This window comes from Pseudomonas sp. NBRC 111140 (assembly GCF_001320885.1).
Lineage (GTDB): Bacteria > Pseudomonadota > Gammaproteobacteria > Pseudomonadales > Pseudomonadaceae > Aquipseudomonas > Aquipseudomonas putida_P.
Genome location: NZ_BCBQ01000014.1, coordinates 1 through 56,901, shown reverse-complemented (window position 1 = coordinate 56,901; position 56,901 = coordinate 1). Strand labels below are relative to the sequence as shown.

53 protein-coding genes (1 of these 53 only partly in view) are annotated in these 56,901 nt (G+C 62.7%); 25 read left to right on the top strand and 28 right to left on the bottom strand.

Translation table 11 applies throughout. The features are described from left to right. The 4 genes from APH42_RS06940 to trxC form a co-directional block, all read left to right on the top strand. On the top strand, positions 1–53 hold the final stretch of the coding sequence (locus APH42_RS06940) for a potassium/proton antiporter (RefSeq protein ID WP_012274619.1). 1,690 nt of this gene lie to the left of the window's left edge; the window shows 53 of its 1,743 coding nt (coding positions 1,691–1,743); its start codon lies off the left edge, out of view; the stop codon is at positions 51–53. A gap of 35 nt (positions 54–88) precedes the next feature. Then, positions 89–3,397, top strand: coding sequence for a mechanosensitive channel MscK (mscK, locus tag APH42_RS06935; RefSeq protein WP_012274620.1), 3,309 nt, complete (start codon positions 89–91; stop codon positions 3,395–3,397). A 45-nt stretch (positions 3,398–3,442) separates the two neighbouring features. Continuing rightward, on the top strand, positions 3,443–4,903 hold the full coding sequence (selO, locus tag APH42_RS06930; protein ID WP_060493008.1) for a protein adenylyltransferase SelO: 1,461 nt from the start codon (positions 3,443–3,445) through the stop codon (positions 4,901–4,903). Between the two features lie 77 nt (positions 4,904–4,980). Beyond that, positions 4,981–5,415, top strand: a complete 435-nt coding sequence (gene trxC, locus APH42_RS06925) for a thioredoxin TrxC (protein WP_060493007.1) — start codon at positions 4,981–4,983, stop codon at positions 5,413–5,415. On the opposite strand, the gene APH42_RS06920 is transcribed toward trxC, so the two are convergent. Beyond that, a complete protein-coding gene (locus tag APH42_RS06920) occupies positions 5,412–6,185 on the bottom strand; it encodes a ParA family protein (RefSeq protein WP_012274623.1) in 774 nt (257 codons plus the stop codon). The genes trxC and APH42_RS06920 overlap by 4 nt on opposite strands. A gap of 76 nt (positions 6,186–6,261) precedes the next feature. Next, positions 6,262–7,161, bottom strand: coding sequence for a LysR family transcriptional regulator (locus APH42_RS06915; protein WP_060493006.1), 900 nt, complete (start codon positions 7,159–7,161; stop codon positions 6,262–6,264). A gap of 165 nt (positions 7,162–7,326) precedes the next feature. Here APH42_RS06915 and APH42_RS06910 point away from each other — a divergent pair, with 165 nt between their 5' ends. Further along, the gene (locus tag APH42_RS06910) at positions 7,327–8,514 is read left to right on the top strand and encodes an MFS transporter (RefSeq protein WP_223296423.1); all 1,188 of its coding nucleotides are present in this window, start codon (positions 7,327–7,329) and stop codon (positions 8,512–8,514) included. 35 nt (positions 8,515–8,549) lie between these two features. On the opposite strand, the gene APH42_RS06905 is transcribed toward APH42_RS06910, so the two are convergent. From APH42_RS06905 to pilM, 12 genes are all read right to left on the bottom strand, one after another. Further along, a complete protein-coding gene (locus APH42_RS06905) occupies positions 8,550–8,897 on the bottom strand; it encodes a YgiW/YdeI family stress tolerance OB fold protein (protein WP_012274626.1) in 348 nt (115 codons plus the stop codon). A gap of 116 nt (positions 8,898–9,013) precedes the next feature. After that, positions 9,014–10,078, bottom strand: a complete 1,065-nt coding sequence (gene hemE, locus APH42_RS06900) for a uroporphyrinogen decarboxylase (RefSeq protein ID WP_060493005.1) — start codon at positions 10,076–10,078, stop codon at positions 9,014–9,016. A gap of 128 nt (positions 10,079–10,206) precedes the next feature. Further along, positions 10,207–11,625 carry an FAD-dependent oxidoreductase gene (locus APH42_RS06895; RefSeq protein WP_003249156.1) on the bottom strand — a complete coding sequence of 473 codons (1,419 nt, stop codon included), beginning with the start codon at positions 11,623–11,625 and terminating at the stop codon, positions 10,207–10,209. Between the two features lie 106 nt (positions 11,626–11,731). Further along, entirely contained in the window at positions 11,732–16,177 is a 4,446-nt protein-coding gene (gltB, locus tag APH42_RS06890; RefSeq protein WP_012274628.1) for a glutamate synthase large subunit, read from the bottom strand. A gap of 19 nt (positions 16,178–16,196) precedes the next feature. After that, on the bottom strand, positions 16,197–16,421 hold the full coding sequence (locus APH42_RS29835; protein ID WP_141729057.1) for a hypothetical protein: 225 nt from the start codon (positions 16,419–16,421) through the stop codon (positions 16,197–16,199). Between the two features lie 129 nt (positions 16,422–16,550). Further along, entirely contained in the window at positions 16,551–18,155 is a 1,605-nt protein-coding gene (locus tag APH42_RS06885) for an AAA family ATPase (RefSeq protein WP_012274629.1), read from the bottom strand. Between the two features lie 15 nt (positions 18,156–18,170). Then, positions 18,171–19,268: a 3-dehydroquinate synthase gene (gene aroB / locus APH42_RS06880; RefSeq protein ID WP_041166613.1), complete on the bottom strand. Its 1,098-nt coding sequence runs from the start codon at positions 19,266–19,268 to the stop codon at positions 18,171–18,173. A 95-nt stretch (positions 19,269–19,363) separates the two neighbouring features. Next, positions 19,364–19,882 (bottom strand): shikimate kinase AroK, encoded by a 519-nt coding sequence (gene aroK / locus APH42_RS06875; protein WP_041166614.1) that lies wholly within the window; start codon positions 19,880–19,882, stop codon positions 19,364–19,366. Positions 19,883–19,886: 4 nt separating this feature from the next. Then, a complete protein-coding gene (locus tag APH42_RS06870; RefSeq protein WP_012274632.1) occupies positions 19,887–21,149 on the bottom strand; it encodes a type IV pilus secretin PilQ in 1,263 nt (420 codons plus the stop codon). Beyond that, on the bottom strand, positions 21,079–22,089 hold the full coding sequence (locus tag APH42_RS06865; protein WP_012274633.1) for a pilus assembly protein PilP: 1,011 nt from the start codon (positions 22,087–22,089) through the stop codon (positions 21,079–21,081). Before APH42_RS06865 ends, APH42_RS06870 begins: the two co-directional genes overlap by 71 nt. Next, the gene (locus tag APH42_RS06860) at positions 22,086–22,622 is read right to left on the bottom strand and encodes a PilN domain-containing protein (RefSeq protein WP_060493004.1); all 537 of its coding nucleotides are present in this window, start codon (positions 22,620–22,622) and stop codon (positions 22,086–22,088) included. Before APH42_RS06860 ends, APH42_RS06865 begins: the two co-directional genes overlap by 4 nt. Continuing rightward, positions 22,619–23,500 (bottom strand): type IV pilus biogenesis protein PilM, encoded by an 882-nt coding sequence (gene pilM, locus APH42_RS06855; RefSeq protein ID WP_060493003.1) that lies wholly within the window; start codon positions 23,498–23,500, stop codon positions 22,619–22,621. The genes APH42_RS06860 and pilM overlap by 4 nt, the downstream gene beginning before the upstream one ends. Positions 23,501–23,681: 181 nt before the next feature. Between pilM and APH42_RS06850 the strand changes: the two genes are divergently transcribed. Then, a complete protein-coding gene (locus tag APH42_RS06850; protein ID WP_374701044.1) occupies positions 23,682–26,132 on the top strand; it encodes a penicillin-binding protein 1A in 2,451 nt (816 codons plus the stop codon). A 183-nt stretch (positions 26,133–26,315) separates the two neighbouring features. On the opposite strand, the gene APH42_RS06845 is transcribed toward APH42_RS06850, so the two are convergent. The 3 genes from APH42_RS06845 to rpmE all read right to left on the bottom strand — a co-directional run bounded on the left by APH42_RS06845 (position 26,316) and on the right by rpmE (position 28,801). After that, a complete protein-coding gene (locus APH42_RS06845) occupies positions 26,316–27,584 on the bottom strand; it encodes a malic enzyme-like NAD(P)-binding protein (protein WP_041166616.1) in 1,269 nt (422 codons plus the stop codon). Between the two features lie 177 nt (positions 27,585–27,761). Next, on the bottom strand, positions 27,762–28,583 hold the full coding sequence (locus APH42_RS06840; protein WP_012274638.1) for a thermonuclease family protein: 822 nt from the start codon (positions 28,581–28,583) through the stop codon (positions 27,762–27,764). Between the two features lie 2 nt (positions 28,584–28,585). Next, positions 28,586–28,801, bottom strand: a complete 216-nt coding sequence (rpmE, locus tag APH42_RS06835) for a 50S ribosomal protein L31 (RefSeq protein ID WP_012274639.1) — start codon at positions 28,799–28,801, stop codon at positions 28,586–28,588. Between the two features lie 167 nt (positions 28,802–28,968). Between rpmE and APH42_RS06830 the strand changes: the two genes are divergently transcribed. From APH42_RS06830 to APH42_RS06820, 3 genes are all read left to right on the top strand, one after another. Then, positions 28,969–31,188 (top strand): primosomal protein N', encoded by a 2,220-nt coding sequence (locus APH42_RS06830; protein WP_060493001.1) that lies wholly within the window; start codon positions 28,969–28,971, stop codon positions 31,186–31,188. A 120-nt stretch (positions 31,189–31,308) separates the two neighbouring features. Then, positions 31,309–33,045, top strand: coding sequence for an arginine--tRNA ligase (gene argS / locus APH42_RS06825; RefSeq protein WP_012274641.1), 1,737 nt, complete (start codon positions 31,309–31,311; stop codon positions 33,043–33,045). Position 33,046: 1 nt separating this feature from the next. Next, the gene (locus APH42_RS06820) at positions 33,047–33,745 is read left to right on the top strand and encodes an SPOR domain-containing protein (RefSeq protein WP_012274642.1); all 699 of its coding nucleotides are present in this window, start codon (positions 33,047–33,049) and stop codon (positions 33,743–33,745) included. Between the two features lie 37 nt (positions 33,746–33,782). Here the strand turns inward: APH42_RS06820 and APH42_RS06815 are convergent, their stop codons facing one another. Continuing rightward, on the bottom strand, positions 33,783–34,202 hold the full coding sequence (locus tag APH42_RS06815) for a TM2 domain-containing protein (protein ID WP_012274643.1): 420 nt from the start codon (positions 34,200–34,202) through the stop codon (positions 33,783–33,785). Between the two features lie 166 nt (positions 34,203–34,368). Between APH42_RS06815 and APH42_RS06810 the strand changes: the two genes are divergently transcribed. Then, positions 34,369–34,995, top strand: coding sequence for a C40 family peptidase (locus APH42_RS06810; RefSeq protein ID WP_012274644.1), 627 nt, complete (start codon positions 34,369–34,371; stop codon positions 34,993–34,995). 111 nt (positions 34,996–35,106) lie between these two features. On the opposite strand, the gene APH42_RS06805 is transcribed toward APH42_RS06810, so the two are convergent. Beyond that, positions 35,107–36,105 carry a type IV pilus twitching motility protein PilT gene (locus APH42_RS06805; protein ID WP_060493000.1) on the bottom strand — a complete coding sequence of 333 codons (999 nt, stop codon included), beginning with the start codon at positions 36,103–36,105 and terminating at the stop codon, positions 35,107–35,109. 65 nt (positions 36,106–36,170) lie between these two features. Between APH42_RS06805 and APH42_RS06800 the strand changes: the two genes are divergently transcribed. The 9 genes from APH42_RS06800 (at position 36,171) to APH42_RS06760 (ending at position 42,729) form a co-directional block, all read left to right on the top strand. Beyond that, positions 36,171–36,857, top strand: a complete 687-nt coding sequence (locus APH42_RS06800) for a YggS family pyridoxal phosphate-dependent enzyme (protein ID WP_012274646.1) — start codon at positions 36,171–36,173, stop codon at positions 36,855–36,857. Positions 36,858–36,895: 38 nt separating this feature from the next. After that, a complete protein-coding gene (gene proC / locus APH42_RS06795) occupies positions 36,896–37,714 on the top strand; it encodes a pyrroline-5-carboxylate reductase (protein WP_060492999.1) in 819 nt (272 codons plus the stop codon). Positions 37,715–37,724: 10 nt separating this feature from the next. Then, the gene (locus APH42_RS06790) at positions 37,725–38,315 is read left to right on the top strand and encodes a YggT family protein (protein WP_012274648.1); all 591 of its coding nucleotides are present in this window, start codon (positions 37,725–37,727) and stop codon (positions 38,313–38,315) included. Between the two features lie 88 nt (positions 38,316–38,403). Beyond that, positions 38,404–39,543, top strand: a complete 1,140-nt coding sequence (locus tag APH42_RS06785; protein ID WP_012274649.1) for a homoserine O-acetyltransferase — start codon at positions 38,404–38,406, stop codon at positions 39,541–39,543. 7 nt (positions 39,544–39,550) lie between these two features. After that, positions 39,551–40,171: a methionine biosynthesis protein MetW gene (gene metW / locus APH42_RS06780; RefSeq protein ID WP_012274650.1), complete on the top strand. Its 621-nt coding sequence runs from the start codon at positions 39,551–39,553 to the stop codon at positions 40,169–40,171. A gap of 22 nt (positions 40,172–40,193) precedes the next feature. Then, a complete protein-coding gene (locus tag APH42_RS06775; protein ID WP_012274651.1) occupies positions 40,194–40,628 on the top strand; it encodes a DUF4426 domain-containing protein in 435 nt (144 codons plus the stop codon). Further along, positions 40,625–41,221 carry an RdgB/HAM1 family non-canonical purine NTP pyrophosphatase gene (rdgB, locus tag APH42_RS06770; protein ID WP_012274652.1) on the top strand — a complete coding sequence of 199 codons (597 nt, stop codon included), beginning with the start codon at positions 40,625–40,627 and terminating at the stop codon, positions 41,219–41,221. The genes APH42_RS06775 and rdgB overlap by 4 nt, the downstream gene beginning before the upstream one ends. Then, positions 41,218–42,393 (top strand): radical SAM family heme chaperone HemW, encoded by a 1,176-nt coding sequence (gene hemW, locus APH42_RS06765; protein WP_012274653.1) that lies wholly within the window; start codon positions 41,218–41,220, stop codon positions 42,391–42,393. The genes rdgB and hemW overlap by 4 nt, the downstream gene beginning before the upstream one ends. 9 nt (positions 42,394–42,402) lie before the next feature. After that, the gene (locus APH42_RS06760; protein WP_003249095.1) at positions 42,403–42,729 is read left to right on the top strand and encodes a DUF3392 domain-containing protein; all 327 of its coding nucleotides are present in this window, start codon (positions 42,403–42,405) and stop codon (positions 42,727–42,729) included. A 39-nt stretch (positions 42,730–42,768) separates the two neighbouring features. On the opposite strand, the gene APH42_RS30115 is transcribed toward APH42_RS06760, so the two are convergent. From APH42_RS30115 to APH42_RS06740, 5 genes are all read right to left on the bottom strand, one after another. Next, entirely contained in the window at positions 42,769–42,921 is a 153-nt protein-coding gene (locus tag APH42_RS30115; protein ID WP_171577240.1) for a hypothetical protein, read from the bottom strand. Between the two features lie 459 nt (positions 42,922–43,380). After that, positions 43,381–44,103 (bottom strand): tRNA (guanosine(46)-N7)-methyltransferase TrmB, encoded by a 723-nt coding sequence (trmB, locus tag APH42_RS06755; protein WP_004575478.1) that lies wholly within the window; start codon positions 44,101–44,103, stop codon positions 43,381–43,383. 9 nt (positions 44,104–44,112) lie between these two features. Next, a complete protein-coding gene (locus APH42_RS06750) occupies positions 44,113–44,925 on the bottom strand; it encodes a thiazole synthase (RefSeq protein WP_003249091.1) in 813 nt (270 codons plus the stop codon). Positions 44,926–44,979: 54 nt separating this feature from the next. Continuing rightward, on the bottom strand, positions 44,980–45,180 hold the full coding sequence (gene thiS / locus APH42_RS06745) for a sulfur carrier protein ThiS (protein ID WP_012274654.1): 201 nt from the start codon (positions 45,178–45,180) through the stop codon (positions 44,980–44,982). A gap of 102 nt (positions 45,181–45,282) precedes the next feature. Further along, positions 45,283–45,654, bottom strand: coding sequence for a DUF423 domain-containing protein (locus APH42_RS06740; protein ID WP_012274655.1), 372 nt, complete (start codon positions 45,652–45,654; stop codon positions 45,283–45,285). A 64-nt stretch (positions 45,655–45,718) separates the two neighbouring features. On the opposite strand from APH42_RS06740, the gene mtgA reads away from it, so the two are divergent. Continuing rightward, on the top strand, positions 45,719–46,429 hold the full coding sequence (gene mtgA / locus APH42_RS06735) for a monofunctional biosynthetic peptidoglycan transglycosylase (protein ID WP_060493015.1): 711 nt from the start codon (positions 45,719–45,721) through the stop codon (positions 46,427–46,429). Between the two features lie 178 nt (positions 46,430–46,607). Here the strand turns inward: mtgA and rpoH are convergent, their stop codons facing one another. From rpoH to ftsY, 4 genes are all read right to left on the bottom strand, one after another. After that, on the bottom strand, positions 46,608–47,462 hold the full coding sequence (rpoH, locus tag APH42_RS06730) for an RNA polymerase sigma factor RpoH (RefSeq protein ID WP_015272155.1): 855 nt from the start codon (positions 47,460–47,462) through the stop codon (positions 46,608–46,610). A 111-nt stretch (positions 47,463–47,573) separates the two neighbouring features. Further along, complete coding sequence (gene ftsX / locus APH42_RS06725) at positions 47,574–48,599, bottom strand: permease-like cell division protein FtsX (protein WP_012274658.1); 1,026 nt, start codon at positions 48,597–48,599, stop codon at positions 47,574–47,576. Beyond that, complete coding sequence (gene ftsE, locus APH42_RS06720; RefSeq protein WP_012274659.1) at positions 48,596–49,267, bottom strand: cell division ATP-binding protein FtsE; 672 nt, start codon at positions 49,265–49,267, stop codon at positions 48,596–48,598. Before ftsE ends, ftsX begins: the two co-directional genes overlap by 4 nt. A gap of 2 nt (positions 49,268–49,269) precedes the next feature. Next, positions 49,270–50,799, bottom strand: coding sequence for a signal recognition particle-docking protein FtsY (ftsY, locus tag APH42_RS06715; protein ID WP_060492998.1), 1,530 nt, complete (start codon positions 50,797–50,799; stop codon positions 49,270–49,272). A 231-nt stretch (positions 50,800–51,030) separates the two neighbouring features. Between ftsY and APH42_RS06705 the strand changes: the two genes are divergently transcribed. The 5 genes from APH42_RS06705 to APH42_RS06685 form a co-directional block, all read left to right on the top strand. Then, positions 51,031–52,386, top strand: a complete 1,356-nt coding sequence (locus tag APH42_RS06705) for a pitrilysin family protein (protein ID WP_012274661.1) — start codon at positions 51,031–51,033, stop codon at positions 52,384–52,386. Then, positions 52,379–53,869, top strand: a complete 1,491-nt coding sequence (locus tag APH42_RS06700; protein WP_012274662.1) for a pitrilysin family protein — start codon at positions 52,379–52,381, stop codon at positions 53,867–53,869. Before APH42_RS06705 ends, APH42_RS06700 begins: the two co-directional genes overlap by 8 nt. Then, positions 53,869–54,471 carry a 16S rRNA (guanine(966)-N(2))-methyltransferase RsmD gene (gene rsmD / locus APH42_RS06695; RefSeq protein ID WP_012274663.1) on the top strand — a complete coding sequence of 201 codons (603 nt, stop codon included), beginning with the start codon at positions 53,869–53,871 and terminating at the stop codon, positions 54,469–54,471. Before APH42_RS06700 ends, rsmD begins: the two co-directional genes overlap by 1 nt. A gap of 92 nt (positions 54,472–54,563) precedes the next feature. Continuing rightward, positions 54,564–55,865: a pitrilysin family protein gene (locus tag APH42_RS06690; protein WP_060492996.1), complete on the top strand. Its 1,302-nt coding sequence runs from the start codon at positions 54,564–54,566 to the stop codon at positions 55,863–55,865. After that, positions 55,858–56,901, top strand: a 1,044-nt coding sequence (locus tag APH42_RS06685) for a pitrilysin family protein (RefSeq protein WP_060492995.1), incomplete at its 3' end; no start/stop codon positions are given. The genes APH42_RS06690 and APH42_RS06685, both read left to right, overlap by 8 nt.

Sequence of the window (56,901 nt, the reverse complement as noted above, 5' to 3'; positions counted from 1 at the left end):
TAGGCGTCAGATTCCCCGAAGGAACGCGACCCGGACCAGGATTGTTCCTCTAAACTTCGTTTCTGCCGGATCCACAAGTAGTCTGCCTATGTCCCTGCGCGCGTACCTTCGCACAGCCCTGCTCGGGCTGTGCCTGTCTCTCCCTTTTGCGGCCTACGCGGCAGAAGCCCCGACCACCGCCAGCATTCAGAACAGCCTCGACAAGATCGCCGAGCGCAAGCTGCCCGAGGCCGACCAGAAAGCCCTGCAGCAGGTGCTCGAACAAACGTTGAGCCTGCTCGCCAGCAAGGAAGACAACGAAAAGAAGCTTGCCGCGCTCAAGCAGCAACTGACCAGTGCGCCGAAAGAAACCAGCGACAACCAGAAAGAACTGGCCAGGCTCAAGGAAAGCAAAGCCCTGCCTGTCGCGCAGCGTTACGCAACGCTGACCGTGCCGCAGCTCGAACAGATGCTCAGCGAGCGCAACACCCAGCAGGGCGAGCTGCAAAAGGCGCTGTCCGAAGCCAACAGCCTGATCATCAACTCGCAAACCCGCCCCGAGCGCGCCCAGGCCGAAATCAGCAGCAGCCAGACCCGCACTCAGCAAATCAACAATATCCTCAAAACCGGCAAGGACGGAGGCAAGTCCATCAATGCCGACCAGCGCAACCAACTCAATGCCGAGCTGGCCTCGCTCAACGCACTGACGCTGCTGCGCCGCCAGGAACTGGCTGGCAACAGCCTGCTGCAAGACCTCGGCAATGCGCGTCACGACCTGCTGATCGAGCGCGCCGCGCGCCTGGAGCAGGAGATCCAGGACTTGCAGACGCTGATCAACGACAAGCGCCTGGCTCAGTCCCAGGAGGCGGTCACCCAGCAGTCGATCGAGGCGCAGAAGGCCGGCGGCAGCAGTCTGTTGGCCACCGAAAGCGCGGTCAACCTCAAGCTCTCCGACTACCTGCTCAAGAGCACCGACCGCCTCAACGAGTTGACCCAGCAGAACCTGCGCACCAAGCAGCAGCTCGACAGCCTGACCCAGGCCGACCAGGCGCTGGACGAGCAGATCAACGTGCTCAAGGGCAGCCTTTTGCTGTCGAAGATCCTCTACAAACAGAAGCAGACCCTGCCGCACCTGAAGGTAGACCGCGACCTGGCCGACCAGATCGCCGACACCCGCTTGTACCAGTTCGAGGTCAACCAGCAACGCGAGCAGATGAGCAGCCCGGTCACCTACGTCGACAAGCTGCTGGCCGCACAACCGCAGGAAGATGTGACTCCGCAGCTGCGCAAGGCCCTGCTGGAAGTGGCCATCACCCGCAGCGACCTGCTGGAGCGGCTGAACCGCGAGCTGTCGGCGTTGCTCAATGAATCGATCACCCTGCAGCTCAACCAGAAGCAGCTGCTGGGCACCGCGCAGAGCCTGCGCACCACCCTCGACGAACAGATGTTCTGGATCCCCAGCAACAAGCCGCTGGACTGGGACTGGCTGCGTTATGTGCCAGAGCGCCTGGCCGACCAAGTTGCCAACCTGCCGTGGGGCTCGGGCCTGAAGGAGCTGGCCGACGGCCTTAGCCAGCGCCCACTGTTGTTCCTGCCACTGCTGCTGGTGATCGGCGCCCTGCTGTGGCGGCGCAAGTACCTGTACCAACGGCTGGGCAAGGTGCACCAGGACATCGGCCACTTCCGCCGCGACAGCCAGTGGCACACGCCCCAGGCGATTCTCATCAACATCCTGCTGGCGATGCCGGTCAGCCTTGGCCTGGCACTGTGCAGCTACGCTTTGCAGATCGACGCCCGTGGGCAGAATGCCAACCTGGGCGCCGCGCTCTGGCAACTGGCCCAGGCCTGGCTGGTGTTCTACACCGCCTACCGCATTCTCGCCCCCGGTGGCGTGGCAGAAATTCACTTCCGCTGGCACAAGCCACAGGTCGAGTTCCTGCGCGGCTGGGTACGCCGCCTGGGCACCGTGGTGCTGGCGCTGGTTGGCGTGGTGGCAGTGGCCGAGCACCAGCCGTCGGCGCTGGCCGACGACGTGCTGGGCATCGGCGTGGTGCTGACCTGCTATGCGCTGATGGCCTGGCTGCTCAGCCGCCTGCTGCTCAGCAGCCCCGCGCACCGTGATACCTCGTTGTTCCGCAGGGCCGTGGGCGTAGCGTTCACCGCCCTGCCCATCGCCCTGTTCGTTGCCGTGTGCTTCGGCTACTACTACACCGCGCTGAAGCTCACCGACCGGTTGATCTACACCCTGTACCTGCTGCTGTTCTGGCTGGTGATCGAGGCCGCGTTCGTGCGTGGCCTGTCGGTAGCGGCACGGCGCCTGGCCTACCAGCGTGCGCTGAGCAAGCGTGCGGCGGCCAAGGAAGGGCTGGACGGCGAGGTCATCACCGAAGAGCCAACGCTGGACATCGAACAGGTCAACCAGCAGTCACTGCGCCTGATCCGCCTGGCCCTGCTCGGCGGCTTCATCGCCGGCCTGTACTGGGTGTGGTCAGACTTGATCTCGGTGTTCGCCTACCTCAACAACTTCGTACTGTACGAATACACCAGCGGCACCGGCGCGGCCGCCAGCATGGTGCCTATCAGCCTCGGCGACCTGCTGGGCGCGCTGGTGATCGTCGGCATCACCTTCGCCCTGGCCGGCAACTTGCCAGGCCTGCTGGAAGTACTGGTGCTGTCACGCCTGAACCTGGCCCAGGGCAGTGCCTACGCCACCACCACGCTGCTGTCGTACACCATCGTCGGTGTCGGGATCGTCAGCACCCTGTCGACCCTGGGGGTGAGCTGGGACAAGCTGCAGTGGCTGGTGGCCGCGCTGTCGGTGGGCCTGGGCTTCGGCATGCAGGAAATTTTCGCCAACTTCATCTCCGGCATCATGATCCTGTTCGAGCGCCCGGTGCGAATTGGCGACACCATCACCATCGGCAACCTGTCCGGCACGGTGAGCAAGATCCGCATCCGTGCCACCACCATCACCGACTTCGACCGCAAGGACATCATCGTCCCCAACAAGACCTTCATCACCGGCCAGCTGATCAACTGGTCGCTGACCGACACGGTCACCCGGGTGACGCTGAAGCTGGGCATCGACTACGGCTCCGACCTCGACCTGGTGCGCGAACTGCTGCTCAAGGGCGCACACGAGAACCCACGAGTGCTCAAGGACCCAGAGCCGATCGTGTACTTCCTCAACTTTGGCGAGAGCTCGCTGGACCACGAGTTGCGCATGCACGTACGTGACCTGGGCGATCGCAACCCGACGCTGGACGAAATCAACCGTTACATCAACCGCGAGTTCAAGGCACACAACATCAAGATCTCGGTGCGCCAGGTCGAGGTGTTCCTGATGGACCAGAAGGGCGGCAAACAGCAGCTGATTCCGCTGGAGCAACCTAAGCCGGATGGCACTGCACAGGCCTGAGTGGGCTCGAATGCTTTATTCTGTGCTGAACCCCAGGAGCAGCCCGTGAAAGCCCTCGACCAACTCAGCTTCGACAACCGCTTCGCCCGCCTGGGCGACGCGTTTTCCACCCAGGTGCTGCCTGAGCCCATCGCCGAGCCGCGGTTGGTCGTGGCAAGCGAATCGGCCATGGCGCTGCTCGACCTCGACCCCGCTCACGCCGAGCTTCCGGTGTTCGCCGAGTTGTTCAGCGGGCACAAGCTGTGGGAAGAGGCCGACCCTCGGGCGATGGTCTATTCCGGCCACCAGTTCGGCTCGTACAACCCGCGCCTGGGCGACGGCCGTGGCCTGCTGCTGGCCGAAGTACTGAACGATGCAGGTGAACACTGGGACCTGCACCTCAAAGGCGCCGGCCAAACGCCGTACTCGCGCATGGGTGACGGCCGTGCCGTGCTGCGCTCGTCGATCCGCGAATTTCTCGCCTCCGAAGCCCTGCACGCCCTCGGTATCCCCACCAGCCGGGCGCTGTGCGTGATCGGCTCCAGCACCCCGGTGTGGCGCGAAACCCGCGAAAGCGCCGCCATGCTCACGCGCCTGGCACAGAGCCATGTGCGCTTCGGTCATTTCGAATACTTCTACTACACCAAGCAACCCGAGCAGCAGCGTGTGCTGATCGACCATGTACTGGAGCAGCACTACCCCGAATGCCGTGATGCCGAGCAGCCCTACCTGGCCATGTTCCGCACCATTGTCGAGCGCAACGCCGAACTGATCGCCCGCTGGCAGGCCTACGGCTTTTGCCACGGGGTTATGAACACCGACAACATGTCGATCCTGGGCATCACCTTCGACTTCGGCCCGTATGCCTTCCTCGACGACTTCGATGCCAACTTCATCTGCAACCACTCCGACGACCGAGGCCGCTACAGCTACGCCAACCAGGTGCCCATCGCCCACTGGAACCTCAGCGCGCTGGCTCAGGCATTGACCACGGTGATCGAGGTTGAGCCACTGAAGGAAGCGTTGGGGCTGTTCCTGCCGCTGTACCAGGCCCATTACCTGGACCTGATGCGCCGACGCTTGGGCCTGACCACTGCCGAAGAAGACGACATGGCGCTGGTCGAGCGACTGCTGCAATGCATGCAGCGTGGTGGCGTGGACTACAGCCTGTTCTTCCGCAAGCTGGGCGAACAGCCGGCGGCAGACGCACTCAAGGTGGTGCGCGACGACTTTATCGACCTGGCCGCTTTCGATGCCTGGGGCGCGGACTACCTGGCCCGTTGTGATCGCGAACCCGGTAATGCCGAAGGCCGCCGCGAGCGGATGCATGCGGTGAACCCGCTGTACGTGTTGCGCAACTACCTGGCGCAGAAAGCCATCGAAGCGGCAGAAGCGGGTGATTACAGTGAAGTGCGTCGGCTGCATCAAGTGCTTAGCCACCCCTTCGAAGAACAACCCAGTATGCAGGCCTACGCCGAACGGCCACCAGAATGGGGCAAGCACCTGGAAATCAGCTGCTCCTCCTGATTAACGCCAAACCCTGTGGGAGCGGCCTTGTGTCGCGATGGGCTGCAAAGCAGCCCCTAAAATATCAAGGAAACAACATGTCCGAACCGCTGTTAGTCCCCTGCCCCCACTGTAACGGCCTCAACCGCCTGCCCGCCGAGCGCCTGGGCGATACACCAAAATGCGGCCGCTGCAAACAGGACATGCTACTGAGCACCCCTTTCGAGCTGACCGAAGCCAGCTACGCCAGCCAGATCAAGGGCGACCTACCGCTACTGGTCGACATCTGGGCCGACTGGTGCGGCCCGTGCAAGTCCTTTGCCCCCACCTTCGAACAGGCCGCCCGCCAGCTGACCGGCCGCTGCCGCCTGGCCAAGCTCGACAGCGAAGCCAACCGCAACCTTGCGGGGCAACTGGGCATTCGTTCGATCCCCAGCCTGCTGCTGTTCAAGAACGGCCGCGAAGTCAGCCGCCAGGCCGGGGCGTTTCCACTCCAGACGTTGCTGGAGTGGGTGCGTAGCCAAGGGGTTTAAGCGTTCTCTTCGAGCAACGAGTGCAACTCGACAAACTGCTGGGTCAGCTTGTGCTTGGGCTCCAGGTGAATCAGCGGCAGGCTGGCGTGGTGCGATTCACGCATCTTCACCGAGCTGCCCAGGTACACCGGCAGCACCGGTAACCCTTCGGCCAGCAGTTCGTCGAGCATCTGCTGTGGCAGGCTGGCACGGGACTGGAACTGGTTGACCACGATGCCTTCGACCATCAGGTCTTCGTTGTGGTCTTCCTTGAGGTCTTCGATCTCGGCCAGCAGGCCATACAGGGCCTGGCGCGAGAAGCTGTCGCAGTCGAAGGGAATGAGCACGCGATCAGCGGCAATCAACGCGGAAACCGCGTAGAAGTTCAGCGCCGGTGGGGTATCGATGTAGATACGCTCGTAGTCCTCGTCCAACTCGTCGAGCAGCTTACGCAGCTTGTTGATCTTGTGCTTGGCCTCAAGCTTGGGCTGCAGGTCGGCCAGCTCGGCGGTGGCGGTGACCACGTGCAGGTTGTCGAACGGCGTTTCGTAGATATCGACCTTGTTCTTCTTGCTGAACGGCCCGCTGGACAGGCTTTGCTTGAAAAAGTCGGCGATACCCATGGGGATGTCCTCGCCGGTCAGGCCAGTGAGGTACTGGGTCGAGTTAGCCTGGGCATCCAGGTCGATCAGCAAGGTCCGGTAGCCTTCATTGGCACTGACCGCCGCCAGGTTGCAGGCGATGCTCGACTTGCCCACGCCACCTTTCTGATTGAATACCACGCGCCGCATGATTGACCTCCGTGTTTCAACGAATGCCCGAGTATGTGGTGACGCTGCGGCAATGGCCAGTGCCATTTGACCGGCATCAGCCCTGGCCGACCACTTGCCCCGTCAACAGCTCGGCAAACGCTTTGGCCATCACCGAATTACCGCGCTCGCGTTGCACCAGCCACACCGCCGACATCGCCCCTTCATCCAGCAGCGTGCGGTACACCACGCCTTCAATGCGCATGCGCTGGAACGACGCCGGCAACACCGACACGCCCAACCCCGCCGACACCAGGCCAATGATGGTCATCGCCTCCCCCGCCTCTTGTGCGAAGTGCGGGCTGAAGCCCGCCTGTCGCGCCAGGCTCAGCAATTGCGCATGCAGGCCGCTGCCATAACTGCGCGGGAAGAACACGAACGGTTCATGGGCCAGTGCCGCCATGTAAACACCCTGCTCAGTGCCCTCGGCCAGCGGATGCGAGGCATTGATCACCGCCACCAGCGGCTCGCGGAACAACTCGGTGGCCACCAGCCCTTCCGGTAGCGGCATCGGCCGCATCAACCCCACTTCGATCGATTCATCGAACACCCCTTCGGCAACATCACGGCTGCTCATTTCCTTGAGGTTCAGGTGCACCGACGGGAAGCGCTGACGGAAGGCATGGATCGCCTTGGGAATTTTCGAGGTGAACGGAGCCGACGAGGTGAAGCCTATTTTCATCTCGCCCAGCTCTCCCAGTTGCGCACGCCGGGCCACATCTGCCGCCTTTTCTACCTGCGCCAGCACCTGCCTGGCCTCTTCAAGGAACAGCCGCCCCGCCTCGCTCAGCTCGACCCGACGATTGGTACGGTCGAACAGACGCGCCCCCAGCTCTTGTTCCAGCGCCTGGATCTGCTGGCTTAAGGGTGGCTGTGAAATACCCAGCTGCTGGGCGGCGCGGCCAAAGTGCAGCTCTTCGGCCACGGCGATGAAGTAACGCAGATGGCGCAGTTCCATGACGGGCTCCAAACAGGTCGTAGAACATCTTAAATAGGTCGAACAATATATTGGATCTAATCATTAGCCAGCTATATGCTTTTTTCATTGCGCCAGAGGTACCCGCCCGTGAAAACTGCTGTAGCCCCCCTTCCTGCCGAGCCCGAACCTGCCACCCTGAACGACATGTGGATCGAGAAAGGCACCCCCGCCTTCATGAAGACCGTGCTGGCCCTGTTCAGCGGCGGCTTCGCCACCTTCGCCCTGCTGTACTGCGTACAGCCGATGATGCCGCTGCTGTCCAAGGAATTTGCCATCAACGCGGCGCAAAGCAGCTTGGTGCTATCGGTGTCCACTGCCATGCTGGCGTTCGGCCTGCTGATCACCGGCCCCATTTCTGACCGCATCGGGCGCAAGCCGGTGATGGTGTTCGCCTTGGTCTGCGCCGCCCTGTCCACCCTGGCCAGCGCAGTGATGCCGAGCTGGGAGCTGGTACTGGCCACCCGTGCGTTGGTCGGCCTGTCGTTGAGCGGCCTGGCTGCGGTGGCAATGACCTACCTGAGCGAAGAGATCCACCCGCAACACATTGGCCTGGCAATGGGTCTGTACATCGGCGGCAACGCGATTGGCGGCATGAGTGGGCGGCTAATCACTGGCGTCCTGATCGACTTCGTCAGCTGGCACACGGCGATGCTGACCATCGGTGGCCTGGCCCTGGTAGCCGCACTGGTGTTCTGGAAGGTACTGCCCGAATCGCGCAACTTCCGCCCGCAGATGATGAGCCCGCGCAGCCTTCTGGATGGCTTTGTCATGCATTTCAAGGATGCCGGCCTGCCCTGGCTGTTCCTCGAAGCCTTCCTGCTGATGGGTGCGTTCGTCACCTTGTTCAACTATATCGGCTACCGGCTGCTGGCCGAGCCTTACCACATGAACCAGGCGCTGGTGGGCTTGCTGTCGGTGGTTTATCTGTCGGGCATCTACAGCTCGGCGCAAGTCGGTGCCCTGGCTGACAAGCTGGGCCGGCGCAAGGTGTTCTGGGCCAGTATCGTGGTGATGGCCGGCGGCTTGCTGATGACCCTGGCCAGCCCGCTGGCCATGGTGATCGTGGGTATGCTGGTGTTCACCTTCGGCTTCTTTGGCGCACACTCGGTGGCCAGCAGCTGGATCGGACGCAGAGCGCTGAAGGCCAAGGGACAGGCGTCGTCGCTGTACCTGTTCAGCTACTACGCAGGGTCCAGCGTGGCCGGTACGGCGGGCGGGGTGTTCTGGCACCAGTGGGGCTGGAATGGCATTGGGCTGTTCATTGGCAGCTTGCTGGCGGTGGCGTTGCTGGTGGCGTTGCACCTGAGCAAGTTACCCCCTAAATCGAGCTGACCCAGGGGGCCGCTTTGCGGCCCCAAAATCTCAGATCAGTTGATGATCTCGACAATATCCACATCCACTTCACGGCTCATCAGGTGCTTCTCCACCTCACCGGTCAGCTTGACCTTGGTCTTGTCGTTGAACGGCGTCGGCGGCAGGTCTTCGTCATCGATCTCGACGGTAATGGTGCCGGTGTTGTCCTTGAACTCGTACTTGTCGTCGTTGTTGATCTTCTTGGTCACGAAGCCCTGCAGCACCACTGGGGTGTCATCGGCAGCGTCGTTGGCAGCGGCGACGGTGGTGACCGACTGGGCACCGGGGCCGGTATAGCCAGCAGCAAGTGCGGCAGTGCTGAACAGCGGGGCGAGGATCAGGGCGAGATAACGAGTTTTCATGAGGATCGGGTCCTGTTTCGGTTTCGATGGGACCAGATTAACGACGTTCGCTGAATTAAAACTTAATGCGACAAAAAGCCCGGCACAGGGCCGGGCTTTGCTTTCCAGCAATCAACTCACTGGTGATACTGCGCCGACAGTTCATGCACGGCGTTGATGAACACGCCAGCATGCTCCGGGTCGACTTCCGGGGTAATGCCATGGCCCAGGTTGAATACGTGGCCGGTGCCTTGGCCATAGCTGGCCAGGATGCGCGCCACTTCCTGGCGGATGGCCTCGGGCTTGGCGTACAGCACGGTCGGGTCCATGTTGCCTTGCAGGGCAACCTTGTCACCTACGCGGCGGCGGGCGTCGCCGATCTCGCAGGTCCAGTCCAGGCCCAGTGCATCGGCACCGGCTTCGGCGATGCTTTCCAGCCACAGGCCGCCGTTCTTGGTGAACAGGATCACCGGCACCTTGCGCCCTTCGTGCTCGCGGATCAGGCCGCTGACGATCTTGCGCATGTAGGCCAGGGAGAATTCCTGGTAGGCCGCCGCTGACAGGTTGCCGCCCCAGGTATCGAAAATTTGCACAGCCTGAGCACCGGCCAGAATCTGGCCGTTCAGGTAGCTGGTGACCGACTGGGCCAGCTTGTCCAGCAGCAGGTGCAGGGCTTGCGGGTTGTCGTAGGCCATGGCCTTGGTCTTGCGGAAGTCCTTCGACGAGCCGCCTTCAACCATGTAGGTGGCCAGGGTCCAAGGGCTGCCGGAGAAGCCGATCAACGGCACGCGGCCGTTAAGCTCGCGACGGATGGTGCTGACCGCGTCCATCACGTAGCCCAGATCTTTTTGCGGGTCGGGGATGGGCAGTGCTTCGATGTCGGCCGGGGTGCTGATGACCTTCTTGAAACGCGGGCCTTCGCCGGTTTCGAAATACAGGCCCAGGCCCATGGCATCAGGGATGGTGAGGATGTCCGAGAACAGGATCGCTGCGTCCAGCGGGTAGCGGTCCAGCGGCTGCAGGGTGACCTCGCAGGCAAACTGCGGGTTCATGCACAGGCTCATGAAGTCACCGGCCTTGGCGCGGCTGGCGCGGTACTCCGGCAGGTAGCGGCCGGCCTGGCGCATCATCCACACCGGGGTAACGTCTACGGGTTGCTTGAGCAGAGCACGCAGGAAACGATCGTTCTTCAGGGCAGTCATGTCGGCATCCGGAAAAATAGTGCGGGCATTTTCTCAGACGCACAAAGAAAAGGCACGGCTGTTTGCCGTGCCTTTTCTCTATGGGTATGTCCTGGATCAATAGATTTTGTATACAAAATCTAAAACAGTCAGACCTCGAGGTAGTCCAGAATGCCTTCGGCAGCTGTACGCCCTTCGAAAATAGCCGTCACTACCAAGTCCGAACCACGCACCATGTCGCCACCGGCAAACACTTTCGGGTTGCTGGTCTGGTGCTTGAACTTGCCTTTCTCCGGTGCCACGACACGGCCCTGACTGTCCAGCTGAATGCCATGCTGCTCGAACCACGGCGCCGGGCTCGGGCGAAAGCCGAAGGCGATCACCACGGCATCGGCCGGCAGGATCTCTTCGGAGCCCGGGATCGGCTCGGGGCTGCGGCGGCCACGGGCATCCGGCTCACCCAGGCGGGTCTCGACCACTTTCACGCCTTCGACCTTGTCCTCGCCGACAATGGCGATTGGCTGACGGTTATAGAGGAACTTCACGCCCTCTTCCTTGGCGTTCTTCACCTCTTTGCGCGAACCCGGCATGTTGGCTTCGTCACGGCGATAGGCACAGGTCACTGCCTTGGCACCCTGGCGGATCGAGGTGCGGTTGCAGTCCATCGCGGTGTCACCACCGCCCAGCACCACGACCTTTTTGCCCTGCATGTCGACGAAGTCTTCCGGCGACTTCTCGAAGCCCAGGTTGCGGTTGACGTTGGCAATCAGGAAGTCCAGTGCGTCATGCACGCCCGGCAGGTCTTCGCCCGGGAAGCCGCCCTTCATGTAGGTGTAAGTACCCATGCCCATGAACACCGCGTCGTACTCGGCGAGCAGCTGCTCCATGGTCACGTCCTTGCCCACCTCGGTGTTCAGGCGGAACTCGATACCCATGCCGGTGAACACTTCGCGGCGGTTGCTGAGCACGGTCTTTTCCAGCTTGAACTCGGGGATGCCAAAGGTCAGCAAGCCGCCGATTTCCGGGTTCTTGTCGAACACCACCGGGGTTACGCCAGCGCGCACCAGCACGTCAGCACAACCCAGGCCGGCCGGGCCGGCGCCGATGATGGCGACGCGCTTGCCGGTTGGCTTGACCTTGGACATGTCCGGGCGCCAGCCCATGGCGAAAGCGGTGTCGGTGATGTACTTCTCCACAGAACCGATAGTCACTGCGCCGAAGCCATCGTTCAGGGTGCAGGCCCCCTCGCACAGGCGGTCTTGCGGGCACACGCGGCCGCACACTTCAGGCAGGGTGTTGGTCTGGTGCGACAGTTCCGCCGCAGCCAGGATGTTGCCTTCGGAAACCAGCTTCAACCAGTTGGGGATGAAGTTGTGCACCGGGCACTTCCACTCGCAATACGGGTTACCGCAGCCCAGGCAGCGGTGTGCCTGCTCCACGGACTGCTGCGGCTTGAACGGCTCGTAGATTTCCACGAACTCCTTCTTGCGCTGGCGCAGCAGCTTTTTCTTCGGGTCCTTGCGGCCCACTTCGATGAACTGGAAGTCGTTGTTCAGACGTTCAGCCATTTTTCAAAACCTCTTTACCGCAGTTGCCAGCCCTAGGCTGCAAGCTGCAAGACGATCACTTGAGCACGACGGACCCCGCGCACGGGGCCGTCACTTGCAGCTGTTCTTACTGCGGGTTGGCACGGGTGCTGGACAGCAGTTGCTTCAGGTTGGCTGCCTTCGGCTTCACCAGCCAGAAGCGCCGCACGTAGTCGTCCAGGTTCTCCGAGAGCTCACGCCCCCACTCGCTGCCGGTCTCTTCCACGTACTCGGCAAGGACGCGCGCCAAGTGGCTGCGGTAAGCCTCCATCGCTTCACCACTGATGCGCTGAATTTCCACCAGCTCATGGTTGAGTTTGTCGACGAAGGTGTTGTCCATGTCGAGCACGTAGGCGAAGCCGCCAGTCATGCCAGAACCGAAGTTGTAACCGGTCTTGCCCAAGACGCAGACAAAGCCACCGGTCATGTACTCACAGCAGTGATCGCCAGTGCCCTCGACAACAGCGTGGGCGCCGGAGTTACGCACAGCGAAGCGCTCGCCCGCGGTACCGGCGGCAAACAGCTTGCCGCCAGTGGCACCGTACAGGCAGGTGTTGCCGACGATGGCGCTGTGCTGGGTTTCGAACGGGCTGCCAGCTGGCGGCACGATGGTGACCTTGCCACCGGTCATGCCCTTGCCGACGTAGTCGTTGGCATCACCTTGCAGGTGCAGGTTCAGGCCGCCGGCGTTCCATACGCCGAAGCTCTGGCCCGCAGTACCCTTGAAGCGGAAGGTGATCGGGTTGGCGGCCATGCCCTGGTTGCCGTACAGCTTGGCGATTTCGCCAGAGATACGGGCACCGATGGAACGGTCGCAGTTGCAGATGTCGAGGTCGAACTCGCCACCGGCCTGGTCGCGAATCGCTGGCAGGGCCATTTCCACCATTTTCTCGGCCAACTCGCCCTTGTCGAACGGCGGGTTCTTGTCGACTTCGCAGAACTGCGGCTTGTCTGCCGGAATGTGCGAGCTGCCCAGCAGCGGCGACAGGTCCAGGTACTGCTGGCGCTCGGTGTCGCCTGGCAGTACGTCGAGCAGGTCGGTACGGCCGATCAGTTCGCCGAGGCTGCGCACGCCCAGCTTGGCCAGCCACTCACGGGTTTCTTCGGCAACGAAGGTGAAGAAGTTGATCACCATGTCGACGGTGCCGATGTAGTGGTCCTTGCGCAGCTTGTCGTTCTGGGTGGCTACGCCGGTGGCGCAGTTGTTCAGGTGGCAGATACGCAGGTACTTGCAGCCCAGGGCGATCATTGGTGCGGTGCCGAAGCCGAAGCTTTCGGCGCCGAGGATGGCTGCCTTGATCACGTCCAGGCCAGTTTTCAGGCCACCGTCGGTCTGTACCCGTACCTTGCCGCGCAGGTCGTTGCCGCGCAGGGTCTGGTGGGTTTCAGCCAGGCCCAGTTCCCATGGGGCGCCAGCGTACTTGATCGAGGTCAGCGGCGACGCACCAGTGCCACCGTCGTAACCGGAAATGGTGATCAGGTCTGCATAAGCCTTGGCCACACCAGCGGCAATCGTACCGACGCCAGCCTCGGCCACCAATTTGACCGACACCAGCGCCTGCGGGTTGACCTGCTTGAGGTCGTAGATCAGCTGGGCAAGGTCTTCGATCGAGTAGATATCGTGGTGCGGCGGCGGTGAGATCAGGGTCACGCCAGGTACCGCATAGCGCAGCTTGGCGATCAGGCCGTTGACCTTGCCGCCCGGCAGCTGGCCGCCCTCACCGGGCTTGGCGCCCTGGGCAACCTTGATCTGCAGTACCTCGGCGTTGACCAGGTATTCCGGGGTCACACCAAAGCGGCCGGTGGCCACCTGCTTGATCTTCGAGCTCTTGATGGTGCCGTAGCGCGACGGGTCTTCACCGCCCTCACCGGAGTTGGAACGCGCACCCAGGCGGTTCATGGCTTCGGCCAACGCTTCGTGGGCTTCCGGCGACAGTGCGCCCAGCGAGATACCGGCGGAATCGAAGCGCTTGAGGATAGCCTCCAGCGGTTCGATCTGCTCCAGCGCCAGTGGCTGGTCGGCCACTTTCACTTTCAGCAGGTCGCGGATCATCGATACCGGGCGCTGGTCGACCAGCGTGGTGTATTCCTTGAACTTGGCGTAGTCGCCCTGCTGCACAGCGGCTTGCAGGGTGTTGACCACATCCGGGTTGTAAGCGTGGTATTCGCCACCGTGGACGAACTTCAGCAGGCCACCTTGCTGAATCGGCTTGCGCGCGCTCCAGGCTTCGGCCGCCAGCAGCTTCTGGTCGCTTTCCAGGTCAACGAAACGCGCCCCCTTGATGCGGCTGGACACACCCTTGAAGCTCAGACCGACCACTTCTTCGGCCAAACCGATGGCTTCGAACAGCTGCGCACCACGGTACGAGGCGATGGTGGAGATACCCATCTTCGACAGGATCTTCAGCAGGCCTTTGGAGATGCCTTTGCGGTAGTACTTGAAGACTTCGTCCAGGTCGCCCAGCACTTCGCCGGTGCGGATCAGGTCGGCCAGTACTTCATACGCCAGGTACGGGTAAACGGCCGAGGCACCGAAGCCCAGCAGCACAGCGAAATGATGCGGGTCACGGGCGGTGGCGGTTTCCACCAGGATGTTGCTGTCGCAACGCAGGCCTTGCTCGGTCAGGCGGTGATGCACCGCACCAACGGCCAACGACGCATGCACAGGCAGCTTGCCTGGGGCGATATAACGGTCGCTCAGCACCAGCTGGGTCTTGCCCGCGCGCACAGCCTCTTCGGCCTGGTCGGCGATGTTGCGAATGGCCGCTTCCAGGCCGATGCCCTGCTCGTAATTGAGGTCGATCAGCTGGCGGTCGAAGCCTTCGCGCTCCAGGTTCATCAGCGAACGCCACTTGGCGGGCGAAATGACCGGCGAGCTGAGGATGACCCGCGATGCGTGCTCCGGGGACTCCTGGAAGATGTTGCGCTCGGCACCCAGGCAGATTTCCAGCGACATCACGATCGCTTCACGCAGCGGATCGATCGGTGGGTTGGTCACCTGAGCGAACTGCTGGCGGAAGAAATCGTACGGCGACCGCACACGCTGCGACAGCACGGCCATTGGCGTGTCGTCACCCATCGAGCCAACGGCTTCCTGGCCCTGCTCACCCAGCGGGCGCAGCACCTGGTCACGCTCTTCGAAGGTGACCTGGAACATCTTCATGTATTGCTTGAGCTGGTCAGCGTCGTAGCTGGCCACACCCTGGTCGTCGGTCAGCGTCGCCTGAATGCGGGTAGCGTGCTGACGCAGCCAGCGCTTGTACGGGTGACGCGACTTAAGGCGGTTGTCGATGGCGTCGGTGTCGAGGATCTGGCCGGTTTCGGTGTCCACGGCAAGGATTTGACCTGGGCCGACACGGCCCTTGGCCAGCACCTCCTCAGGCTGATAGCCCCAAACGCCGATTTCCGAGGCGATGGTGATGTAGCCGTTGGTGGTGGTTACCCAGCGCGCCGGGCGCAGGCCGTTGCGGTCGAGCAGGCACACCGCGTGGCGGCCTTCGGTCATGACGATACCGGCCGGGCCATCCCACGGCTCCATGTGCATGGAGTTGTATTCGTAGAAGGCGCGCAGGTCGGCGTCCATGGTCTCGACGTTCTGCCAGGCTGGCGGTACCAGCATGCGCACGCCGCGGAACAGGTCGATGCCACCGGTGACCATCAACTCCAGCATGTTGTCCATGCTCGACGAGTCGGAACCGACGCGGTTGACCAGCGGGCCAAGCTCTTCGAGGTCGGGGATCTGGTCGTTGGCGAACTTGGTGCGACGGGCCATTGCCCAGTTGCGGTTGCCGGTGATGGTGTTGATCTCGCCGTTGTGGGCGAGGAAGCGGAACGGTTGCGCCAGCGGCCATTTCGGCAGGGTGTTGGTGGAGAAGCGCTGGTGAAACACGCAGATCGCGGTTTGCAGGCGCTCGTCACCCAGGTCTGGATAGAACGCCGCGAGATCGCGCGGCATCATCAGGCCTTTGTAGATGATGGTCTTGTGCGAGAAGCTGCAGATGTAGTGGTCGCTATCGTGGGCGTTGGCCACCGACGAACGGCGACGGGCACTGAACAGCTTGATGGCGAATTCCTGGTCGCTCAGGCCTTCACCGCCGATGAACACCTGCTCGATCTGCGGCAGACGCTCCAGGGCCAGGCGGCCCAGCACGCTGGTGTCGATCGGCACCTTGCGCCATCCGACCAGCTTCAGGCCAGCGGCGAGGATTTCGCGGTCCATGTTAGCGCGAGCCGCTTCGGCTTTGACCGGGTCCTGGTTGAAGAACACCATGCCGACGGCGTATTGCTTGGGCAGCTCGACGGCGAAGTGTTCCTGGGCCACGGCACGCAGAAATTGATCGGGCTTCTGCATAAGCAGACCGCAACCGTCACCGGTCTTGCCGTCGGCGTTGATGCCGCCGCGGTGGGTCATGCAAGTCAGTGCCTGCATGGCGGTTTGCAGAAGGTGGTGGCTCGGTTCACCCGTCATATGGGCGATCAGGCCAAAACCACAGTTGTCCTTGAATTCTTCGGGATGGTACAGACCTGTTTTCATAGACACATTCTCACCAGGTTCACCTCTCAACGGAGGCAAATCTCTTTTTTAACAACCACTTACCATCCACGCCGATCAAACGCCAGCTTTTTTGCGGTGGCCATGGAAAACCATTGTTGCACAGCGACAGCGATGCCCACAAATTTTCATGTCTCACCATTGAAAATTTATGTCGCAATTTTGAATGTTTTTGCGCCATGCGCCGTGATAGCGGCTTGGCTTGAGTCTGAAGCGTTTCAGCCATGACTGCAACTAGGGGCTTGTGGCCGGCAGTCTGGGACAGAAAAGCCTGCCGCGCTCGGGCGCAGCAGGCTAGTCGAAAGCTAGAATTCGCTTAGCTACAGGGCGGCGGGGTGATGCCGCCCGGAAGGTATCAGCGGGCCGTGGCCAGCTCTTGTTGGACGCTGCCCACGGTACGTGGCCAAGGTTTACCAGCCTGGACCTTCGCTGGCAAGTTCTTGATTGCTGCAACCGCTGCGTCGCGGTTGGCGAAGCTGCCGTAAGTGACTACATACAGTGGCTTGCCCTGCAGGTTTTTCTTGAAGTAGCGATAGTCGCTACCCTGGGCCTTGACGTATGCCTGGGCCGAAGCTTCGGAGCTGGTGCCGAGGATCTGCACCACATAATTACCTGGCTTCTGCCCCGCGTACCAACCACCACTGCCACCGCCAGCGGCCGCTGGTTTCTCGGCAGGTTTGGCGGCCGGCTTGGCCACGGCAACCTGGGTCGGCGCGGGAGCAGGCTTGGCAGGCGCAACCGGTTTTACGGGTTGGGTTGCAACAGGCTTTGGCGCAGGTGCAACCGGCTGCACAGGCGCACTGGCGACTGGCTGAGCAGGCGCGGGGGCCGGGCCTGCCGGCACACCTTGCGGCGGCGCGATGGTAGTCACGGTAGGTGGTGGGTTGCCAGGCTGCAGGGCGGTATCACCTGCCGGGCTGCCTTCTTCGCCCTCGCCCATGCCTGCGGCCTGGGCCAACGGCTCGCGCATCACCGGCTGCGACTGGCCAACCAGCGGCAGCGGCATGGGCTGGGACGAGCCAGAGAACTCGATGGCAGCACCCTGCTTGCCGTCGCCCAGTGGCAACTGAGCCTGGGCGGCTGGCGCTTCGGCGGGGGCCTTGTCGCTTTTCTTGGGCATCAATACTGCAGCCGCAACGGCGACCACGACCACAGCGGACAGCGCGAGCACATGTTTTTTAGGCATCTTGAACCCCATGGATGGTCGCTTGGCCGTCGAGCGGCTGGCGATCATGGCTTCGATCAAAGTGTCACGGGCGACCTGGTTGATATTGCCAGGCCAACCGTCGGAGTTTTCATGGATATCGGCGATCTGTTCACGGCTGAACACCTCGATGCCCCGGCCGGCGCCCTCCAGGCGCTGCTCCAGGTATTCGCGGGTTTCTTCCTCACTGTAGGGGGCAAGCTCGATGATGTGGAAGCGTTCTTCCTCGACATTGAGCTCGTCCAGCCCGGCAATCAGCGATGGCTCACCGAACAGGAACACGTGCGGGCGCCCTTCCGGCACCCCCGCCGCCAATTCCAGCAACGCTTGGAGTGCCGACTCGTCGAGTTGTTCCGCATCGTCCACCAGCAAATACACTTCCTGCCCGGTCAGTGCCAGCTGCACCACTTTGGACAGGATCGCCTGCACTTCAGGCTGGGCCACACCAAGGTCCTGGGCGACGTGGGCGAGCATGCTGGAGGCATCGCTGGCGCTGCGGGCAGACACCACCACACTTTGCACAGCCTGTTTGTTGGTGCTGGCCACCAAGGCCTGGCGCAGCAGCGACTTACCGCTGCCCAGCGGGCCGCTGACCACCAGCATCAACTGGCTGTAGCGCGCCAGGTGGTGCAGTTGGCCGAGCACGGGCTTGCGCTGGGCCGGGAAGAACTTGAAACCGGGCACGCGGGGCGCGAACGGATCGTGGCTCAACTGGTAATGGTCGAGAAAGGCCTCATCGGCATGCAAACTGGTCATTGCGCTGTCACAACCTCAAAGCTGGGCCACGATCGCGCGGTAATCCGCCGACAGCGTGGCCTGTAGAATCTCTTTCGAATAGTCGTCGGTCACTACGGCCTCGCCCATCTGGCGCAGCAGCACCAGACGCAGACGACCGTCGAGCACCTTCTTGTCGACCGCCATGTGCTCCATGAAATGCGCCGGGGTCATTTCCTGTGGTGGCACCACCGGCAAACCTGCATCCTGCAACAGGCGGATACCGCGATCGCGCTCGGCCTGGTCGATCCAGCCAAGACGCATGGACATTTCCAGGGCCATCACCGTGCCCGCCGCCACGGCCTCGCCGTGCAACCACACGCCATAGCCCATGTGGGTTTCGATGGCATGCCCGAAGGTATGCCCCAGGTTCAGCGTGGCCCGTACGCCCGACTCGCGCTCGTCGGCCCCCACTACTGCGGCCTTGGCCGCGCAGGAGCGGCGGATGGCCTCGGTCAGGGCTGCCGAGTCGAGGGCGCGCAGGGCCTGCATATTGTCTTCGAGCCAGGCGAGGAACGGTTTGTCGCAAATCAGGCCGTACTTGATCACTTCGGCCAGGCCTGCGGACAGTTCGCGCGCGGGCAGGGTCTTGAGGCTAGTGGTATCGATCAGTACCGCATTGGGCTGATAGAAGGCACCGACCATGTTCTTGCCCAGCGGGTGATTGATGCCGGTCTTGCCGCCCACCGAAGAGTCGACCTGGGACAACAGGGTGGTCGGCACCTGGATGAAGTCGACACCGCGCTGGTAGCAAGCGGCAGCGAAGCCGGCCATGTCGCCGATCACGCCGCCGCCCAGGGCGACCACGGTGGTGCGACGATCATGGCGGGCTGTCAGCAAGCCATCGAAAATCAGTTGCAGGGTTTCCCAATTCTTGTGGGCTTCGCCATCGGGCAACACCACCGGCAGTACCGAGTAGGCACCCAGGGTCTTGCTCAGGCGTTCGAGATACAGGGGGGCGACGGTCTCGTTGGAAACGATGGCAACCTGCCGGCCGGCAATGTGCGGCGCCAGCAGTTCGGGCTGGTCCAGCAGGCCTTCGCCAATGTAGATCGGGTAGCTACGCTCGCCCAGGTCGACCTTTAGTGTCTGCATGTATCCCCACAATGTACTTGGGCGCGGCGCCATTCGGGCAACCTGCGCGGTAACGTTGAACCTCGCCCCGGCTGGTGGCCGAGAATAGTCCCGGGTTAACGGGGCGGCAACTGCTGCAAGCGCTCAAGAATATCGATCACCACCATGCGTGGCGGCCGCTCATCGGTTTCCACGACCAGGTCGGCGATTTCGCGGTAGAGCGGGTCGCGGGTTTCCAGCAAGGTACGCAAGGTTGCCTCGGGATTGGCGGTACGCAGCAGCGGGCGGTTGCGGTCGCGCGCGGTGCGCCCGACCTGCTGCTCCACCGAAGCATGCAGGTAGATCACCCGGCCTCCCCGATAAAGCGCCTGACGGTTGGCTTCACGCATCACCGCGCCGCCGCCGGTGGCCAGGACCACGCCGTCGAGCGCGCACAGCTCGGCGATCATCGCTTGCTCGCGATCACGGAAACCCGGCTCGCCTTCCTTGTCGAAAATCCACGGGATGTTGGCGCCGCATCGCAGTTCGATTTCCTTGTCGGAATCCTTGAACAGCAGGCGCAGCTCTTTGGCCAATAGGCGTCCGATGGTGCTTTTACCAGCGCCCATGGGCCCCACAAGTATCAAATTTCGCACAGAATCAACGACTCACAGCAATCGCCTGGTCACTCATGATACGCGGAGTCAGGAAGACCAGCAGCTCGGATTTTTTCTCTTGTAATGCATCGCGTCGAAACAGCCGCCCAACATACGGCAGATCGCCGAAAAATGGCACCTTGTCGACCACATTGTTTTGCGAAGTCGAGTAAACGCCACCAATCACGATCGTTTCGCCATCAGCCACACGAACCTTGGCATTTACCTCGTTCTTGCGGATCGGCGGTACGTTGTTCAAGGCATTGACGTAATCCGGCTCGTCCTTGGTCACCCTGACGGTCATGATCACCTTATTGTCCGGGGTGATCTGCGGGGTAACTTCCAACGACAGCGACGCTTCGCGAAAAGATACCGAGGTCGCACCGCTTTGGCTGGTTTCCTGGTAAGGCACCTCGGTTCCCTTGAGGATCCTCGCCGTTTCCTTGTCGGCCGTGACCACCTTGGGCTGCGAAATGATCTCGCCGTTACCACTCTTTTCCATGGCGCTGAGCTCAAGGTCCAGCAACACGTCCCCGCGCAATAACCCAAGGCCGATACTGCCGCCGGCACGCTCGACGCCGAGATCGACGAACAATTCTTTGCCTGGCCGCAGTTGCGCGCCGTATAGCGGCCCGCCCCAGCGCACCCCCAGGCTCTTCTCGTAATCGACGTTGGCCTCGACGATACGCGCCTCGATCGCTACCTGGCGCACCGGCACATCCAACTGCGTCACCAGTTGCCGCAATTCGGCCAGGCGGTCGGCAGGCATGTGCACCACCAGGGTATTGGTGCGCTCATCGACACTCAGGCTACCCGTGAGAATACCGTCACCCACCAGGCTCGACTGTAGCAACTCCGCCAAATCGGCAGCCTTGGCGTGGTGGATAGGCAGCAGTTCCCGACGCAAAGGTTGCAACTGCGCTTCCAGCACTTGCCCCGCACGGGTCCCGGCTGACTGTGCGGCAAAGTCGGCGGCAGGCGCCACCAACAGCACATTACCCTCCTGGCGCCGAGCCAGGCCCTTGCTGCGCAACACCAGGTCCAGTGCCTGATCCCACGGCACGTCCTGCAAGCGCATCGTCACGTTGCCTTGCACCGCATCGCTGGCTACCAGGTTTACCCCGGCATAGTCCGCCAGTACCTGCAGTACCGCGCGCACCTCTACATCCTGAAAGTTCAACGACAGCGGCTCACCCTCATAAGACGTCGCCGACGCCAGCGGAACCGACAGCAGGGTTGCCAGCAGATATTTCATCCACGTTTTCATTCTGGTCCGAGGCCTCCTTGCCCAGGCGCTTGGCAAGGGTGATGAACGCCGTGCGTTCGTGCCACTCCCCCGCCATGAACAGCCGCTCCCGCACTTCGACCTGACGTTGGTCGATGTACGCCACCACCCCCTGATCACGCCCTACCCGGTCACCTGGGCGCACGCGGTAAAGCCTGCCAGCCGCCATCAGCAATGCTTCGCGTGCCGCCCCGCGCGCCAGGCTACCGACCATCTCCAGCTGCGCCAGCGGCACACCGGCCAGCCCCGTTGCGGTCAACCGCGCCGCCACAGGGGCAAACGGGTCTACGGCAGGCGCAGCCATTGCAGCCCTTGCCGGTAGCCGCGCCAGCATCGCAGGTGCCTTCATGGGTGCGGGCGCGTCATAGGCATAAACCCGCAACCGCAGGCGCAACAGCCCAGGCTGGCGATCAACGGCAGCCAGGCTCATGTCATCGCTGTGCAGCACTCGCACCTGCCCCAACCAGTCGTCCAACCACAACCGCAAGGCTGAGTAACGCCCCACCACTTGCAACTCCAGCGGCACTTTGCGCAAACCAGCCTGTTGCTCGCCCTTATCGACATCGAGGCGCTCGACCAGCAAACCCTGCGCATGCCCCGTCACCGCCAGGCGCTCAAGCAGGTCACTCATGCCCTCCCCGCCAGCCAGTTGCCAGCGCGCCTCCTGCAACCGCTGCTCGGCGGCCACCACAGCAGCCCGCAACTGCTCAAGCTCGGCCAACCGCAATGCACTGGCTGCCTGCCTCTGATTCAATTCGGCGTACCTGACATCCTCGCGTGACTGCTGCTGAATCAGTGCCGGCAGGCGCATCGCGCAGCCCAGGCTGAACAACACAGCGGCTACCAGCGCTGGCGCCAGTCGTCGGCAGCGATCGGAGCGCTCGACCACAGCCAACCAAGCGAGAAGCTGTGCAGTACTCACGACCAAAACGCCGAAACGCGCGCGGTCAGCAGGAATTCATCGCCGCCCGGCAGGCTCTTGATGCGCTTGAGTTCCAAATCGAGCAAAACGCTCGAGCGGTTCAAGTCACGCATGAACTGCGCAACCACAGCACCGGATGCAGCCAAGCCGGTCATCTGCAGGCGGCCGCTTTCAAGGCTGAGCTCAAGGAGTTGCACACCTTCAGGCAAAGCCCCCTCAAGGTCAGCGAACAGACCGGCCAACATCCCCTGGTGGGCACGCAAGCCTTCCAGCGCCGAGGCCCGGGCGAGCAATGCTGCATGCTGCGTGCGTACATCGGCCAGCGGCCGCAACTGCTCGTCCAGCTCCTCAAGGGCAGCCTGGAACTGGGTATTGGCCAGCGCCTGCTGCTGCCCGCGCTGGCGGGCCAATTGATCGACCAGCATCACGGCGCACAAGGCCAGTAAAGCGCCAGCAACCAGCTGGCCGCGAAAACGCCGCAGCGCCGCCTGACGCCGCCGTTCACGCCATGGCAGAAGGTTTAACCGCATCATGGGCGCAACCCTCCCACGGCCAAGGCACAGGCCAGGAGCATCGACCCATCGACATGCTCAAGCCCCGTCAGGCCGGGCAGGCACCTGCACGGCAGGTTCAGCCGATTGCCAAGCCCTTGCAACCAGCCTGAGTCAATCGCTGAGCTGCTGCTAATCCACAAGCCCGCAGGCAGGTTTTTTTCGGTCAGCAGCGCCTGCAAATGCTCTGGCAACAGCCCGCTAGTCTCCAAACCGGAGACTGGCAGCTCACGGCGCTGGTATACCCTGCCCGGCAGCCAGTCATAGAGGGTCAGGCTGCGAGCGTCGACACGCAACAACGCCGCCCCCTCCGAGCCGCCCCGTGGCAACATGCGGCACAAAGCAATGTTGTCGACCTCGACGGCTTCCAACTGCAAGCCCGCCGCCTCGACCACTGATTCAAGTGACGCCAGCGCGCTCTGCCGACAGGCAGCAACCATCACCTCACTGCAGCCTGGCTGAACACTGGAAGCCCCCAAGACCTGAAAATCCAGGGCCAGGTCTTCCAGTGGAAACGGAAACAGCCGCTCAGCATCGGCCAGCAACCGCGCCTCCAACTGCGCTTCGTTCTGTTGCGCAGGCAGGTGGCACAGTTTGCAGATGACCTGGCTGGCCGGTAATGCCAGCGCCACCCGGCGCTGCTTGAGCCCGCTACGCTGGTAGGCGCGCTGTAACGCAGCCACCACTGCATCAGGCTCCGCCACCCAATCATCACCCAGCGGTGCCATAAGCGGTTCTTGTGCCGACCCCACCACCCGCCAGCGTCGATTGCGCTGCTGCAGTTGCAGCATGCGAACGGCATCCGGGGCAATTTCCACCCCCACGAGTGAACCGGCATCCTTGCCGAAGCGTCCAAGCATCGCGACTTCCCTGCTGTCTGTGGCAACCCCGCGGCAACACTGGGCCGAGGCTATCCATCGAGGCGACGGGTAGCCTGGCCGGTAACCCGGAGAGGCGAAAAAATGCTTATAATGCCCAGCGTTTTTTGGTCCGCCGGACCCGCGTGCAATCCACTCCCAACCTGGACACCGAAAAGCCTTGATACGTCTGCTGAAGTTCTTCTGGTGGTCATCCGTCGCAGTCATCTGCGCGCTCGTACTCGGTGTGAGCGGTGCGTTTCTGTATCTTAGCCCCAGCCTGCCCTCGGTCGAGTCACTCAGAAGCATCCAGTTGCAGATCCCACTCAGGGTGTACAGCAGCGACGGCAAGCTGATTGCCGAATTCGGCGAAATGCGCCGCTCGCCGATCCGCTTCGCGGAAATTCCCCCACAATTCATTCAGGCGCTGCTGTCAGCTGAGGACGACAACTTCCTCAACCACTATGGTGTAGACCCCAGCAGCCTGATGCGTGCCGCGACCCAGCTGGTGAAAACCGGGCACATCCAGACCGGCGGCAGCACCATCACCATGCAGGTGGCGAAGAACTTCTTCCTCACCAGCGAGCGCAGCTTCTCGCGCAAGACCAACGAAATCCTGCTGGCCCTGCAAATCGAGCGTGAGCTGACCAAGGACGAAATCCTTGAGCTGTACGTGAACAAGATCTACCTGGGCAACCGCGCCTACGGTATCGACGCCGCTGCGCAGGTGTACTACGGCAAGTCGATCCGTGACGTGAGCCTGGCGCAGATGGCGATGATCGCCGGCCTGCCCAAAGCACCGTCGCGCTTCAACCCACTGGCCAACCCGGCACGTGCCAAGGAACGCCGCGACTGGATCCTCGGCCGCATGTACAAGCTGGGCAAGATCGACGAGGCCAGCTACCAGGCCGCCTTGGCCGAGCCGCTCAACGCCAGCTACCACGTACCGACGCCTGAAGTGAATGCCCCGTACATCGCTGAAATGGCCCGCGCGGAAATGGTCGGCCGTTACGGCAGCGAGGCCTATACCGAGGGCTTCCGCGTCACGACCACCGTGCCCAGCGACATGCAGGAAATGGCCAACAAGGCCGTCCTCAACGGGCTTTCCGATTACGACGAACGCCACGGTTACCGCGGCCCTGAAGCACGCTTCCCGGGCCGTACCCAGGCAGCTTGGCTGCAGGAACTGGGCAAACAACGCACCCTCGGCGGCCTGGAGCCAGCCATTGTCACTCAAGTTGAAAAAACCGGCCTCAAAGTGCTGACCCGTGACGGCCAGGAAGCACAGGTTGCTTGGGACACCATGAAATGGGCGCGCCCGTTCATCAACAGCAACGCCCAGGGGCGCACACCGCAGTCGCCTTCCGACGTGGCACAGGTCGGTGACCTGGTGCGCTTGCAACGTCTGGAAGATGGCAAGTTCAAGTTCAGCCAGGTGCCCGGTGCGCAGAGTGCACTGGTTACCCTTGACCCCTACAACGGCGCCATCCGCGCCCTGGTCGGCGGCTTCTCGTTCGAGCAGAGCAACTACAACCGCGCCATGCAGGCCAAGCGCCAACCTGGCTCTAGTTTCAAGCCATTCATCTACAGCGCCGCGCTGGACAGCGGTTACACCGCCGCCACCCTGGTCAACGATGCGCCGATCGTGTTCGTTGACGAGTCGGTGGATAAAGTGTGGCGGCCGAAGAACGACACCAACACCTTCCTCGGCCCGATCCGCATGCGTGAGGCGCTGTACAAATCGCGCAACCTGGTGTCGATCCGCCTGCTGCAGGCCATGGGCGTGGACCGCACCATCGACTACATCGCCAAGTTCGGCTTCAACAAGCAGGACCTGCCGCGCAACCTGTCGCTGGCACTGGGTACCGCCACCCTGACCCCGATGGAAATCGCCACCGGGTGGAGCACCTTTGCCAACGGTGGCTACAAGATCACCCCTTACCTGATCGACCGCATCGAAAGCCGCAGCGGCGAGACGCTGTTTACTTCCAACCCAGCCCGCGTACCGCAAGGTGCCGAGGACCAGGCTGGCCTGGCCGCACCCGAGCAGCCAATCAGCACCGCCGCCATGCCAGGCGAAGCACCGCCTGCCTTCAGTCAGGTGGCAACTGCACCACAAGCGCCGGCGATAGCCGAACAGATCGTCGACGGGCGTACCACCTACATCCTCACCAGCATGCTGCAGGACGTGATCAAGCGCGGTACCGGTCGCCGGGCACTGGCCTTGGGCCGTACCGACCTGGCGGGCAAGACCGGTACCACCAACGAATCCAAGGACGCCTGGTTCTCGGGCTACAACGCCGACTACGTGACGACCGTGTGGGTCGGTTTCGACCAGCCAGAAACGCTCGGTCGCCGCGAGTACGGCGGTACGGCGGCGCTGCCGATCTGGATGAGTTTCATGGGCGCGGCGCTCAAGGACAAACCGGCGCATGCGCCAGCAGAACCGGAAGGCATCCTCAGCCTGCGGGTGGACCCGGTCAGCGGGCGCGCCGCCTCGCCGAGCACACCGAATGCCTACTTCGAGCTGTTCAAGGCCGAAGACTCGCCGCCATCGGTGGACGAGCTGGGCAATGGCGCGGCACCGGGCAGCCCGCTGCCAGCCGATGAAGCAGCGCCGATGGATCTGTTCTGAAGCAGGGTGTCTGACTCAGGATTTGCGTGGGCGCGCCAATCGAGCGCCGCCCGCGCGGCGCTCGATCTCATAGGCGCCAACAGTCTCATCACAAGCACCTTGCCACCCTGAAACATTTCCACGGCACAACAAAAAGCCCCGGCTCATCCGAGCCGGGGCTTTTTTATGTTGCTACAGCGGCAATCAGCCGTTGAACACTTCATCCACGCTGGTCAGCGGGTAGTGCTTCGGATACGGCAGGGTAGCCACACCGGATTCGATGGCGGCCTTGGCCACGGCGTCGGAAACGACGGTGATCAGGCGTGCGTCCAGCGGCTTCGGAATGATGTACTCACGACCGAACTCCAGGCCTTCGACACCGTAGGCTTCGCACACTTCCTTAGGCACTGGCAGCTTGGCCAGGTCTTTCAGGGCGATAGCAGCGGCGATCTTCATTTCTTCGTTGATGCGCTTGGCGCGAACGTCCAGGGCACCACGGAAGATGAACGGGAAGCCCAGTACGTTGTTGACCTGGTTCGGGTAGTCGGAACGACCGGTAGCCATGATCACGTCGCTGCGAGTGGCGTGCGCCAGCTCTGGCGAGATTTCCGGATCCGGGTTCGAGCAGGCGAACACGATTGGGTTGGCAGCCATCGACTTCAGGCCTTCCGGGCTCAGCAGGTTCGGGCCGGACAGACCTACGAACACGTCGGCACCGTCAAGGGCATCGGCCAGAGTGCGCTTGTCAGTAGCGTGGGCGAACTGCGCCTTGTACTGGTTCAGGTCGTCACGGCCAGCGTGGATCACGCCGCTACGGTCGATCATGTAGATGTTCTCGACCTTGGCACCCATGCTCACCAGCAGCTTCATGCAGGAGATGGCGGCAGCGCCGGCGCCGAGGCAGACGATCTTGGCGTCTTCCAGCTTCTTGCCGGCGATTTCCAGGGCGTTGATCATGCCGGCGGCGGTAACGATGGCGGTACCGTGCTGGTCATCGTGGAACACCGGGATGTCGCACTGCTCGATCAAGGTGCGCTCGATTTCGAAGCACTCAGGGGCCTTGATGTCTTCAAGGTTGATGCCACCGAAGGTGATCGAAATGCGGCGGACGGTGTCGATGAACGCTTGCGGGCTTTCCGACTCGACCTCGATGTCGAATACATCGATACCAGCGAAACGCTTGAACAGAACACCCTTGCCTTCCATGACCGGCTTGGAAGCCAGTGGGCCGAGGTCACCCAGACCGAGGATGGCGGTGCCATCGGAAATCACCGCAACCAGGTTGCCTTTGCCGGTGTATTTGTAAGCCAGCTCTGGATCACGGCCAATTTCGCGTACCGGCTCTGCAACACCTGGGCTGTAGGCCAGGGCGAGGTCACGGGCGGTGGCAGTGGGCTTGGAGAGTTCGACGCTCAGTTTCCCCGGACGAGGTTGAGCGTGATATTCGAGAGCGGCGGTTTTCAGGTCTGACATGGTGGGCATTCCGCTATTTACTGTTCTGACGGACCGCCGAGGATACGCAAAGAGCCGGGGAGTCACAAGACTGGTCGGTCACTTGTGTCAAGGCCTTTAGCCTACGACTTTACGCTATAACCCACGGGGCATACGGCTCACAGTGTGTACAATCCAATAGCGAAATGTCTACATCTTTTAGCCTGAAATTCGCTCCAACATGCTCGGATCGGTCAATGGCAACACCCAACGTCGCTGCCCAGGCTTGAGGCCGCCCCTGCGGGAACGATCCAGCACCCAACCACGCGCTTCGACCTGGCGTCCTTTGAGGTTATCGAAGAAGCTGGCAGGGAAGTTGCGCTGCAGACGAGCGGGAACCTGTAGCACCACAGCATCGTCCAGGGTCAGCCAGACCCCGCCGCGGTTGCGCTCGATGCCCTTGATGCGGCCACCGACCAAAGCAAAACCCGACTGCCTGACAGCGCTTGCGGGCACCACGGGCGAACGGCGCCACAGGTTGCTACCCGCCTTGCGCGCGGCTTGCTCCGCGAGCTGCTGGCAGCCGTTGAGGCGCACATTGGGGGCAACCGCCACGCGATAACCCAAGCCCTCGCTAAGCAACTGTGCTTCCAGATTGTTGCCATTACGGCCATAGACGTGCGCCAGTGTGCGGCCGTATTTGTCCTTGGATTCAACGCCAGGCACCAGCCCGACACGCCCGTCACTTTCCTGAACCAACGCCTGCAGGCGCCGCTTGGCTGCCTCGGCATAGGGCTCGCTGCTGCGCCCTTTGCGGCCGATTTCCGGAGCATTGATACCGATCAGCCGCACACTGCGGCCATCGGCCAGGCGCAAGGTATCGCCATCGACCACCTGTCGCACCGCTACCAACTGGGGCTTGCCTGGCAGCGGGCAGAACGCATGGGCCGAAGAATGCCAGATAGCGGCCACAAAAAAGGCGCCCACAAGGGGCGCCTTCTTCAGCAACAACGCGAAGCCCGAAGGATTCGCCATGCGCATGATTACTTCTTGGTACCGAACATACCGAAGCGGTCGGCGAACTTCTGTACGCGACCACCGGTGTCCAGGACTTTCTGCTTACCGGTGTAGAACGGGTGGCACAGGTTGCAAACGTCGATCGACAGGACATTGCCCAGGGTCGAACGGGTTTCGAACTTGTTGCCGCAGCTGCAGGTGACTGCAACTACTTCGTAGTTCGGGTGGATACCTTCTTTCATGGTCACTTCCTCGAGCTGCGTGCCGCCACCCAACACCAATTGTTGAATACCGCACGTAATTAGGCGGCGAATAATACCAGAGCACACCGTCAGCGCAAGATGTCGCTTGCACCGACCGTCGTCTGCTAGGCTCGCCAGTTCTTGTAACGCCCTCCGAGACTTTTTGCGTGTCCGACGTCATCCTGCGCCTTGCCCTGCCCTCCCCGCTGCGTCGCCTGTTCGACTACAAGGCGCCGGCGAGCATGGCACGCCAGACCTTGACCCCGGGCATGCGCATTCGCGTGCCCTTCGGTCGCCGCGAAATGATCGGCGTGTTGGTGGAGGTGTGCACGCAGAGTGAAGTGCCCGCCGACAAACTCAAGCCGGCCAGCGCCTTGCTCGACCCGGTGTCTCCCATCCCGGCGTCGCTGTTCAAGTTCTGCTTGTGGACAGCCCAGTACTACCAGCACAGCCTGGGCGACACCCTGAGCTGGGCCTTGCCCACGCTGCTGCGCCAGGGCGAACCCGCTGAAATGCGCCAGGAACGCTTCTGGCACATTGCCCCCGGCGCCCGCCTGGAAGACCCGCGCATCGCCCGCGCGCCGCGCCAGCGCGACGCCCTGAAGACCCTGGCCCAGCACCCGCACGGCGTGGCCCACAGCCTGCTGACCAAGCTCAACCTGAACAAGGACAGCCTCGACTTGCTGCTGGCCAAGGAGCTGGTTCAGATCGAGGTGCGCCGGCACCTGCCGGCGCTACGCCATGAGCACTGGCTGGCACAGCCGGAACTCCCGCTCAACGAAGAGCAACGCAATGCCTTCGACGCCGTGCGAGAAGGCTTTGACGGCTTCGGCGCGTTCCTGCTGGCCGGCGTCACCGGCAGCGGCAAGACCGAGGTCTACCTGCAACTGATCCGCGAGACGCTGGAGGCCGGCAAGCAGGCACTGGTGCTGATCCCGGAGATCAACCTCGGCCCACAGACCCTGGCGCGCTTCGAACAACGCTTCAATGCCCGCATCGCCCTGCTGCATTCGGCGGTCAACGACCGCGAGCGCCTGGACGCCTGGCTGGCCGCTCGCGACGGCGAGGCCGACATCATCATCGGCACCCGCTCGGCACTGTTCACGCCGATGAAAAACCCCGGCCTGATCATCATCGACGAAGAGCACGACGGCTCCTATAAACAGCAGGAAGGGCTGCGCTACCACGCCAGAGACCTGGCAATGGTACGCGCCCACCAGGAGAACATCCCGATCCTGCTCGGTTCTGCCACGCCGTCGCTGGAAACCTTGCACAACGCCCTAACCGGCCGCTACCACCTGCTGCGCATGAACCAGCGCGCTGGCGGAGCCCGCCCGCCGCGCATGCTGCGCCTGGATGTAAAGAGCTTGCCGCTGGACAGTGGCATCAGCGGCCCGTTGCAACAAGCCATCCGCCAGACCCTGGAGGCCGGCCAACAAGTGCTGGTGTTCCTTAACCGCCGCGGCTTCGCCCCGACCCTGCTGTGCCACGATTGTGGCTGGCTGTCCGAGTGCCCGCGCTGTGATGCGCGCATGACCGTGCATCAGCGCTCTGGCGTGCTGCGCTGCCACCACTGCGGCTATGACGAACGCCTGCCGCACCAGTGCCCGCAGTGCAATCACGTCGACCTGCGCCCGGTCGGCGCGGGTACCGAGCGTGCCGAAGAACGCCTGAAGGTGCTGTTCCCGGACTACCCGATCCTGCGCGTGGACCGCGACAGCACGGCGCGCAAGGACGCCATGCACAACCTGTTCAATACCATTCAGCGCGGCCAGCCGAGCATCCTTGTCGGCACGCAGATGCTCGCCAAGGGCCACCACTTCCCCCGGGTGACCCTGGTGGCCATCCTCGATGCCGATGGCGGGCTGTTCTCGGGTGATTTTCGCGCCAGCGAGCGCATGGCGCAGCTGATCGTACAGGTAGCCGGACGGGCCGGGCGGGCCGAAGAGCCCGGCAAGGTCATCATCCAGACCCACCTGGCCGACCACCCGCTGCTGGTGCAGTTGACCGAGCAGGGCTACTTTGCCTTTGCCGAACAGGCCCTGGATGAACGCCGCGCCGCCGGGCTGCCACCTTACTCCCACCTGGCCCTGCTGCGTGCCGAAGCGCACAAGCCGGGGCAGGCCGAAGGTTTCCTCGACGAAGCCTGCGCCGCCGCCGAGCGCCTGGTGGCCGAACAGCGCCTGCCAGGCATAGAGCTGCTGGGCCCGGTGCCGGCGCCCATGGAACGCCGCGCCGGGCGCTACCGCGCGCAACTGTTGATACAGGCCAATACCCGGGCGCCTTTGCATCGACTGATCAGCGCCTGGTTGCTAGTGTTGGAGCAAATGCCGAGCGGGCGCCAGGTGCGTTGGTCGCTGGACGTCGACCCGGTCGACCTGTACTGACCTCTGGCGCTGCTTTGCAGCCCCAAAGGTTGGCAACCCGCTTCCAGCAACGGATAATGCCCAGTTTTTCCACCTGCGCATCCAGGCGCTCACCGCGCTTGCGGTCGAAAAGAGATCCCCATGAAAGACACCATTCGCCAGCTGATCCAGCAAGCCCTCACCCAACTCGTCAACGACGGTGTGCTGCCTGAAGGGCTGTCGCCGGCGATCCAGGTGGAAAACGCCCGGGACAAGACCCACGGCGACTTCGCCAGCAACATCGCCATGATGCTGGCCAAGCCGGCTGGCATGAAGCCGCGCGACCTGGCCGAGAAACTGATCAATGCCCTGCCGGCCAGCGCCGACATCAGCAAGGTTGAGATCGCCGGCCCCGGCTTCCTGAACTTCTTCCAGAACACCGACGCTTTGGCCAACCGCCTGGATGCCGCCCTGGCCGACGCCCGCCTGGGCGTGCGCAAAGCTGGCCCGAGCGAAAAGGTCGTCATCGACATGTCGGCGCCGAACCTGGCCAAAGAAATGCACGTCGGCCACCTGCGCTCGACCATCATCGGTGACAGCGTCGCGCGCGTGCTGGAATTCCTGGGTGACAACGTCATTCGCCAGAACCACGTCGGCGACTGGGGCACCCAGTTCGGCATGCTGATGGCCTACCTGCAGGAAAACCCGATCACCAGTGACGAGCTGTCAGACCTGGAAAACTTCTACCGGGCGGCGAAGAAACGCTTCGACGAATCGGAAGAGTTCGCCACTCGCGCCCGTGGCCTGGTGGTCAAGCTGCAGGCCGGCGACCCCGAGTGCCTGGCCCTGTGGACACGCTTCAAGGACATCTCGCTGTCGCACTGCCAGAAGACCTACGAGCTGCTCAACGTCAAGCTGACCATGGCCGACGTGATGGGCGAAAGCGCGTACAACGACGACCTGGCCAACGTGGTGGCCGACCTCAAGGCCAAGGGCCTGCTGGTCGAAAGCCAAGGCGCCCAGTGCGTGTTCCTCGAAGAATTCAAGAACAGCGAAGGCGAGCCACTGCCGGTGATCGTGCAAAAAGCCGACGGCGGCTACCTGTACGCCACCACCGACCTGGCCGCCGTGCGCTACCGCAGCAACGTACTCAACGCTGACCGTGCCCTGTACTTCGTCGACCAGCGCCAGGCCCTGCACTTCAACCAGGTGTTCGAAGTGGCACGCCGCGCAGGCTTTGTCGGCCACCCGATGCAAATGGAGCACATGGGTTTCGGCACCATGAACGGCGCTGACGGCCGCCCGTTCAAGACCCGTGACGGCGGCACCGTAAAGCTGATCGACTTGCTCACCGAGGCCAAGGAGCGCGCCTACGCGCTGGTCAAGGAAAAGAACCCGAGCCTGACCGAAGCCGAACTGCGCCACATCGGCGAAGTGGTGGGCATTGGCGCGGTGAAATACGCCGACCTGTCCAAGCACCGCACCAGCGACTACAGCTTCAACTTCGAGCTGATGCTCAACTTCGAAGGCAACACCGCGCCTTACCTGCTGTATGCCTACACCCGCGTAGCCGGCGTGTTCCGCAAGCTGGGCAAGGGCTTTGACGAAGTTGAAGGCAACATCGTATTGCAGGCGGCCCACGAGCAGGACCTGGCCGCACGCTTGGCGCAGTTTGGCGAAATCCTCAACAACGTCGCCGACAAAGGCACGCCGCACGTGCTGTGCAGCTACCTGTACGACTTGGCCGGCTTGTTCTCCAGCTTCTACGAGAACTGCCCGATCCTCGCCGCCGAAACCCTGGAACAGCAGCAGAGCCGCCTGCGCCTGGCCGCCCTGACCGGCCGTACCCTCAAACAAGGTCTGGAACTGCTCGGCCTGGAAACCCTGGAGCGCATGTAAGTTGGCTGCCAAGAAAAAACCTGCCCCAAAGCGCGGCGCCAGCCGTCAGACGGCGCCGGCCAAACAGCCGATCCCCGGCTGGGTATGGCTGGCAGTCGGCCTGACCGTAGGCGCGTTCATCGTGTTCTTGATGAAGCTCGAACCCGGTGGCGACGACATCAAGCGCGCCAAACCCGAGCAGCAGAAGCCGGAGAAGGTGGCCGAGGCCAGCAAGCCCGCGCAGGCCACCCCGCAGCAGCCGGTGAAGCCGAAGTATGACTTCTACACCCTGCTGCCGGAGTCCGAGGTCATCGTGCCGCCAGAGGCCGTGCCAGAGAAGACGCCTCCGGTCCCGGCACAGCCGGTAACCCCGGTGACCCCGGCCGAAGCGGCGAAGATAGACACCGCTCGTGCACAGGCAGCCTTGCTCGGCCAGACCCCGCCACCGCCACCACCGGTGATCAAGCCGGCAGCGACCACCCAGTACTTCCTGCAGGCGGGCTCGTTCCGCAAGCAGGCCGATGCCGACAAGGTGCGCGCACAGATCATTCTGCTGGGCCAGGCGGTAAAGGTGGAGTCAGGTACGGTCAAGGACGAAACCTGGTACCGCGTGCTGGTCGGGCCGTTCAGCAATCGTGAGCAGTTGACCGGCGCACAGAAGCAGCTGGCCGGGGCTGGGTTCAGCAACCTGTTGCTGCAACAGCGCCAGACCCGCCAGTAAGCCTTGGTTGGGGGCTGCGTTGCAGCCCCCGCCTACCTCATCCCCGCCCCGCATTCCGCTCGGAAACCTGGCTGTTCAGCGTCCAGAAGTCATACAGCACCCCCACCAGGAACAACCCGCCGGTAAAGAAGTAGATGATCGCGGTGATCCATTTACCCTGATACAGGCGATGCAGGCCGAACACCCCCAGGAAGGTCAGCAGAACCCAGGCGATGTTGTAGTCGATACGCCCCGACTGGAACCTCAGGTCAGCCTCACGGTCCATGGACGGGATCAGAAACAGGTCGATCAGCCAACCGATTCCCAGCAGGCCGAAGGTGAAGAACCAAAGGGTCCCCGTAATCGGCTTGCCATAGTAGAAACGATGGGACCCGGTGAAGCCGAAAATCCACAGCAAGTAGCCAATGGTTTTGCTGTGGGTGTCGTGAAAGGGCGCCCCCTGTTGATAACTGTTCATTCATAGCCCCTTTGGGTTATCCGAAAATTTTCTAAAAAAAAATGTGACTTTCTCGTCGCAGGCCGACGTACGGCACCTGGGCAATCGACCAACGGATCAAAGATTGATCAAAAAGCTGTTATAAAGTTGCGCGCCCAACACATAACTATTCATAAGAGCTTCATCTATGCCGCCTTTGATCAAGACATGGCTGACCCTCTGCCTATTATTGCCCCTGGCCGCCCACGCCACCAATCGTGAGCAACGTCTTCCCAATGGTTTCACCGGCTACACCACCAACGCCTCGGTGAAACACGCACCGGTCAAGCAAACCACACTGCGCGCTCGCCCAAGCAATGCCGCCAGCAGCCGCGGCGTGCAGGTTGCCGCCATGTCGCCGAAGCAAAGCAGCGATGTGCTCAGCCGTGCGGTGAATGTGCTCGGTACCCCCTATGTTTGGGGCGGCAGCAGCCCGAAAAAAGGCTTCGACTGCAGCGGGCTGGTCAAGTACGCCTTCAATGACGTCGCCGATGTCGACCTGCCGCGCACCTCCAATGCCATGGCCCAGGGCCACGGCGTGAAGGTGGCCAAAGGTGACCTGAAGCCTGGCGACCTGATTTTCTTCAACATCAAGAGCCGCCGGGTGAACCATGTTGCCATTTACCTGGGCAACGACCGCTTCATCCACGCCCCACGGCGCGGCAAGCGGGTGAGCATCGACACCCTGAGCAAGCCGTACTGGCAGAAGCATTACGTCGTGGCCAAGCGAGTACTGCCGAAGGAACAGCAGCAGCTGAGCCTGGCCAAGCGTTAAGCAGGCCAGCCTCTTCGCGGGCCAGCCCGCTCCCACAGCGATGACACAGCCCTCAAAATCTGTGCTGACCCTGTGGGAGTGGACTTGCCCGAGAAAGGGCCGGTGTAAACACTACAGGTCGTTGATCAGCCCCTTCTCTTTCAACCCCCGCATCGCCCCCTCCATCGTCCGCATCCCCTCCACCCCTCCCGCCTGCATCACCGAACACAACTGCGCCATCCGCCCCTCCCGAACCAGATTGCGCACCGCCGGCGTCGCCACCAGCACTTCCCGAGCCGCCACCCGTCCACCGCCCACACGCCTGACCAGCACCTGCGCGACCACCAGGCGCAGCGACTCGGCCAACATCGCCCGCACCAACGGCTTTTCCTCGGCAGCGAACACCTCCACCAACCTGTCGATACTGCTGGCCGCCGAACGCGCATGCACGGTTGCCAGCACCAGATGCCCGGTTTCGGCCGCGCGCAGGGCCAGGCGAATGGTTTCCAGGTCACGCAACTCACCGATCATGATCACATCCGGGTCCTGGCGCAGCGCACTGCGTAGCCCCTGAGCAAAGCTGTGGCTATGACGCCCCACCTCGCGCTGATTGACCAGGCTGCGCTGGCTGCCGTGGATAACTTCGACAGGGTCCTCCAGGGTAATGATGTGCAGCGCCCGCTCGCGATTCAGTTGATCAACCAGCGTCGCCAGGGTGCTGGACTTTCCACTGCCGGTCGGCCCGCCCACCAGGATCAAGCCATCACGGCATTGGGCAACAGCTTGAAACACATCTGCCAGATCAAGCTCATCCAGCGTGGCAATTCGCCCCTGAATCAACCGAAAAGTGACAGCTGGGCCATTCAATTGGCGAAACAGGTTCAGCCGAAAACGCCCAAGGGCAGGTAACTCCAGCGCCAGATCCAGTTCATCGCCATGGGCCCACTGTCGTCGCTGGTGGTCATCCAGCACGGCAGCCATGCCATCGATCAAGGCATCCGCCCCCAAGGTCGGCAAATCCATCCCCTGCAACTCGCCATCCAAACGCAGCATCGGTATCTGGCCCGCCGCCAGGTGCAGGTCCGAAGCCCCCGCATCCACGGCCCGGGCCAACAGGTCAGTCACGTCCATGAGACTCCCCAAAGGCCTTCAAGTAGGTAGAATGCCGCAAACCCTTCAGTTGCCGGCATCCGTCCATGTCCACCCTAGCAGACAACCTTTCCGCGATTTCCGCCCGTATCGCCAGCGCCGCCCAGGCAGCCGGGCGCGATCCGGCCAGCGTTCAGTTGCTGGCCGTGAGCAAGACCAAGCCGGCCAGCGCCATCCGCGAGATCCACACCGCAGGCGTGCGCGATTTCGGGGAGAACTACCTACAGGAAGCGCTGACAAAGCAGCAGGAGCTCAGCGACTTGCCCTTGATCTGGCACTTCATCGGCCCCATTCAGTCGAACAAGACCAAGGCCATCGCCGAGCATTTCGACTGGGTACATTCCGTGGACCGCCTGAAAATTGCCCAACGCCTGTCCGAGCAGCGCCCTGCCGGTCTGGCGCCGCTGAACCTCTGCCTGCAAGTGAACGTGAGTGGCGAAGACAGCAAGTCTGGCTGCGCCCCCGCAGACCTGCCGGCCTTGGCCAAGGCCGTGGCCGGGCTGCCCAACCTGCGCTTGCGCGGGCTGATGGCAATCCCCGAGCCCACCGACGACCGCGCCGCCCAGGAGGCTGCCTTCGCCCATTTGCGCCAGTTGCAGGAAAACCTGGGGCTTGATCTGGACACCCTGTCCATGGGCATGAGCCACGATCTGGAAGCCGCGATCGCACAGGGTGCGACCTGGGTGCGTATCGGCACCGCCCTGTTCGGTGCCCGCGACTACGGCAACACCTGATTCCATGCTTCACTCACTCTTTTCCACAAGGACCTGACATGAGCAAGACACGTATTGCCTTTATCGGCGCCGGCAACATGGCCGCCAGCCTGATCGGCGGTCTGCGTGCCCAGGGGCTGGACGCCTCGCAGATCCGCGCCAGCGACCCGGGCGCCGAGACCCGCGGCCGCATCCAGGCCGAGCACGGCATCGAAACCTTCGAGGACAACGCCCAGGCCATCGAGGGCGCCGACGTCATCGTGCTGGCGGTCAAACCACAAGTCATGAAGGCCGTGTGCCAGGCCCTGCAACCCAACCTGCGGGATGGCCAACTGATCGTTTCCATCGCTGCCGGCATCACCTGCGCCAGCCTGCAAAGCTGGGTGGGCGCTCGCCCGGTGGTACGCTGCATGCCCAATACCCCCGCACTGCTGCGCCAGGGCGTGAGCGGCCTGTACGCCACCGCCGAAGTGTCCGGCGAACAGCGCCAGCAGGCCGAACAACTGCTGTCGGCCGTGGGCACCGCCTTGTGGTTGCAGCAAGAACAGCAACTGGACGCCGTTACCGCCGTATCCGGCAGCGGCCCGGCCTACTTTTTCCTGCTGATCGAGGCCATGACCGCAGCCGGCGAAAAACTTGGCCTGCCACGCGAAACCGCTTCCCAGCTAACCTTGCAGACCGCCCTGGGCGCCGCGCGCATGGCGGTTGCCAGCGATGTCGATGCCGCCGAACTGCGCCGCCGCGTCACCTCGCCCGCCGGCACCACGGAAGCGGCGATCAAATCGTTCCAGGCCAGCGGCTTCGAAGCCATCGTCGAGCAGGCGCTGCAAGCTGCAGCCACGCGCTCCGCCGAACTGGCCGAACAACTGGGCAAATAAGGAGCTTTAGATGAATGCACTGTCCGGCGCCGCGATCTTCGTGGTGCAAACCTTGGTCAGCCTGTACCTGGTGATCGTCCTGCTGCGCTTCGTGCTGCAACTGGTCAAGGCCAATTTCTACAACCCGCTGTGCCAGTTCGCGGTGCGTGCCACCCAGCCGCTGCTCAAGCCGATCCGCCGGGTCATTCCCAGTGTCGGCGGGCTGGACACCTCGTCGCTGCTGTTGGCAATCGTGATCCAGGCGCTGCTGATGGGCTTTGTGCTGATGGTCACCTATGGCACCTTCGGCGACATCCTGCACCTGCTGATGTGGGCGATCATCGGCATCACTTCGCTGTTCCTGAAGATCTTCTGGGTGGCCATGATCGTCATGGTGATCGTGTCCTGGGTAGCCCCCAACAGCCACAATCCGGCGGCCGAGTTGGCCTACCAGATCAGCGAGCCGGTACTGGCACCGTTCCGCCGCCTGGTGCCCAACCTGGGCGGCATGGACATCTCGCCGATCTTCGCCTTCCTGGCGATCCAGGTGATCCAGTCGTTCGTAATGCCCCCGCTGGCCGCCTACGCTGGCATGCCACAAGAACTGTGGCGCATGATCTGACCCTGCTTACCCCCAGCGGCAAGCCTTTGCTTGCCGCTGGGGGTAGCGCTCTTTAGACTTACGCCTCCGTCAAGCGTGAGCAGGGTCGATGTCCACTGTCTTTCCCGTAGATTCCGTCGGTCTGGTAGTACCGCAAACCGCCCGGTTCGATGAACCGCTGGCCCTGGCCTGTGGCCGCTCCCTGGCCAGTTACGAACTGGTCTACGAGACCTATGGCACCCTGAACGCCAGCGCGAGCAACGCCGTGCTGATCTGCCATGCCCTTTCCGGCCACCACCATGCCGCTGGCTACCATGCCGCCACCGACCGCAAGCCGGGCTGGTGGGATAGCTGCATCGGCCCCGGCAAGCCAATCGATACCAACCGCTTCTTCGTGGTCAGCCTGAACAACCTCGGCGGCTGTAACGGCAGCACCGGCCCCAGCAGTGTCAACCCGGCCACCGGCAAGCCCTATGGCGCCGATTTCCCGGTACTGACCGTGGAGGACTGGGTGCATAGCCAGGTGCGCCTGGGCGAACGTCTGGGCATCCAGCAATGGGCCGCCGTGGTCGGCGGCAGCCTGGGCGGCATGCAGGCGCTGCAATGGACCATCAGCTACCCCGAGCGCGTGCGCCATTGCGTCGACATTGCCTCGGCGCCCAAACTGTCGGCACAGAACATCGCCTTCAACGAGGTGGCCCGTCAGGCCATTCTCACCGACCCCGAGTTCCACGGCGGTTCGTTCCAGGACCAGGGCGTAATCCCCAAGCGCGGCCTGATGCTGGCACGCATGGTCGGCCACATTACCTACCTGTCCGACGACTCGATGGGTGAAAAATTCGGCCGTGAGCTGAAAAGCGACAAGCTCAACTACGACTTCCACAGCGTCGAGTTCCAGGTCGAAAGCTACCTGCGCTATCAGGGCGAGGAGTTTTCCGGCCGTTTCGACGCCAATACCTACCTGCTGATGACCAAGGCGCTGGACTATTTCGACCCAGCCGCCGCCCAGGGTGGTGACCTGGCTGCCACCCTGGCCCATGTCACGGCGGACTACTGCATCATGTCGTTCACCACCGACTGGCGCTTCTCGCCGGCCCGTTCACGCGAGATCGTCGACGCCCTGATGGCCGCGCGTAAAAACGTCTGCTACCTGGAGATCGACTCGCCTTATGGGCACGATGCCTTCCTGATCCCCACACCTCGCTACATGCAGGGTTTCTCGAACTACATGAACCGCATTGCCATCTGAGGACAGCATGAGAGCCGATCTGGAAATCATCCACGACTGGATCCCCGCCGGCAGCCGGGTACTCGACCTGGGCTGCGGCAGTGGCGAACTGCTGGCCTCGCTGCGTGACCGCAAGCAGGTCACCGGCTATGGCCTGGAGATCGACGCCGACAACATCGCCGCCTGCGTGGCCAAGGGCGTCAACGTCATCGAGCAGGACCTGGACAAAGGCCTGGGCAACTTCGCCAGCAACAGCTTCGACGTGGTGATCATGACCCAAGCCCTGCAGGCCGTGGAGTACCCTGACCGCATCCTCGACGAGATGCTGCGCGTGGGCCGCCAGTGCATCATCACCTTCCCCAACTTCGGCCACTGGCGCTGCCGCTGGTACCTGGCGACCAAAGGCCGCATGCCGGTCTCGGACTTCATGCCGTACACCTGGTACAACACACCGAACATCCACTTCTGCACCTTCGCCGACTTCGAAGAACTGGTGCACGAACGACGGGCCAAGGTGCTCGACCGCCTGGCGGTCGACCACCTGCACCGTAACGGGTGGGGTGGCCGGCTATGGCCTAATCTACTAGGTGAGATCGGCATCTACCGCGTCAGCAGCCCGAGCCTGCAAGAGCACCAGCTCGCGGTCTGACGCCCACCGGAGGAATCGCCCCATGCGTCGCCTAGCCCTGTTCCTGATCAGCCTGTGCCTGGCCCTGCCGGTACTGGCTGCCGATGCCGCCCGCCCCGAGCGCAAGGAAGTGTTTGGCGACGTGACGGTGCACTACAGCGCATTCACGTCGAGCATGCTTACACCCGAAGTGGCCGCAGCGACTGGTCTTGTACGCAGCAAGAACCAGGGCGTGCTCAACATTGCCGTGCTCAAGGCCAACAAGTCCACCCCGGCGTTGGTCAGCGGCACGGTCAAAGACCTGACGGGGCGCAGCAGCCCGCTGTCGTTCAAGCAAATTACCGAACAAGGCGCGGTGTACTACATCGCCCAATTCAAGATCGACCAACCAGAAACCGTCACCTTCGACCTGAACATCGAAACCGGCGGGATCAGCAACTCCCTCAGCTTCAACCAGGACGTGTTCCCAGGCGAATGATGAATTTCCAGCAACTCGTATTGGCCAGCCACAACGCCGGCAAACTCAAGGAACTCCAGGCCATGCTCGGCCAGTCCGTGCAACTGCGCTCGATTGGCGAGTTCAGCCAGGTCGAGCCAGAAGAGACCGGCCTGTCGTTCGTCGAAAACGCCATCCTCAAAGCGCGCAATGCCGCCCGTATTTCCGGCCTGCCAGCCCTGGCCGACGACTCTGGCCTGGCGGTGGACTTCCTCGGCGGCGCGCCGGGCATCTACTCGGCACGCTACGCCGATGGCAAGGGTGACGCGGCGAACAACGCCAAGCTGCTCGAAGCGTTGAAAGACGTGCCTGAAGCCGAGCGCGGCGCGCAGTTCGTCTGCGTACTGGCGTTGGTACGCCACGCCGACGACCCGTTGCCAATCCTCTGCGAAGGACTGTGGCACGGCAGCATCCTTTTTGAAGCCAGCGGCGAGCACGGCTTTGGCTACGACCCATTGTTCTGGGTACCGGAGCGAAGCTGCTCCAGCGCCGACCTGGCTCCGGCAGACAAGAACCAGCTCAGCCACCGCGCCCGTGCCATGGCCCTGCTGCGCCAACGTCTGGGCCTGGCATGATCGCAACGCTGTCCACTCCCGGCGCGGTGCGCTTCACCAGCCTGCCGCCGCTGGCGCTGTACATCCACATCCCGTGGTGCGTACGCAAATGCCCTTACTGCGACTTCAACTCCCACGCTGCCGGGCCTGAACTGCCGGAAGACGCCTACGTCACAGCACTGCTGGACGACCTCGACCAGGAACTGGCCGCCGTGCAAGGCCGCCCGATCAGCTCGATCTTTTTCGGTGGCGGTACGCCCAGCCTGTTCAGCGCCAACGCCCTTGGCCGTTTGCTGCGCGGCGTGGAACAGCGCATCCCATTTGCGCCAGACATCGAAATTACCCTGGAAGCCAACCCAGGCACCTTCGAGCAGGACAAGTTCAAGGCCTACCGGCAAACCGGCATCAACCGCCTGTCCATCGGAGTGCAGAGCTTCCAACCGGCCAAGCTGGAGGCGCTGGGGCGCATTCACAACGGCGATGAAGCGGTGCGTGCCGCCGGCATGGCACGCGCCGCCGGCTTCGACAACTTCAACATGGACCTGATGCACGGCCTGCCCGACCAGTCGCTGGATGATGCGCTGGGCGACCTGCGCCAGGCCATTGACCTGGGGCCGACGCACCTGTCGTGGTACCAGCTGACCGTGGAACCAAACACGGTATTCTGGAACCAACCGCCAGAGCTGCCCGAAGACGACATCCTCTGGGACATCCAGGAAGCCGGCCAGGCGCTGATGACCGAGCACGGTTACCGCCAGTACGAGGTATCGGCGTATGCGCAGGCAGGCCGCGCCGCCCGGCACAACCTCAACTACTGGCGCTTCGGCGACTTCATCGGCATCGGTGCAGGTGCCCACGGCAAGCTCACCTTCGCCGACGGGCGCATCCTGCGCACCTGGAAGACCCGCCTGCCCAAGGACTACCTGAACCTGGCCAAGCCGTTCAAGGCCGGCGAGAAGCTATTGCCGGTGGACGAGCTGCCGTTCGAGTTCCTGATGAACGCCCTGCGGCTTACCGATGGCGTGGAAGCCGAACTGTTTACCCAACGCACGGGCTTGCCATTGGAACAACTGCGCGAGGCACGCCGCGCCGCCGAACAAAAGGGCCTTTTGCAGGTCGAACCGGATCGACTGGTGGCCACGCCAAGGGGCCAGTTGTTCCTCAATGACCTGCTGCAGTATTTCTTGACCTAAGGATGACCCATGGATCTGGTACTTGATCTGCTCGCGACGGTTTCCCGCTGGAGCCGCAGCAACCTGTCGGAGATTTCACTGGCCTTGGTAGGCTGCCTGCTGGTGCTGTTCGGCACCGATGTCAAAGCCTGGGCCGAGCAACGCCTGGGTGGCCTGGCGGGTGCCCTGCGCGTGCCGTTCATGGCATTGATGGTGATGATCGGCAGCGGTGCGGCGCTGATCTATGCCACACCGTGGGTGGTGAAGGGGCTGAGCCAGTTCAACAACTACGCGCTGGCACCGGTGTTGCTGGTGGTGCTGGTGTTGATTGGCGTGGTGGCTGATCGCAGGGGTTGAACCGCCGTCGGACTAACGCCTTACCCTGTAGGAGCGGGTTTACCCGCGAACACGGGCAAAGCCCGTGCCAGGCACCGCGTCGCCTTCTTCGCGGGTAAACCCGCTCCCACAGAAATCCCGAACGGTCTTGAGCACTATCAAGATCCGGACAAGCTTCCAGGCGCGGCTCAGCGCATCAAGCAAACGCTTCATATGCCTTGGCCTCCGTGTTGGCGGGCCAGTCTTCCAGCATCTAACTGGCGCTTCGATGCCTTCGAAAACTGTGTGAAGTCTTCAGTGAAGTGGCCAGGTTGATGGCCCTTCGAAGAGTGTCACCGGCATGGTTCTCAAGCCATGTCGAAGGGGCCGGAAAGCAGAATTCTTCTCCTACCCGGCCCATCACTGAATCTACACACAGGAGCGACGCGATAATACCTGGATCATCCAATCAAGGCTGTTAACCGCGCCGACACACGTGATGCCGGATACTTCCGCACATTGACCCAGTTTTCGAAGGTCCCTATGATCAGCTGACTGTGTGAAGTTTTCAGTGAAACCCCAGAGCGCAGGATACTCAGTCCTGTTGCTCACAAAAAAACCGCCTTTCTCAAGGCGGTTTTTTTCGCCTGCATTTCTGCAAGCACTAGCACATCAATAGGCTGACTCAGCCGTTCAATCCACCTTCTCGAACTTCAAGTCCCACACCCCATGCCCCAGCCGCTCGCCGCGGCGTTCGAACTTGGTGATCGGGCGCTCTTCCGGGCGTGGCACGTAAGTACCGTCGGCCGCACGGTTGCGGTAGCCGGGGGCGGCACTCATCACTTCCAGCATGTACTCGGCATACGGTTCCCAGTCCGTGGCCATGTGGAACACGCCACCGGGCTTGAGCTTGCGACGTACCAGCTCGGCAAACTCCAGCTGCACGATACGACGCTTGTGGTGACGCGCCTTGTGCCATGGGTCGGGGAAGAACAGCATCAAGCGGTCGAGGCTGTTGTCGGCCACGCAGCGGTTCAGCACTTCGATTGCATCGCAGTCATACACCCGCAGGTTCTTCAGCCCCTGGGTCAGCACGCCGTTGAGCAGCGCGCCCACACCCGGGCGGTGCACTTCCACACCGATGAAGTCCTGTTCAGGCGCGGCAGCGGCCATTTCCAACAGGGAATGGCCCATGCCGAAGCCAATCTCCAGGGTGCGCGGCGCCGAACGGCCGAACACCTGGTCATAGTCCACCGGGCTGTCGGCCAGCGGCAGGATGTACAGCGGGCCGCCCTGGTCCAGGCCGCGCTGCTGGCCTTCGGTCATGCGCCCGGCGCGCATCACGAAGCTCTTGATGCGGCGGTGCGGGCGAGCTTCGCCGTCGGGGGTGATCGGCGTATCGTGCGATTCAGTCATCAGTTGCTCTTACTTGATCAGACCATCCAGCGGCGAAGAGGCGCTGGCATAGAGTTTCTTCGGCATACGGCCGGCCAGGTAGGCCATGCGACCGGCGACGATGGCGTGCTTCATGGCTTCGGCCATCAGCACCGGTTGCTGGGCGTGGGCAATGGCCGAATTCATCAGCACCGCCTCGCAGCCCATTTCCATGGCGATGGTAGCGTCGGAAGCTGTACCCACACCGGCGTCGACCAGCACCGGCACCTTGGACTCTTCCAGGATGATCTGCAGGTTGTAGGGGTTGCAGATGCCCAGGCCGGTACCAATCAGGCCAGCCAACGGCATGACCGCGATGCAGCCCACCTCGGCCAATTGACGGGCGATGATCGGGTCGTCGCTGGTGTACACCATCACGTCGAAACCTTCCTTGACCAACACTTCGGCGGCCTTGAGGGTTTCGATCACGTTGGGGAACAGGGTTTTCTGGTCGGCCAGCACTTCCAGCTTTACCAGCGTCCGGGATTCATGCGATTTGCGCCCATCCAGCAGTTCGCGGGCCAGGCGACAAGTACGCACCGCTTCCACCGCGTCAAAGCAGCCTGCAGTATTCGGCAGGATGGTGTACTTGTCAGGCGACAGTACATCGAGCAGGTTCGGCTCGCCCGCATTCTGGCCCAAGTTGGTACGGCGCACGGCGACGGTGACGATTTCGGCACCCGAGGCCTCGGTGGCCAGGCGGGTTTCTTCCATGTCACGGTACTTGCCGGTACCGACCAGCAGGCGCGACTGGAAAGTACGCCCGGCCAGGGTGAAGGGCTTGTCGCTACGAACGTTGCTCATCGTTGTTCCTCGGGAAAAGGTTGCTGGGCTTGCTTGTGAACCGCCGGGCTGCTGTCAGCCGCCACCGATGGCGTGGACCACTTCGACCTGGTCGCCGTCGTTCAGCAGCGTGCTGTCGTGCTGGCTACGCGGCACGATATCCAGGTTCAGTTCCACTGCGACACGGCGCCCGGCCAGCTCAAGGCGGGTCAGCAGGGCTGCAACGCTTTCGCCAGCAGGCAGTTCGTAAGGCTCACCGTTCAATTGAATGCGCATGCGCACGGCCACCATTGTTCTTTGGGGCCCGCATTCTAGCGCCGAACCGTCCTGCAACCCAAGGGCGGTGCGCGCCATTAGTCGCGATTGTGGACCACTCGGTCAGCCCAGCCGCCAGGCCGCCAGGCCCAGGCACAGCCAGCCGGCCAAGAAGCACAGGCCGCCAATCGGGGTGATGATGCCCAGCTTGCCCAGACCGCTGAGGGTTAGCAGGTACAGGCTGCCGGAGAACAGCACGATCCCCAGCGCAAACAGGCCGCCAGCCCAGCCCACCAGGCGCCCGGGCAAGTGCACCGAGAGCACGGCAACGCCGAAGATCGCCAAGGCATGCACCAGTTGGTAAGTCACGCCGGTATGGAAAATGGCCAGGTAGTCCGCCGTCAGGCGGTTTTTCAGGCCGTGGGCGGCGAAGGCACCCAGGGCGACCCCGGTAAAGCCGAAAAAGGCGGCAAGCATCAGGAAGCTGCGAAGCATGGGACGACTCCTTGTATCGGGTCTGTATAATGGCCCCTTCCACCCGTACGGCCAAGCCATCGCCATGCTGCCAACCCTTATCCGTCGCCTCTCCCGCGCCCTGCTCTGGTTCGCTGCCGGCAGCATCGTGCTGGTGCTGGTGTTCCGCTGGGTGCCACCGCCCGGCACGGCGCTGATGGTCGAGCGCAAGGTACAGTCATGGGTGAATGGCGAGCCGATCGACCTGCAGCGCGATTGGGAGCCGTGGGAGAATATCTCCGATGAACTGAAGGTTGCCGTCATCGCGGGCGAGGACCAGAAGTTCGCCAGCCACTGGGGCTTCGACATCCCAGCCATTCAGGCAGCGCTGGCCTACAACGAGCGCGGCGGTAATGTCCGCGGTGCAAGCACCCTGACCCAGCAAGTAGCCAAGAACCTGTTCCTATGGTCCGGGCGCAGCTGGTTCCGCAAAGGGCTGGAAGCCTGGTTCACGGCGCTGATCGAGTTGTTCTGGTCGAAAGAGCGAATTCTCGAGGTTTACCTGAACAGCGCCGAGTGGGGCAAAGGCGTGTTTGGTGCCCAGGCGGCAGCGCGTTATCACTTTGGCGTTGATGCCAGCCGGCTCAGCCGCCAGCAGGCGGCGCAGTTGGCCGCAGTGCTGCCTAGCCCGATCAAGTGGAGTGCCAGCCGGCCGAGTGCCTATGTGGCGAGCCGGGCCGGTTGGATTCGCCGGCAGATGAGCCAGTTGGGCGGGCCCAGCTACCTGATGCAGCTCGATACTTCGCGCAAACTTTGAGCTTTTGGGGGCTGCTGCGCAGCCCATCGCGACACAAGGCCGCTCCTACAGGCGACCGCGATCCCTTGTAGGAGCGGCCTTGCGTCGCGATGGGCCGCAAGGCGGCCCCAAAATCTCACAGGCAAAAAAAGCCGCTCACCCTATCCAGGCAAGCGGCTCTGTTTACGGCCAGGCTCGATCAGACCGCGATCAGTGCCTTGACCTTGTTCATCGCATTCTTCTCCAGCTGGCGAATCCGCTCAGCCGAAACGCTGTACTTGTCAGCCAGCTCATGCAACGTGGCTTTCTCTTCCGCCAACCAGCGCTGGTAGAGAATATCGCGGCTACGTTCATCCAAACCTTGCAGCGCTTCGTGCAGGTTGCTGGTGGAGTTATCACTCCAATCGGCATCCTCCAACTGCACCGCAGGATCGTAACGATGGTCTTCCAGGTAATGCGCTGGCGACTGGAAGGCGCTGTCGTCGTCAGCTTCCGCTGCTGGGTCGAAGGCCATGTCCTGGCCGCTGAGGCGGCTTTCCATCTCACGCACTTCGCGCGGCTCGACACCAAGGCTTTCCGCCACGCGATGCACTTCGTCGTTGTTCAGCCAAGCCAGGCGCTTCTTCTGGCTGCGCAGGTTGAAGAACAACTTGCGTTGGGCCTTGGTGGTCGCCACCTTGACGATGCGCCAGTTGCGCAGGATGAACTCGTGAATCTCTGCCTTGATCCAGTGTACGGCGAACGACACCAGGCGCACGCCCATTTCCGGGTTGAAGCGCTTGACGGCTTTCATCAGGCCGACATTGCCTTCCTGGATCAGGTCGGCCTGGGCCAACCCGTAGCCGGCATAGCTACGGGCGATATGTACGACGAAACGCAGGTGGGCCATCACCATTTGACGAGCGGCCTCGACATCCTGCTCATAATAGAGACGCTCGCCCAGATCACGCTCCTGCTCGACCGTCAGCAGCGGGATGCTGTTGACCGTGTGCACATAGGCTTCCAGGTTTGCACCGGGCACCAGGGCATAGGCAGGTTGCAACGATGTGGTCATTCAAGAACCTCCGACTTACTAAACTCGCACCTTGTGGGCGCTGCCAACATTGACCTGGAACGACGGTACAAGTTCCGTAGTGAAGAAAATGTCAATGCTGGCACGTAAAAACTATCGCGGCGCCAGCTCGTTCAGGTGACGAGCGACGGCAATCCATGCACCGATATACCCCAACAGCACCGCTCCGATCAAGAGCGACAGACCATCGGACGCTGGCACCCCGCCAAGGGCGAAGTCACTGCCGTACAGCCCGGAAAGCCCCACAACCGCGTCATTCAGCCAGTTCAGGCCGAACGCCAGGATACCCCACGCCAGCACCCCCGCACCCAGGCCATACAAGGCGCCCATGTACAGGAAAGGCCGGCGCACGTAGGCGTCAGTGCCGCCTACCAGCTTGATCACTTCGATCTCGACACGGCGGTTTTCAATATGTAGACGAATTGTGTTACCGATTACTAAAAGCAGGGCAGAAATCAGCATCACGGCCAGGCCGAAGACAAAGCGGTCACCCAATTTGAGGATGGCTGCCAGGCGCTCGACCCACACCAGGTCCAGTTGTGCCACTTCCACCCGCGGCAGTTCCGACAAACGCTGACGCAAGGCATCCAGGGCCGGCTTGTCGACCTCGGTCGGGGTCACCACAACCACGCCAGGCAGTGGGTTGTCGGGCAGCTCGCGCAAGGCTTCACCCAAGCCAGACTGCTGCTGGAACTCCTCCAGCGCCTGCTCGCGGCTGACAAACTGCGCGTCCGCGACCCCGGGCATGCCCTTGATTTCGTCGCGCAGGGCCTCGCCATCGCGGCTACCGGCATCAAGCTTGAGGTACAGCGAAATCTGCGCAGCGCGTTGCCACGAGCCGCCAAGCTGCTCGACGTTCTTCAGCAGCAACGACAGGCCCATGGGCATGCTCAGCGCCACAGCCATCACCAGGCAGGTGAAAAAGCTGCCGATCGGCTGCTTGCCCAGGCGACGCAGGCTGTCCGCCATGCTGGCGCGGTGGCTTTCCAGCCAGGCATGCAGCAGCGTGCGGAAATCCGGTCCGTCATCGTCTTCGCCGCGCTTTTTCTTCGCCGGTTGCGGGTCGGCCGGCTTTGGCGCAACCCGCTCGGAAACTTTCGGCGTTCGTGTAGTGCTCATTGCCCGGCCTCCCCATCGCCGATCAAGCGGCCGCGCTGCAAGGTGAGCATGCGGTGGCGCATGCGCGCAATCAGTGCCAGGTCGTGGCTGGCGATCAATACCGTGGTGCCCAGGCGGTTGATGTCCTCGAATACACCCATGATCTCTGCAGCCAGGCGCGGGTCGAGGTTACCGGTGGGTTCGTCGGCCAGCAGCAGCGCGGGCTGGTGGACAATGGCACGGGCGATGCCCACCCGCTGCTGCTGCCCGGTGGACAGGTCGGCCGGGAACAGCTCGCCCTTGTCGGACAGCGACACACGCTCCAGCGCCGAGTCCACACGCTTGGCGATCTCGGCCTTGGACAGGCCAAGAATCTGCAGTGGCAGGGCAATGTTGTTGAACACCGTGCGGTCGAACAACAACTGGTGGTTCTGGAACACCACGCCGATCTGCCGGCGCAGGAACGGGATTTGCGCGTTGCTGATCTGGCCCAGGTCCTGGCCGGCCAGCATCAGCTTGCCGCTGGTCGGGCGCTCCATGGCCAGCAACAGGCGCAGCAAGGTGCTCTTGCCAGCACCCGAGTGCCCGGTCACGAACAGGAACTCGCCCCGACGCGCCCGGAAGCTCAGCTCATGCAAACCCACATGACCGTTGGGATAGCGCTTGGCAACCTGTTCGAATCGGATCATGGTCAGTCTCGCTCGGCGAACAGAGCCTTGACGAACGGCTCGGCTTCAAAGGTGCGCAGGTCGTCGATACCTTCACCGACACCGATGAAGCGGATTGGGATATTGAACTGCTTGGCCAGGGCGAAGATCACCCCGCCTTTGGCAGTGCCGTCCAGCTTGGTCAGGGCCAGGCCGGTCAGCTCGACGCTCTGATTGAAGTACTTGGCTTGGCTGATGGCGTTCTGGCCGGTGCCGGCATCGAGCACCAGCAACACCTCGTGCGGCGCCTCGGCATCAAGCTTGCCGATGACCCGGCGGACCTTCTTCAGCTCTTCCATCAGGTTGTCTTTGGTGTGCAGGCGCCCGGCGGTATCAGCGATCAGCACGTCGACGCCACGGGCCTTGGCAGCCTGCACGGCGTCGAAGATCACCGAAGCGGAGTCGGCACCGGTATGCTGAGCGATCACCGGAATCTGGTTACGCTCGCCCCATACCTGCAACTGCTCGACCGCCGCCGCACGGAAGGTATCACCGGCAGCCAGCATCACCTTCTTGCCTTCCAGCTGCAGCTTCTTCGCCAGTTTGCCGATGGTGGTGGTCTTGCCGGCGCCGTTCACGCCAACCACGAGGATCACATAGGGTTTGTTCTGTGCCTGCACTTTCAGCGGCTGTTCGACTGGGCGCAGCAGCGCGGCCAGTTCTTCCTGCAACGATTTGTACAGGGCATCGGCGTCGGCCAGCTGCTTGCGCGCGACCTTCTGGGTCAGGTTCTGGACGATGGCCGAGGTGGCTTCCACGCCGACGTCGGCGGTCAGCAGGCGCGTTTCGATTTCGTCGAGCAGGTCGTCGTCGATGACCTTCTTGCCAAGAAACAGGCTGGCCATGCCCTCGCCGATACTGGCGCTGGTCTTGGACAGTCCCTGTTTGAGCCGGGCGAAGAAGCCGGGCTTGGCTTGCTCGGTAACGGTTGCGGCGACAGGGGCTGGCTCGGGCTCAGGCTGCACGGGCTCTGCCACCGGGCGCTCGGGGATCGCAGGCGGGGCCTTTGGCTCCAGGTCAGGGACGAGCGCGACGGGCTCTTCGGCAACGGGCAGGACCAGGTTGCTGACAGGGGGTTCGATGATTTGAGTGGCAGGAACAGCTACGGGCGCAGGGGTTTCGACCTGCGGGGCGGCAGACTGCGCACTCGCAGGCAACCCCGCGTCCACAGGGGACAGGGCAGGCTCAGGGGCCGAGGCAACCACCGGGGCGGGTGCAGACTCAAGGACCGGGGCTACCACTGGGGCATTTGCAGGCTCAGGGGCCAATGCTGGCTCGGCAGCTCGAGGGGCTTCAGTTGCAGGCGCTGGGGCCTGTGCAGCCACCGGCTCCACTGGAGCAGCTTCAGGGCGCTCGACGGCGGGCTGCGGCGCTACCGGCTCTGCAGCCTGCGGCTCGGGGGCTTGTGGCTGTTCGGCGACAGGTTGCTGCGGCTTCTTGCGAAACCAGCTGAACAGGCCTTTCTTTTCGCCAGCTTCGGCCGGCGCTTTTTTGTCGTCGTTGGAACCAAACATGGAGGACGGCTATCTCAGGGTAGCGATGGGCCAGCTACGGCGCATCGGGAATTCTCTCTACGCAGAACAGACTATCTTGAAGCCGGCTGGTTCATGCGCAACGTTTTGTCTTAGTGTCCTGTGGGCCAGAACGGCGACAGGCATGGTCGCCAGGCAACCGGATCAGTATCCTAGCACCTCCTGGCCCGTCGACGCTAAACCCTGCGGGCCGCCGAACAGGTTGAACACCTTATGAATGCTCTAGCCCGCCGCGCCGCTGGCCTGTTGCTCGGCACGCTCTGCCTGCCGCTCGCGGCCTTCGCCGCCGATGTGCAACCCACCCACGAATTCATCCTCGACAATGGCCTGAAGGTCGTGGTGCGTGAAGACCATCGCGCCCCGGTGGTGGTCTCGCAGATCTGGTACAAGGTCGGCTCCAGCTACGAAACCCCGGGCCAGACCGGCTTGTCCCACGCGCTTGAACACATGATGTTCAAGGGCAGCGCCAAGGTCGGCCCCGGCGAAGCTTCGCGCATTCTGCGTGACCTCGGCGCCGATGAAAACGCCTTCACCAGCGACGACTACACCGCCTATTACCAGGTACTGGCCCGCGACCGCCTGCCCGTAGCCCTGGAGCTGGAGGCCGATCGCCTGGCCAGCCTGCGCCTGCCAGCCGACGAGTTCAGCCGCGAAATCGAAGTCATCAAGGAAGAACGCCGCCTGCGCACCGACGACCAGCCCAATTCCAAGGCGTTCGAGCTGTTCCGCGCCATGGCCTTCCCGGCCAGCGGCTACCACACCCCGACCATCGGCTGGATGGCCGACCTGGAGCGCATGAAGGTCGAAGAACTGCGCCACTGGTACGAGTCCTGGTATGCGCCCAACAACGCCACCCTGGTGGTGGTCGGCGATGTCACCGCCGACGAGGTCAAGGGCCTGGCGCAGAAGTACTTCGGCAGCATTCCCAAGCGCGCCGTGCCCCCCGCCAAGCTGCCCCTGGAACTTGCCGAGCCTGGCCAGCGTCAGCTCACCCTGCACGTACGTACCCAGTTGCCGAGCCTGATCTACGGCTTCAACGTGCCTGGTTTGCCCACCGCCAAGGACCCACGCACCGTACATGCCCTGCGCCTGATCTCGGCACTGCTCGACGGCGGCTACAGCGCCCGCCTGCCGGCCCGCCTGGAGCGTGGCCAGGAGCTGGTGGCCGGTGCGTCGTCCAGCTACAACGCCTTCACGCGCGGCGACAGCCTGTTCCTGATCTCGGCCACGCCGAACGTGCAGAAGCAGAAAACCCTCGCAGACGTGGAAAAGGGCGTCTGGCAGTTGCTTGATGAACTCAAGACCACACCACCCAGCGCCGAAGAACTGGAGCGCGTACGCGCCCAGGTCATCGCCGGCCTGGTCTACGACCGCGACTCCATCAGCAGCCAGGCCACCACCATTGGCCAGCTGGAAACCGTCGGTTTGTCCTGGAAACTGATCGACAGCGAGCTTGACGAGCTCAAGCGCGTCACCCCGCAGGACATCCAGAACGCCGCGCGCACCTACTTCACCCGCGAACGCCTGAGCGTTGCCCATGTACTGCCTGAGGAGTCCGCTCATGAGTAATCGCCGCGCACCACGCCCAACCCTGTTGGCCACGGGCATTCGCGCCCTGGCGCTGGCGGCAGTGCTGGTCGCCCCGGCAATGGCCGATAACGTGGCCAAGGCCGACAACAGTGCAGCCCGCCCGGCCAATACCTTGCAATCGCTGGCCGAACTGGATGGCAAGGCGCCCAGCCGACGCCAACTGAACATCCAGCACTGGAACACCGCCGAAGGTGCCCGGGTGCTGTTCGTCGAAGCACGCGAACTGCCCATGTTCGACTTGCGCGTCACCTTCGCTGCCGGTAGTAGCCAGGACGGCGGTACACCAGGCGTGGCCGCGCTGACCAACGCCATGCTCAACGAGGGCGTGGCCGGCAAGGACGTGACTGCCATCGCCGAAGGCTTCGAAGGCCTGGGCGCGGACTTTGGCAACGGCTCTTACCGGGACATGGCCGTGGCCTCGTTGCGCAGCCTCAGCACCAAGGACAAGCGCGAGCCGGCCCTCAAGCTGTTTACCGAAGTGGCGGGCAAGCCAACGTTCCCCGAAGACGCGCTCAAACGCATCAAGAACCAGATGCTGGCCGGTTTTGAATACGAGAAGCAAAACCCCGGCAAGATCGCCGGCAAGGCCCTGTTCGGCAATCTTTATGGCGACCACCCCTACGCTCACCCAAGCGACGGCACCGCCGAAAGCATCACGGCCATCAGCCTGGCACAGCTGCGTGCCTTCCACGCAAAGGCCTACACCGGCGGCAACGCGGTGATCGCACTGGTTGGCGACCTCAGCCGTGCCGAAGCCGAAGCCATCGCCGCCCAGGTATCCGCCGGCCTGCCCAAAGGCCCGGCGCTGCCCGCACCGGCCCAGCCCGCTGATGCCAAAGCCGGCCTGACCCACATCGACTTCCCGTCCAAGCAGACTCACCTGATGCTGGCCGAGCTGGGTATCGACCGCCAGGACCCGGACTGGCCAGCCCTGTCGCTGGGCAACCAGATACTCGGCGGTGGCGCCTTCGGAACCCGCCTGATGAGCGAGGTGCGTGAAAAACGTGGCCTGACCTACGGCGTCTACTCGGTGTTCAGCCCGATGCAGGTACGCGGCCCGTTCATGATCAACCTGCAAACCCGCGCCGAGCTCAGCGAGGGCACGCTCAAGCTGGTGCAGGACATTCTTGCCGACTACCTCAAGAATGGCCCTACCCAGCAGGAGCTGGACGATGCCAAGCGCGAGCTGGCCGGCAGTTTCCCACTGTCCAATGCCAGCAACGCCAGCATCGTCGGCCAACTGGGCGCAATCGGCTTTTACAACTTGCCGCTGACCTGGCTGGAGGACTTCATGCAGCAGTCCCAGGCCCTCACCGTCGAACAGGTCAAGGCGGCCATGAACAAACACCTGTCAGCCGATAAACTGGTGATCGTCACCGTTGGCCCGAAAGTGCCACAAAAACCGCTGCCAGCACCCACTGAAAAGCCCTCCGAGCAACCGCTCGGGGTACCGGAGCACTAATGCCAAGATCCACCCCTCCCGCCCGCCCGCAAGCGGGCCAAAGCAAGGGCCAGGGCCACCTGCGCATCATCGCCGGCGAGTGGCGCAGCCGCCGCCTGGCGGTGCCGGAAGGCGAAGGCCTGCGGCCAACGCCTGACCGCGTGCGGGAAACCGTATTCAACTGGCTGGCACCCTACATCGAAGGTGCCCACGTGCTGGACGCCTTCACCGGCAGTGGCGCCCTGGTGCTCGAAGCCCTGTCACGCGGGGCCGAGGACGCTGTGGCGCTGGACAGCAACCCGGCGGCCATCGCCAACCTGAAGAACAACCTTGAGATCCTGCGCTGCCCGCGCGGGCAAATTCTGCAAACCGACGCCCTGCGCTACCTGCAAGGCCAGGCCAAGCAGCAATTCGATGTGGTGTTCCTCGACCCGCCGTTCCATCAGGACCTGCTGGCCAATACCTGTGACCTGCTGGAACAGAACCAGTGGCTGAACGAGCAGGCATGGGTGTACACCGAGAGCGAAGCCGCACCATCGACCTTGCAACTGCCCGGCAACTGGCGCCTGCACCGCGAGAAGAAGACCGGCCAGGTGCACTACGCACTCTGGCAGCGGGGCTGACCCCCTGACGGGTTGGGTGTATTTAGTTACCGCAACCCCGTCCAGGCTCTGGTTGAAGCTGCGCCTTCGTTTCCCGAAGGAGCACTTCAACCATGACCGAACGCCCCTCCCCACCCTTGCCGGCAAGCTCGGTAAGTGCGTTCACCCTTGCCAATGGCCTGCGCGTCTATCTACGCGAAGACCACCGCGCGCCGCTGGTCAGCGCGCAGTTGTGGTATCACGTCGGCTCCAGCTACGAGCCAGAAGGCCACACTGGCCTTTCCCATGCCCTGGAGCACTTGCTGTTCGAGGGCAGCAGCAAACTGGCTGCTGGCCAGTATTCAGCCCTGATGACCCTTTTGGGAGGAGAGCCGAATGCGTTCACCGGCGCCGAGGCTACCGTCTTTCCACTGACACTGCCTGCCAGTCGCCTGGAAATCGCCCTGGAGGCAATGGCCGACATCATGGCCAGCGCCACGCTCAGCGCTTCTCCTTTCGCTCGAGAGCTGGCAGTGGTCATGGCAGAACGACGAGAGGATGTCGACAACAACCCTTTGGCACTGGCAATGGAACATCACCTGTTGCTGGCCTATGGCAACAACGGTTATGGCACCCCGGTGATCGGCCACGCTACCGATCTCGGCCATATGACCCTGGCTGCCGCACGCACCTGGTACCAAACCTGGTACCACCCCAACAATGCTACGCTCGCGGTGGCCGGCAACGTTACCCTGCCACAGCTGCAAACGCTGGTGGCGCGGCACTTTGCAGCGATCCCCGCTCATCGCCTGCCTGTACAGCAAGTACCTACTACGCCCTCTGGGCAGGTCCGGCGCTGCCAGACCCTGCATTTGCAAGGTCTGAACACGGCCGTGATCATCAGTTTCAACCTCCCCAGCCAATGCACCGCCAGCTCTAGCAGCCAAGCCTATGCACTGCGTTTGCTTCCCGAAATGCTTGCCCAAGGCTATGCCAGCATCCTGCAGCGCAACCTGGTGCTGAATGAACCGTTTCTGCAAAGTTTGACGTCGAGATATGAACCCTGGCGGCGCGGTGACAGCCTGCTGACCCTTTACGCGTTCTGCAGCCCGCAGGTAACGCCGGAGGCCGCCGCCGAAAGGCTTACGCTCGAAATCGAAACGTTCCGCCAGTCGATACCGGCCACCGCAGACCTCAAGCGCGCCAAAGCGCGCTTGATAGCCCGGCAGGTGTTCGAACGCGATGACATCGCAAAACAGGCACATTTCATTGGCATGCAGGCCACCTGCGGCCTGGACCCGGTTGCGCTGGAGGATGAGCGTCAAGCCATCGAAGCCGTGACAGCCGAGCAGGTCGCAGAGACCGCGCATGCATTCCTCACCGAGGCGCGCACAGCAATCACCTTCATGCATCACAAGGAAAGTGCCGATGAATAATCCAGACGCAGGGGCGCAGCAGCTCGCTGCAGCCAACAGCATTCCTGGCAACCTGGTCTCAGCCCAAGGGCTTGACCTGGAACAGTTCGAATCCCTTCAAACGCCTGTGCATGCCTGGACCACCGAAGGCGGTGCAGGGGTGAAATTCGTCGAGGCCCGCGGGCTGCCGATCGTGGACATCATTTTGCGGTTCAAGGCCGGCACGGCCCAGGACACCGTGCAACCCGGCTTGGCGGCCCTGACGTTGTACATGCTCGATGAGGGTAGCCAGCATTTCACCGCCACCGAGCAGGCCGATCAGCTAGAGCGCCTGGGCGCGATCGTGGACAAGCAGGTACGCCTGGAGCACGCGACCCTGAGCCTGCGTAGCCTCAGCGCGAGCGCGCTGCTCGAGCCGGCGTTGGAGCTGCTCATTGACCTTGTCGCATGCCCCACGTTCCCGCCTTCGGCCCTGGAGAACATGAAGCAGCAACTGATCCTGAACAACGCAACTCGCGAGCGACAGCCCTCTTTCAGAATGATAAGCGAGGCCTACCGGCATTTGTTCCACAGCCACCCCTACGGCAACCCACTCGGGAGCACCCGCGAAGGTATCGAAGGCATCGCCCCTGCCGACTTGAAGCGTTTTCATCAGCGTGGTTATTGCGCCAGCAACCTGGAGATGGTGGTGGTTGGGGACCTTTCCCTGGCGCACGCCCAAGCAATTTCACAACGCATCAGCCAGGCATTGCCCCAAGGCTGGAGCGCCACTGAACTCCCCATCGTTCCACCAGCGACCCGTGCAACGATCAACGTCGAGCAGTCCGGTACCAGCAGTGCCGTCCTGCTTGCGCTACCCATGAATGTGCCAGCCAATGATCCGGAGTACCCGGCCTTGGTGTTGGCCAGCGAAGTGCTGGGAGCCGGTATCGAATCTCGCTTGATGAGGGAACTGCGCCAACGTCGCGGCTTGACCTACGGCATCGCTACCGATGTGAAACCCATGAGTGCTGGCGGCCTGTTCACCATCACCTGGGAAATTGCTCCGAAGTATGTG

What these genes read in the sequence shown, in the direction of transcription:
- mscK (WP_012274620.1), top strand. Translation starts at nt 89, where the DNA reads ATGTCCCTGCGCGCGTACCTTCGCACAGCCCTGCTCGGGCTGTGCCTG.
- trxC (WP_060493007.1), top strand. Translation starts at nt 4,981, where the DNA reads ATGTCCGAACCGCTGTTAGTCCCCTGCCCCCACTGTAACGGCCTCAAC.
- APH42_RS06920 (WP_012274623.1), bottom strand. Translation starts at nt 6,185, where the DNA reads ATGCGGCGCGTGGTATTCAATCAGAAAGGTGGCGTGGGCAAGTCGAGC.
- APH42_RS06915 (WP_060493006.1), bottom strand. Translation starts at nt 7,161, where the DNA reads ATGGAACTGCGCCATCTGCGTTACTTCATCGCCGTGGCCGAAGAGCTG.
- APH42_RS06910 (WP_223296423.1), top strand. Translation starts at nt 7,327, where the DNA reads ATGTGGATCGAGAAAGGCACCCCCGCCTTCATGAAGACCGTGCTGGCC.
- APH42_RS06905 (WP_012274626.1), bottom strand. Translation starts at nt 8,897, where the DNA reads ATGAAAACTCGTTATCTCGCCCTGATCCTCGCCCCGCTGTTCAGCACT.
- hemE (WP_060493005.1), bottom strand. Translation starts at nt 10,078, where the DNA reads ATGACTGCCCTGAAGAACGATCGTTTCCTGCGTGCTCTGCTCAAGCAA.
- APH42_RS06895 (WP_003249156.1), bottom strand. Translation starts at nt 11,625, where the DNA reads ATGGCTGAACGTCTGAACAACGACTTCCAGTTCATCGAAGTGGGCCGC.
- gltB (WP_012274628.1), bottom strand. Translation starts at nt 16,177, where the DNA reads ATGAAAACAGGTCTGTACCATCCCGAAGAATTCAAGGACAACTGTGGT.
- APH42_RS29835 (WP_141729057.1), bottom strand. Translation starts at nt 16,421, where the DNA reads ATGGCTGAAACGCTTCAGACTCAAGCCAAGCCGCTATCACGGCGCATG.
- APH42_RS06885 (WP_012274629.1), bottom strand. Translation starts at nt 18,155, where the DNA reads ATGACCAGTTTGCATGCCGATGAGGCCTTTCTCGACCATTACCAGTTG.
- aroB (WP_041166613.1), bottom strand. Translation starts at nt 19,268, where the DNA reads ATGCAGACACTAAAGGTCGACCTGGGCGAGCGTAGCTACCCGATCTAC.
- APH42_RS06870 (WP_012274632.1), bottom strand. Translation starts at nt 21,149, where the DNA reads ATGAAAACGTGGATGAAATATCTGCTGGCAACCCTGCTGTCGGTTCCG.
- APH42_RS06860 (WP_060493004.1), bottom strand. Translation starts at nt 22,622, where the DNA reads ATGATGCGGTTAAACCTTCTGCCATGGCGTGAACGGCGGCGTCAGGCG.
- pilM (WP_060493003.1), bottom strand. Translation starts at nt 23,500, where the DNA reads ATGCTTGGACGCTTCGGCAAGGATGCCGGTTCACTCGTGGGGGTGGAA.
- APH42_RS06845 (WP_041166616.1), bottom strand. Translation starts at nt 27,584, where the DNA reads ATGTCAGACCTGAAAACCGCCGCTCTCGAATATCACGCTCAACCTCGT.
- APH42_RS06840 (WP_012274638.1), bottom strand. Translation starts at nt 28,583, where the DNA reads ATGCGCATGGCGAATCCTTCGGGCTTCGCGTTGTTGCTGAAGAAGGCG.
- rpmE (WP_012274639.1), bottom strand. Translation starts at nt 28,801, where the DNA reads ATGAAAGAAGGTATCCACCCGAACTACGAAGTAGTTGCAGTCACCTGC.
- argS (WP_012274641.1), top strand. Translation starts at nt 31,309, where the DNA reads ATGAAAGACACCATTCGCCAGCTGATCCAGCAAGCCCTCACCCAACTC.
- APH42_RS06815 (WP_012274643.1), bottom strand. Translation starts at nt 34,202, where the DNA reads ATGAACAGTTATCAACAGGGGGCGCCCTTTCACGACACCCACAGCAAA.
- APH42_RS06810 (WP_012274644.1), top strand. Translation starts at nt 34,369, where the DNA reads ATGCCGCCTTTGATCAAGACATGGCTGACCCTCTGCCTATTATTGCCC.
- APH42_RS06805 (WP_060493000.1), bottom strand. Translation starts at nt 36,105, where the DNA reads ATGGACGTGACTGACCTGTTGGCCCGGGCCGTGGATGCGGGGGCTTCG.
- APH42_RS06800 (WP_012274646.1), top strand. Translation starts at nt 36,171, where the DNA reads ATGTCCACCCTAGCAGACAACCTTTCCGCGATTTCCGCCCGTATCGCC.
- proC (WP_060492999.1), top strand. Translation starts at nt 36,896, where the DNA reads ATGAGCAAGACACGTATTGCCTTTATCGGCGCCGGCAACATGGCCGCC.
- APH42_RS06790 (WP_012274648.1), top strand. Translation starts at nt 37,725, where the DNA reads ATGAATGCACTGTCCGGCGCCGCGATCTTCGTGGTGCAAACCTTGGTC.
- APH42_RS06785 (WP_012274649.1), top strand. Translation starts at nt 38,404, where the DNA reads ATGTCCACTGTCTTTCCCGTAGATTCCGTCGGTCTGGTAGTACCGCAA.
- metW (WP_012274650.1), top strand. Translation starts at nt 39,551, where the DNA reads ATGAGAGCCGATCTGGAAATCATCCACGACTGGATCCCCGCCGGCAGC.
- APH42_RS06775 (WP_012274651.1), top strand. Translation starts at nt 40,194, where the DNA reads ATGCGTCGCCTAGCCCTGTTCCTGATCAGCCTGTGCCTGGCCCTGCCG.
- rdgB (WP_012274652.1), top strand. Translation starts at nt 40,625, where the DNA reads ATGATGAATTTCCAGCAACTCGTATTGGCCAGCCACAACGCCGGCAAA.
- hemW (WP_012274653.1), top strand. Translation starts at nt 41,218, where the DNA reads ATGATCGCAACGCTGTCCACTCCCGGCGCGGTGCGCTTCACCAGCCTG.
- APH42_RS06760 (WP_003249095.1), top strand. Translation starts at nt 42,403, where the DNA reads ATGGATCTGGTACTTGATCTGCTCGCGACGGTTTCCCGCTGGAGCCGC.
- APH42_RS30115 (WP_171577240.1), bottom strand. Translation starts at nt 42,921, where the DNA reads ATGAAGCGTTTGCTTGATGCGCTGAGCCGCGCCTGGAAGCTTGTCCGG.
- trmB (WP_004575478.1), bottom strand. Translation starts at nt 44,103, where the DNA reads ATGACTGAATCGCACGATACGCCGATCACCCCCGACGGCGAAGCTCGC.
- APH42_RS06750 (WP_003249091.1), bottom strand. Translation starts at nt 44,925, where the DNA reads ATGAGCAACGTTCGTAGCGACAAGCCCTTCACCCTGGCCGGGCGTACT.
- thiS (WP_012274654.1), bottom strand. Translation starts at nt 45,180, where the DNA reads ATGCGCATTCAATTGAACGGTGAGCCTTACGAACTGCCTGCTGGCGAA.
- APH42_RS06740 (WP_012274655.1), bottom strand. Translation starts at nt 45,654, where the DNA reads ATGCTTCGCAGCTTCCTGATGCTTGCCGCCTTTTTCGGCTTTACCGGG.
- mtgA (WP_060493015.1), top strand. Translation starts at nt 45,719, where the DNA reads ATGCTGCCAACCCTTATCCGTCGCCTCTCCCGCGCCCTGCTCTGGTTC.
- rpoH (WP_015272155.1), bottom strand. Translation starts at nt 47,462, where the DNA reads ATGACCACATCGTTGCAACCTGCCTATGCCCTGGTGCCCGGTGCAAAC.
- ftsX (WP_012274658.1), bottom strand. Translation starts at nt 48,599, where the DNA reads ATGAGCACTACACGAACGCCGAAAGTTTCCGAGCGGGTTGCGCCAAAG.
- ftsE (WP_012274659.1), bottom strand. Translation starts at nt 49,267, where the DNA reads ATGATCCGATTCGAACAGGTTGCCAAGCGCTATCCCAACGGTCATGTG.
- ftsY (WP_060492998.1), bottom strand. Translation starts at nt 50,799, where the DNA reads ATGTTTGGTTCCAACGACGACAAAAAAGCGCCGGCCGAAGCTGGCGAA.
- APH42_RS06705 (WP_012274661.1), top strand. Translation starts at nt 51,031, where the DNA reads ATGAATGCTCTAGCCCGCCGCGCCGCTGGCCTGTTGCTCGGCACGCTC.
- APH42_RS06700 (WP_012274662.1), top strand. Translation starts at nt 52,379, where the DNA reads ATGAGTAATCGCCGCGCACCACGCCCAACCCTGTTGGCCACGGGCATT.
- rsmD (WP_012274663.1), top strand. Translation starts at nt 53,869, where the DNA reads ATGCCAAGATCCACCCCTCCCGCCCGCCCGCAAGCGGGCCAAAGCAAG.
- APH42_RS06690 (WP_060492996.1), top strand. Translation starts at nt 54,564, where the DNA reads ATGACCGAACGCCCCTCCCCACCCTTGCCGGCAAGCTCGGTAAGTGCG.